The sequence below is a fragment of the Faecalibacillus faecis genome, assembly GCF_003024675.1.
Lineage (GTDB): Bacteria > Bacillota_I > Bacilli_A > Erysipelotrichales > Coprobacillaceae > Faecalibacillus > Faecalibacillus faecis.
The window spans coordinates 1-56,789 of the sequence record NZ_PYLP01000016.1; the positions used below are offsets into that span (position 1 = coordinate 1).

General features: G+C 29.8%; 60 protein-coding genes, 6 tRNA genes, 1 other RNA gene and 1 pseudogene. 7 read left to right on the forward strand and 61 right to left on the reverse strand.

What is annotated here, in order from left to right; all coding sequences use genetic code 11:
* The 15 genes and pseudogenes from tnpA to C7U55_RS10500 all read right to left on the reverse strand — a co-directional run.
* Positions 1 to 188 (reverse strand): IS66 family insertion sequence element accessory protein TnpA (gene tnpA, locus C7U55_RS14265; protein ID WP_396130021.1); only part of this gene is annotated, 188 nt, incomplete at its 3' end.
* A gap of 238 nt (positions 189 to 426) precedes the next feature.
* A pseudogene (locus C7U55_RS10445) lies at positions 427 to 1,131 on the reverse strand (MerR family transcriptional regulator); the annotation flags it as partial.
* 126 nt (positions 1,132 to 1,257) lie between these two features.
* Entirely contained in the window at positions 1,258 to 1,806 is a 549-nt protein-coding gene (locus C7U55_RS10450) for a HipA domain-containing protein (protein WP_106988512.1), read from the reverse strand.
* Positions 1,807 to 1,827: 21 nt separating this feature from the next.
* Positions 1,828 to 2,118, reverse strand: a complete 291-nt coding sequence (locus tag C7U55_RS10455) for a hypothetical protein (RefSeq protein WP_106988513.1) — start codon at positions 2,116 to 2,118, stop codon at positions 1,828 to 1,830.
* A gap of 253 nt (positions 2,119 to 2,371) precedes the next feature.
* Positions 2,372 to 2,524 (reverse strand): hypothetical protein, encoded by a 153-nt coding sequence (locus tag C7U55_RS13600; protein WP_022000952.1) that lies wholly within the window; start codon positions 2,522 to 2,524, stop codon positions 2,372 to 2,374.
* Positions 2,525 to 2,879: 355 nt separating this feature from the next.
* On the reverse strand, positions 2,880 to 4,187 hold the full coding sequence (locus C7U55_RS10460; protein WP_106988514.1) for a hypothetical protein: 1,308 nt from the start codon (positions 4,185 to 4,187) through the stop codon (positions 2,880 to 2,882).
* A gap of 260 nt (positions 4,188 to 4,447) precedes the next feature.
* Positions 4,448 to 4,597: a hypothetical protein gene (locus C7U55_RS13605; RefSeq protein WP_155522390.1), complete on the reverse strand. Its 150-nt coding sequence runs from the start codon at positions 4,595 to 4,597 to the stop codon at positions 4,448 to 4,450.
* 416 nt (positions 4,598 to 5,013) lie between these two features.
* Complete coding sequence (locus tag C7U55_RS10465; protein WP_106988515.1) at positions 5,014 to 6,213, reverse strand: bacteriophage abortive infection AbiH family protein; 1,200 nt, start codon at positions 6,211 to 6,213, stop codon at positions 5,014 to 5,016.
* 83 nt (positions 6,214 to 6,296) lie between these two features.
* On the reverse strand, positions 6,297 to 7,964 hold the full coding sequence (locus C7U55_RS10470) for a recombinase family protein (RefSeq protein WP_106988516.1): 1,668 nt from the start codon (positions 7,962 to 7,964) through the stop codon (positions 6,297 to 6,299).
* A 17-nt stretch (positions 7,965 to 7,981) separates the two neighbouring features.
* Positions 7,982 to 8,494, reverse strand: coding sequence for a hypothetical protein (locus tag C7U55_RS10475; RefSeq protein ID WP_106988517.1), 513 nt, complete (start codon positions 8,492 to 8,494; stop codon positions 7,982 to 7,984).
* Complete coding sequence (locus tag C7U55_RS10480) at positions 8,494 to 10,044, reverse strand: recombinase family protein (protein ID WP_106988518.1); 1,551 nt, start codon at positions 10,042 to 10,044, stop codon at positions 8,494 to 8,496. Before C7U55_RS10480 ends, C7U55_RS10475 begins: the two co-directional genes overlap by 1 nt.
* Positions 10,045 to 10,274: 230 nt before the next feature.
* Positions 10,275 to 11,087 carry a hypothetical protein gene (locus C7U55_RS10485; RefSeq protein WP_106988519.1) on the reverse strand — a complete coding sequence of 271 codons (813 nt, stop codon included), beginning with the start codon at positions 11,085 to 11,087 and terminating at the stop codon, positions 10,275 to 10,277.
* Positions 11,088 to 11,486: 399 nt separating this feature from the next.
* The gene (locus tag C7U55_RS10490) at positions 11,487 to 12,008 is read right to left on the reverse strand and encodes a sigma-70 RNA polymerase sigma factor region 4 domain-containing protein (protein ID WP_106988520.1); all 522 of its coding nucleotides are present in this window, start codon (positions 12,006 to 12,008) and stop codon (positions 11,487 to 11,489) included.
* Positions 12,009 to 12,198: 190 nt separating this feature from the next.
* Positions 12,199 to 13,485: a hypothetical protein gene (locus C7U55_RS10495; RefSeq protein WP_106988521.1), complete on the reverse strand. Its 1,287-nt coding sequence runs from the start codon at positions 13,483 to 13,485 to the stop codon at positions 12,199 to 12,201.
* Positions 13,486 to 13,796: 311 nt separating this feature from the next.
* Positions 13,797 to 13,940: a cyclic lactone autoinducer peptide gene (locus C7U55_RS10500; protein WP_106988522.1), complete on the reverse strand. Its 144-nt coding sequence runs from the start codon at positions 13,938 to 13,940 to the stop codon at positions 13,797 to 13,799.
* Positions 13,941 to 14,180: 240 nt separating this feature from the next.
* Between C7U55_RS10500 and C7U55_RS10505 the strand changes: the two genes are divergently transcribed.
* Genes C7U55_RS10505 through C7U55_RS10525 form a run of 5 tightly spaced genes read left to right on the forward strand, consistent with a single transcriptional unit; the run spans position 14,181 to position 17,303 of the window.
* Positions 14,181 to 14,471, forward strand: a complete 291-nt coding sequence (locus tag C7U55_RS10505; RefSeq protein WP_106988523.1) for a helix-turn-helix domain-containing protein — start codon at positions 14,181 to 14,183, stop codon at positions 14,469 to 14,471.
* Between the two features lie 11 nt (positions 14,472 to 14,482).
* Positions 14,483 to 14,788: a helix-turn-helix domain-containing protein gene (locus C7U55_RS10510; RefSeq protein WP_106988524.1), complete on the forward strand. Its 306-nt coding sequence runs from the start codon at positions 14,483 to 14,485 to the stop codon at positions 14,786 to 14,788.
* Entirely contained in the window at positions 14,781 to 15,332 is a 552-nt protein-coding gene (locus C7U55_RS14270) for an accessory gene regulator B family protein (RefSeq protein ID WP_106988525.1), read from the forward strand. The genes C7U55_RS10510 and C7U55_RS14270 overlap by 8 nt, the downstream gene beginning before the upstream one ends.
* A 46-nt stretch (positions 15,333 to 15,378) precedes the next feature.
* Complete coding sequence (locus tag C7U55_RS10520) at positions 15,379 to 16,083, forward strand: LytR/AlgR family response regulator transcription factor (protein WP_106988526.1); 705 nt, start codon at positions 15,379 to 15,381, stop codon at positions 16,081 to 16,083.
* Positions 16,080 to 17,303, forward strand: coding sequence for a hypothetical protein (locus C7U55_RS10525; RefSeq protein WP_106988527.1), 1,224 nt, complete (start codon positions 16,080 to 16,082; stop codon positions 17,301 to 17,303). The genes C7U55_RS10520 and C7U55_RS10525 overlap by 4 nt, the downstream gene beginning before the upstream one ends.
* Positions 17,304 to 17,868: 565 nt before the next feature.
* Here C7U55_RS10525 and C7U55_RS10535 read toward each other — a convergent pair.
* The 35 genes from C7U55_RS10535 to C7U55_RS10705 form a co-directional block, all read right to left on the reverse strand.
* The gene (locus C7U55_RS10535) at positions 17,869 to 18,471 is read right to left on the reverse strand and encodes an ATP-binding cassette domain-containing protein (protein WP_106988529.1); all 603 of its coding nucleotides are present in this window, start codon (positions 18,469 to 18,471) and stop codon (positions 17,869 to 17,871) included.
* A gap of 512 nt (positions 18,472 to 18,983) precedes the next feature.
* Positions 18,984 to 19,769 (reverse strand): hypothetical protein, encoded by a 786-nt coding sequence (locus tag C7U55_RS10545; RefSeq protein ID WP_106988531.1) that lies wholly within the window; start codon positions 19,767 to 19,769, stop codon positions 18,984 to 18,986.
* A 52-nt stretch (positions 19,770 to 19,821) separates the two neighbouring features.
* Positions 19,822 to 20,229: a hypothetical protein gene (locus tag C7U55_RS10550; RefSeq protein WP_106988532.1), complete on the reverse strand. Its 408-nt coding sequence runs from the start codon at positions 20,227 to 20,229 to the stop codon at positions 19,822 to 19,824.
* Between the two features lie 332 nt (positions 20,230 to 20,561).
* Entirely contained in the window at positions 20,562 to 21,026 is a 465-nt protein-coding gene (locus tag C7U55_RS10555; protein ID WP_106988533.1) for a hypothetical protein, read from the reverse strand.
* Entirely contained in the window at positions 21,019 to 21,624 is a 606-nt protein-coding gene (locus C7U55_RS10560; RefSeq protein WP_162297440.1) for an ImmA/IrrE family metallo-endopeptidase, read from the reverse strand. The genes C7U55_RS10555 and C7U55_RS10560 overlap by 8 nt, the downstream gene beginning before the upstream one ends.
* Positions 21,625 to 22,014: 390 nt before the next feature.
* Entirely contained in the window at positions 22,015 to 22,473 is a 459-nt protein-coding gene (locus tag C7U55_RS10565) for a hypothetical protein (protein ID WP_106988535.1), read from the reverse strand.
* The gene (locus tag C7U55_RS10570) at positions 22,470 to 22,661 is read right to left on the reverse strand and encodes a hypothetical protein (RefSeq protein WP_106988536.1); all 192 of its coding nucleotides are present in this window, start codon (positions 22,659 to 22,661) and stop codon (positions 22,470 to 22,472) included. The genes C7U55_RS10565 and C7U55_RS10570 overlap by 4 nt, the downstream gene beginning before the upstream one ends.
* A 350-nt stretch (positions 22,662 to 23,011) precedes the next feature.
* Positions 23,012 to 23,284, reverse strand: coding sequence for a helix-turn-helix domain-containing protein (locus tag C7U55_RS10575; protein ID WP_106988537.1), 273 nt, complete (start codon positions 23,282 to 23,284; stop codon positions 23,012 to 23,014).
* The gene (locus C7U55_RS10580; protein WP_106988538.1) at positions 23,277 to 25,016 is read right to left on the reverse strand and encodes a VirD4-like conjugal transfer protein, CD1115 family; all 1,740 of its coding nucleotides are present in this window, start codon (positions 25,014 to 25,016) and stop codon (positions 23,277 to 23,279) included. Before C7U55_RS10580 ends, C7U55_RS10575 begins: the two co-directional genes overlap by 8 nt.
* Positions 25,017 to 25,042: 26 nt before the next feature.
* Positions 25,043 to 26,668 carry a DUF3991 domain-containing protein gene (locus C7U55_RS10585; RefSeq protein WP_106988539.1) on the reverse strand — a complete coding sequence of 542 codons (1,626 nt, stop codon included), beginning with the start codon at positions 26,666 to 26,668 and terminating at the stop codon, positions 25,043 to 25,045.
* A gap of 135 nt (positions 26,669 to 26,803) precedes the next feature.
* Entirely contained in the window at positions 26,804 to 28,747 is a 1,944-nt protein-coding gene (gene mobP3, locus C7U55_RS10590) for a MobP3 family relaxase (protein ID WP_106988540.1), read from the reverse strand.
* A 54-nt stretch (positions 28,748 to 28,801) separates the two neighbouring features.
* Entirely contained in the window at positions 28,802 to 29,095 is a 294-nt protein-coding gene (locus tag C7U55_RS10595; RefSeq protein WP_032089690.1) for a hypothetical protein, read from the reverse strand.
* A gap of 60 nt (positions 29,096 to 29,155) precedes the next feature.
* Positions 29,156 to 29,554 (reverse strand): ribbon-helix-helix domain-containing protein, encoded by a 399-nt coding sequence (locus C7U55_RS10600; protein WP_239985197.1) that lies wholly within the window; start codon positions 29,552 to 29,554, stop codon positions 29,156 to 29,158.
* A 999-nt stretch (positions 29,555 to 30,553) separates the two neighbouring features.
* On the reverse strand, positions 30,554 to 30,784 hold the full coding sequence (locus tag C7U55_RS10605) for a hypothetical protein (protein ID WP_022001022.1): 231 nt from the start codon (positions 30,782 to 30,784) through the stop codon (positions 30,554 to 30,556).
* 2 nt (positions 30,785 to 30,786) lie between these two features.
* Complete coding sequence (locus tag C7U55_RS10610) at positions 30,787 to 31,395, reverse strand: DUF3846 domain-containing protein (RefSeq protein ID WP_106988541.1); 609 nt, start codon at positions 31,393 to 31,395, stop codon at positions 30,787 to 30,789.
* Between the two features lie 13 nt (positions 31,396 to 31,408).
* Positions 31,409 to 31,816, reverse strand: coding sequence for a hypothetical protein (locus C7U55_RS10615; protein ID WP_106988542.1), 408 nt, complete (start codon positions 31,814 to 31,816; stop codon positions 31,409 to 31,411).
* Between the two features lie 2 nt (positions 31,817 to 31,818).
* Complete coding sequence (locus tag C7U55_RS10620) at positions 31,819 to 32,892, reverse strand: C40 family peptidase (RefSeq protein WP_106988543.1); 1,074 nt, start codon at positions 32,890 to 32,892, stop codon at positions 31,819 to 31,821.
* Positions 32,892 to 33,383 carry a gamma-glutamylcyclotransferase family protein gene (locus C7U55_RS10625; RefSeq protein WP_106988544.1) on the reverse strand — a complete coding sequence of 164 codons (492 nt, stop codon included), beginning with the start codon at positions 33,381 to 33,383 and terminating at the stop codon, positions 32,892 to 32,894. Before C7U55_RS10625 ends, C7U55_RS10620 begins: the two co-directional genes overlap by 1 nt.
* Positions 33,384 to 33,400: 17 nt before the next feature.
* Positions 33,401 to 34,390, reverse strand: a complete 990-nt coding sequence (locus tag C7U55_RS10630) for an amidoligase family protein (protein ID WP_022001027.1) — start codon at positions 34,388 to 34,390, stop codon at positions 33,401 to 33,403.
* Between the two features lie 14 nt (positions 34,391 to 34,404).
* Positions 34,405 to 36,255 carry a VirB4 family type IV secretion system protein gene (locus C7U55_RS10635; RefSeq protein ID WP_106988545.1) on the reverse strand — a complete coding sequence of 617 codons (1,851 nt, stop codon included), beginning with the start codon at positions 36,253 to 36,255 and terminating at the stop codon, positions 34,405 to 34,407.
* Entirely contained in the window at positions 36,242 to 36,865 is a 624-nt protein-coding gene (locus tag C7U55_RS10640) for a hypothetical protein (RefSeq protein WP_106988546.1), read from the reverse strand. Before C7U55_RS10640 ends, C7U55_RS10635 begins: the two co-directional genes overlap by 14 nt.
* Positions 36,865 to 37,179, reverse strand: a complete 315-nt coding sequence (locus C7U55_RS10645) for a hypothetical protein (RefSeq protein ID WP_022001030.1) — start codon at positions 37,177 to 37,179, stop codon at positions 36,865 to 36,867. Before C7U55_RS10645 ends, C7U55_RS10640 begins: the two co-directional genes overlap by 1 nt.
* Before the next feature lies 1 nt (position 37,180).
* Positions 37,181 to 37,573 (reverse strand): hypothetical protein, encoded by a 393-nt coding sequence (locus tag C7U55_RS10650; RefSeq protein ID WP_106988547.1) that lies wholly within the window; start codon positions 37,571 to 37,573, stop codon positions 37,181 to 37,183.
* A gap of 55 nt (positions 37,574 to 37,628) precedes the next feature.
* Positions 37,629 to 38,480 (reverse strand): conjugal transfer protein TrbL family protein, encoded by an 852-nt coding sequence (locus C7U55_RS10655; protein WP_022001032.1) that lies wholly within the window; start codon positions 38,478 to 38,480, stop codon positions 37,629 to 37,631.
* 11 nt (positions 38,481 to 38,491) lie between these two features.
* Positions 38,492 to 38,836 carry a DUF3852 domain-containing protein gene (locus C7U55_RS10660; protein WP_106988548.1) on the reverse strand — a complete coding sequence of 115 codons (345 nt, stop codon included), beginning with the start codon at positions 38,834 to 38,836 and terminating at the stop codon, positions 38,492 to 38,494.
* A 14-nt stretch (positions 38,837 to 38,850) separates the two neighbouring features.
* Positions 38,851 to 39,255 (reverse strand): hypothetical protein, encoded by a 405-nt coding sequence (locus tag C7U55_RS10665; protein ID WP_146139621.1) that lies wholly within the window; start codon positions 39,253 to 39,255, stop codon positions 38,851 to 38,853.
* Positions 39,248 to 40,186 (reverse strand): DNA adenine methylase, encoded by a 939-nt coding sequence (locus C7U55_RS10670; protein WP_204638428.1) that lies wholly within the window; start codon positions 40,184 to 40,186, stop codon positions 39,248 to 39,250. Before C7U55_RS10670 ends, C7U55_RS10665 begins: the two co-directional genes overlap by 8 nt.
* Positions 40,187 to 40,342: 156 nt before the next feature.
* Positions 40,343 to 43,972: a SpaA isopeptide-forming pilin-related protein gene (locus tag C7U55_RS10675; protein WP_106988550.1), complete on the reverse strand. Its 3,630-nt coding sequence runs from the start codon at positions 43,970 to 43,972 to the stop codon at positions 40,343 to 40,345.
* A 327-nt stretch (positions 43,973 to 44,299) separates the two neighbouring features.
* Positions 44,300 to 44,962 (reverse strand): hypothetical protein, encoded by a 663-nt coding sequence (locus tag C7U55_RS10680; RefSeq protein ID WP_106988551.1) that lies wholly within the window; start codon positions 44,960 to 44,962, stop codon positions 44,300 to 44,302.
* Between the two features lie 253 nt (positions 44,963 to 45,215).
* Positions 45,216 to 45,365: a hypothetical protein gene (locus C7U55_RS13610; protein WP_022001038.1), complete on the reverse strand. Its 150-nt coding sequence runs from the start codon at positions 45,363 to 45,365 to the stop codon at positions 45,216 to 45,218.
* Between the two features lie 195 nt (positions 45,366 to 45,560).
* Positions 45,561 to 45,910: a transfer-messenger RNA gene (ssrA, locus tag C7U55_RS10685) on the reverse strand.
* A 3-nt stretch (positions 45,911 to 45,913) separates the two neighbouring features.
* On the reverse strand, positions 45,914 to 46,360 hold the full coding sequence (gene smpB / locus C7U55_RS10690) for an SsrA-binding protein SmpB (protein WP_106988552.1): 447 nt from the start codon (positions 46,358 to 46,360) through the stop codon (positions 45,914 to 45,916).
* A 17-nt stretch (positions 46,361 to 46,377) separates the two neighbouring features.
* Positions 46,378 to 48,558, reverse strand: a complete 2,181-nt coding sequence (gene rnr, locus C7U55_RS10695) for a ribonuclease R (RefSeq protein WP_106988553.1) — start codon at positions 48,556 to 48,558, stop codon at positions 46,378 to 46,380.
* Between the two features lie 42 nt (positions 48,559 to 48,600).
* Complete coding sequence (gene secG / locus C7U55_RS10700; RefSeq protein WP_193446935.1) at positions 48,601 to 48,831, reverse strand: preprotein translocase subunit SecG; 231 nt, start codon at positions 48,829 to 48,831, stop codon at positions 48,601 to 48,603.
* 95 nt (positions 48,832 to 48,926) lie between these two features.
* Entirely contained in the window at positions 48,927 to 50,606 is a 1,680-nt protein-coding gene (locus C7U55_RS10705; protein WP_106988554.1) for an MraY family glycosyltransferase, read from the reverse strand.
* A gap of 135 nt (positions 50,607 to 50,741) precedes the next feature.
* Between C7U55_RS10705 and C7U55_RS10710 the strand changes: the two genes are divergently transcribed.
* A complete protein-coding gene (locus C7U55_RS10710; protein WP_106988555.1) occupies positions 50,742 to 51,890 on the forward strand; it encodes a DUF871 domain-containing protein in 1,149 nt (382 codons plus the stop codon).
* Between the two features lie 34 nt (positions 51,891 to 51,924).
* On the opposite strand, the gene C7U55_RS10715 is transcribed toward C7U55_RS10710, so the two are convergent.
* The 5 genes from C7U55_RS10715 to C7U55_RS10735 all read right to left on the reverse strand — a co-directional run bounded on the left by C7U55_RS10715 (position 51,925) and on the right by C7U55_RS10735 (position 55,671).
* A complete protein-coding gene (locus tag C7U55_RS10715) occupies positions 51,925 to 52,701 on the reverse strand; it encodes an HAD family hydrolase (RefSeq protein ID WP_106988556.1) in 777 nt (258 codons plus the stop codon).
* An 87-nt stretch (positions 52,702 to 52,788) separates the two neighbouring features.
* On the reverse strand, positions 52,789 to 53,778 hold the full coding sequence (gene mreB, locus C7U55_RS10720) for a rod shape-determining protein (protein WP_048924869.1): 990 nt from the start codon (positions 53,776 to 53,778) through the stop codon (positions 52,789 to 52,791).
* 103 nt (positions 53,779 to 53,881) lie between these two features.
* Entirely contained in the window at positions 53,882 to 54,514 is a 633-nt protein-coding gene (locus tag C7U55_RS10725) for a M23 family metallopeptidase (RefSeq protein ID WP_106988557.1), read from the reverse strand.
* Positions 54,515 to 54,550: 36 nt separating this feature from the next.
* Complete coding sequence (gene spoIID, locus C7U55_RS10730) at positions 54,551 to 55,438, reverse strand: stage II sporulation protein D (RefSeq protein ID WP_106988558.1); 888 nt, start codon at positions 55,436 to 55,438, stop codon at positions 54,551 to 54,553.
* A 32-nt stretch (positions 55,439 to 55,470) separates the two neighbouring features.
* Positions 55,471 to 55,671 (reverse strand): DUF1146 domain-containing protein, encoded by a 201-nt coding sequence (locus tag C7U55_RS10735; RefSeq protein WP_106988559.1) that lies wholly within the window; start codon positions 55,669 to 55,671, stop codon positions 55,471 to 55,473.
* A gap of 58 nt (positions 55,672 to 55,729) precedes the next feature.
* On the opposite strand from C7U55_RS10735, the gene C7U55_RS10740 reads away from it, so the two are divergent.
* The gene (locus C7U55_RS10740) at positions 55,730 to 56,167 is read left to right on the forward strand and encodes a hypothetical protein (RefSeq protein WP_106988560.1); all 438 of its coding nucleotides are present in this window, start codon (positions 55,730 to 55,732) and stop codon (positions 56,165 to 56,167) included.
* A gap of 14 nt (positions 56,168 to 56,181) precedes the next feature.
* Here C7U55_RS10740 and C7U55_RS10745 read toward each other — a convergent pair.
* The 6 genes from C7U55_RS10745 to C7U55_RS10770 all read right to left on the reverse strand — a co-directional run bounded on the left by C7U55_RS10745 (position 56,182) and on the right by C7U55_RS10770 (position 56,749).
* Positions 56,182 to 56,257: transfer RNA gene (locus C7U55_RS10745), tRNA-Glu, on the reverse strand.
* A gap of 3 nt (positions 56,258 to 56,260) precedes the next feature.
* Positions 56,261 to 56,336 (reverse strand) — tRNA-Asn (locus C7U55_RS10750).
* Between the two features lie 13 nt (positions 56,337 to 56,349).
* Positions 56,350 to 56,423 (reverse strand) — tRNA-Gly (locus tag C7U55_RS10755).
* Positions 56,424 to 56,491: 68 nt separating this feature from the next.
* Positions 56,492 to 56,565 (reverse strand) — tRNA-Gly (locus tag C7U55_RS10760).
* Positions 56,566 to 56,571: 6 nt separating this feature from the next.
* A tRNA-Leu gene (locus tag C7U55_RS10765) sits at positions 56,572 to 56,660 on the reverse strand.
* 13 nt (positions 56,661 to 56,673) lie between these two features.
* Positions 56,674 to 56,749, reverse strand: a tRNA-Lys gene (locus tag C7U55_RS10770).
* Between the last annotated feature and the right edge of the window lie 40 nt (positions 56,750 to 56,789).

Below are 56,789 nucleotides of genomic sequence, written 5' to 3' on the forward strand. Positions count from 1 at the left end.
TCACATAAAATATTTCTGATTTTTTGTTGATAATTATAATAAGTCGACGGCTTGATATTGTTTTTGTCACAGAAATCTTTGACAGATAAACCACTTTCCTTGCATTCTTTGATTTTAAAATACCAAAATTTATATTTTTCATTTTCGGTAAGTTCCTGTACTGTCATATAGTCTCTCTTCCTTTCCATATAGTTTTTGGAGAATATAAAAACTACAATATAGTTTATGGAGTCTCCACATTCTATATTGTAGTTCTTAAAATTCTATATTTTTATCCACTATTTTATTTGGCGCTTACGCTTCACAAACTATCACGAAAGGTAAACATATGGACAATCATCACCAGTGATAGTACACATTTTATGTGCATTATTATTTTAACATTTCTATTTAAATATTTTTTATTTAAGAACATATTGGTCTTTATTACTTTTTAATAATACTATCTCTTGAATTATCTAAATGATATTCTTTTGCCCACTTTCTAAAATGTCTATTAATATATTGATTAAATTGTACCATATCTCGTTTATTAAGATAAATATCAACCAATCCAAGAGGATCTTCTATTGGATAATCTTTAATTCTTTCCATCATTTGATAAACAACTTCATTATTCATAATTTGAAAAGAATATGTATCCTGCTTTGTAACAACATCTAAATCTACATAATAATTCATATAAGCAACTAATACTCTCATTAGACCTATTGAACTTGACATGGATAATTTAAAACATTTCACATCACTATATTTTATTTTTGTTTGATCATATTGAAGATAATCTTTATAAAAATATAAACGATCATAAATTGATCCATAATCTAAAATATGATTAACTGCTATTTTAACCTTTCTTCTTTTAATATAATTATTAATTTTTTCATCTATATGTTCTAAATCAAGATGTTGTTTTTTGATCATATATTTTTTGCTTTCTAAAACATCTCGAATAGATTTCTTCTCACTTATAATTTGTTTAATTTCTTCAATAGTTACATCCATCTCTCTCAATAATAAAATAAACTTAATTTTAGAAATATCATCTTGATCATAATTGCGATAATTATTGCTATCTCTTGATAGTTTTACTAAACCTTCATTTTCATAATAAATCAAAGTTTTTTTGTTACATTTAACATTTCTTCTACTTCATGTGTTGTCATAACTATCACCTCTACTTATATTAAACAGTATGACCTTAGGATATAGTCAAGTAATTTATTAATTTAAAATGAAAATAGTAGATGTGCTCTACTATTCTAAAACCCTTTTTTGAATAATTTCTTCCAAATATTTCAATCTTTTCTTTGGTAATTTATATTTATAATGGCTTGTAAATTTAAAATCTATTAGTTTTCTTAATTTATCCTTTTGTCTTTTTGTCATCAATGGTTTTACAAAACCAATGAAATCTAAATATGTTGCAGGAAGTCTAGTTTGAATGTATTGATCAATATTTTTAAAATCATCATCCATAGCATAACAAAGAAGAGATAAGCCATTATCAAAAATAGGCGCACATCCCACAATTTTATTTGATTTATTATCAATTAAAAAACCAAAATTACCAAAATGACGATCTTCATTTAAAATAACTGCATCAAAAACAAGCATATCTAATAATTCTTGATAATAGCTTTCACCTATCTTTTTATAATAATCAATAACTGATTCTATTCCCCCTGTTTTAATAATTCTTCCAACTGGAATATAAGATATGTTTTCATTTGTGAAAAGTAAACATGTTGAACAAAGCTTTCCTTTCCATTTAGAAAGCCCATAATCCACATAATGTAAATCCATTGTTTTTGCAATCTGTGAAGCCTAATATTCACTATAATGTTCTAAACCACTATTCGCAAATCCTTCTGTTCCCGATTTATAAAGAAAAATATTATTTTTTATTCTTCTCCATGATTTTGCAAGCATCCCATTTGTTGTAAATTCAGGTGATGATCTAAATGAAGTTCTAATATAACTTCCATATCCTGTAAAAGCAATAGAAGCAATGTTTGTATTAAAAGAATTATGATAAAGATTTTTATCTTTAAATAAGTCTTTACAATTTTCTTGTACAACCCAATAACTATCATTCAATGATAAGCCTTGGCACATATCAATAATACCTTTTGTATCTTTTTCATTTAATCCTAATCGTAATAAAAAATTAGAAGCATAGGCTCTATTTCTAGGAATTGTCCTTTTTTGAAGCCATTTTTTAATCCTTCATTACTTAATTCTAAATCTAATGGTAAAAGATCGTGTAAATTTTGATTAACAGCATCAATAAAAATTTCTAATACAATAAATCATTATCATACTGTTTTAAAATATAATTCATGAAAAACACATCCTTTCAAAAAAATAATTATTTAATAATTTCCATCCAACATAAATAATCTGCAATCTTTACCTTCATTCCTTCTAAAATATAAACTCTTTGAAGTGGTGTTACTAAAGATTCTAATGTTCTCCAAAATACTTTCTCACTTAATTCTTTATTATTTATATAGAATTTCATTTTGTTTTTCTTGTCCTTTTATTTTTTACACAAAAAAAGCTATACATACCGCAAAAAGTACATATAACTGCTCTTGCTATCTTTAATAACTTAAAAATTATTTAATTATATTGAATTTAAGAGTCAATAAAAACATCATTACATATATTATTACCTTTTCAAAAAGCGACTCAATATCGTATATAAGATTCTCACAATTTACTTTTTCCGTACATATTACATCGCATATTTAATTTTTAAACAAGATTAGTATACCACGTTTGAAAAGTACAAACAAGAATACGAGAATTACATAATTCTTCAGTATTCTTGTTCTATATATTTATTGCTACAATTAGCAATCTCTTTTTTATACTTAGTTACTTTCGTCCTCTGAAGTATCATGAACTTTATGTTCTTCTAAATACTTACTGACTTCTTGATAATCAGTTGAATGTCTAGAACGACCTGTACATTGTCCATTTCGTCTATATATACTCATTACAGAATCTATATCTTCAATAGCCATATCATTTAAATGTCTTTTGAAAAAGTACATGAAACCATCAGCATCATTAAATCCATTATAAGGTGGTACTTTATTTATTAAGATTTTAGAAAATTCTGCTAAATCAAAATCTACACTTTCTTTTACAGCATCATATAATGTCATTGAATAAAGTGGTTGTTGAACTATACTGTTATCTTTGAAAAATTCATATGGGGTTTTATTAGAACGTGGATAAAATAGTCTATAATATTTTATCCCATTTGGATTCAGTAAAATTTCGTTGCTGATATATTCAAACAATGACACATCTTCTTTGATTATATCCAATAAAATTGGAAAATTTAAAATAAGTTCTATTAAGGATTGTTTTCTTTCAGAAGAGTTTTCTAAATTTTCAATACTAATACTTAATAATTTTTTTCTAACATCTTCTTCTTTAAATAATCTTTCAAACCCATTTTTCCTTATATGATCTGTCATAGCGTAAACAAATGCAAATAATCCATAAGCATTTCTTTCTGCATCTTTATCAGTAGTAATAAATAATAATTTTAAAAATGTTTTATACGACATTTTTAGTGAATCATATGTCATACGTTCCAAATAGTTTTTGGTTATTTCATTTTTTATTCTTTCATCCAGACTATTTTGAGAAATATTATCAATTCTTTGTGAATAAATTTCAACAACTTCTTCTACTATAGAAAATAAATCCATAATAAATGGTGCTTTAACAGAAAGTATATTATCATACATTGAACATATTAACATTCTAGCTTGATAATCCTCTGGAACATATAATGTATTATCATTGACCTTCAAATGAGCACATTTGTGTCTACACTCTCTTAAATAATTTACGTCCTCTGTAAATCGATTAAAATACAACTTACAATTTTTATTAAAGAATTCAATTATTTTCTTTTCGACTTCTAAATATTTTTCATTTTTTAAAATTAATTCATTAATTTCTGCTAATTTTTCCTCAGCCTTATTATTTCCCTCACTTGCCATAGTTTGTAATTTCATAAACAAATCATAAATAACAAATGAATATAGCAAAACAATAGTTGCCCTATAATTTTTACTATAGTAACATTGTAAAATTTCTTCAAAATATTGTCGAGAATCTGGATTGTCGAAAACTCTTAAATCTCTTTCATCAAATAGCATATTTCTTCTCCTTTACATATTTTTAAATTAAAATAATTTGATATTATTTATTATTTTAATAATATCGAATATTACATTTTTCAACAAATTTTACTAAATAAACTTGTTTATATTATCATAACATTTATTTTAATTTACTCATAGTAAATTCACACTTTTGATTATCTATCATTTCTTTCATTGTACTACCTTCTTTCATAAAAAAAGATAGTAAGTCTTCTGATCTACTATCTTATCATTCATATTCACTTTTAAAAGCATTACACTATTTCAATCCAACATAAGTAATCGGCAATCTTCACTTTCATTCCATCCAAGATATGTACTCTTTGTATTGGACTTACTAATGATTCTAGTGTTCTCCAAAATACTTTTTCACTTAATTCTTTATTGTTAATATAAAATTTCATTTGGTTTCCTGCTTTCTTTTAATGACACCCATTTTACCTCATCTTTGAAGTAAAAAAATAGCGATTTTTAGGTAGTGACACCCTTTTATATGGGTGACATCCACGTAAATCGCTATTTTTCGATTCTTTAAAATATCTTAAAAAACATTGATTTCATCGGTGTTTTTTCGATGACATCCATTTTGACTCTTAATTTTGAATTTAAGAGTTAATATAGATGTCATTAAATGTATTTTTAGCTTTTCAAAAAAGTAATTCAGCACCATATATAAAATTCTTACAATCACTTTTGCTGCATATATTAAATCGAATATTTAATTTTTAAACAAGATTAGTATATCATATTAAAAATATACTAACAAGAATTCAGAACCCTCATACTTCTTTAATTTAACAAATAGAAATAACTGATTACTTTAATCTGCTTCAGGAAGTGTCTGTGGTATAAATTCAATTGTTTTATGTGATCCACCCGTTCTCCTTATTAATTCCTTTGATCCTATAACTCGTACTAGATTTCTTATCAATTTACCTAATTCTTTTTTATCATCGTTGCTTTTTCGATGGTAGTATATTTTAGTTTGTACATTATCATTACATATTAATAATTCCAAAACATCTTTATCAGTTTTATCTAGTGAATGACCGAAAATATAAAGTTCATATGGATAATTTGAATTTTGTCTTATTTCATCTACCCATTCCATATAAGAACTGTCTGTTGATTTAAAAATTCTTTGATAGAATTTTTTAAATGGTAAAAACTCTAACTTATTATCTCTATCACATTCTTCTAGATACTCATCAATTCCAAGAACCAAATTACAAGTATTTACATTATTAGTTTTATCCGCTTTACCATGGATATAATCATATTCAACTTTATTTGATTGACCATATATTCTTTCATATGTATTAGAATAATTAAATGACAAAACACAATCTGGATTAATGTCTTTGATATCATCATTTTTTTGTAACACTTCTATTTTATTTATAAACTCACTAATATATATTTCTAATGCTCTTATTAATTTATCCAAATCTACAGTCATTTTTTTAATATATACATCAAAAAGTTTTAAATTTGTATACATATCTTCTAGATCTAATTCTTTAAGTCCTTCAATTTCTGTTGAAATATTCACAAAACCCTTTACAACTTCTAATTTTATGACTTTGCTCCCTTCACCTTGTTGTATACGTTCTCTTCTTTCTATATTATCTCTTATGCATTCAAATGCTTGTATTATATTTGAAATTTCAGATTCAAAATCTATCCAGTTTTTTCCAAGAGTATATCTAATATTTAAAAAATAATTTATCCAAATATTGTCTTTAATATTATCATATATCTCAATAAATAATTTATTTAGATTATTATTTGTATTTTTATCCCATTCATACAACTTGGATTTTATAGAATCATCTATATTCCAATCATTAAGCTCATTTGTCTTATAATCCTTTTCATTTATTCCTGATTGAAAATTAAATTTCTTTTCTACTTTATCACAAAAATCAAGAAAATAACTATATGATGTTGGTAACCCATGTGCTAAATCAAACCCATTACCAATCAGTAGTATTTTTCTTCCTCTTATCTCTATATTCATAATGTTCCTCCCATCTGTTTATGGTAATTATTAAATATATTTTACTATATTTAATAAACATTTGCATTCATCTAAAAAAATTTCTAACTTATCTGATTTAATAGGAGTTCACATTTTTGATCATCTATTGTTTCTATTTCAATCTTGTCTTTTTTCACGACAATTCTATCAATAAAAACTGCAAGATCTTCTTGTGTCATAACAGTATGTTCATTGCTGTTTTTTTCTAACGTTTTTAATAGTTTTTCCTGTCTGCCTTGCTTTAATGCATTGTATTTGTCATCAAGCTTTTGCAGTTCTTTTTTAAGCATTTGTTTGGTTTGATAACATTGTGCCAAGTGTTCCTCAATTTGACTTTCGTCTTGAACGCCTCTGGCAACAAGTAACATTCCTTTATCTAATAATTCGTTTATTTGTGAATTCACATTTTCTAATTCACAATTCAGTTTTTGTTTCTTCTCAATAATATCTTTTGGATTTAAATATTCCGATAATTCTTTAGCAAGTTCAAGTCGTGTTTTTTCTTTTGATTTTGTTTTTCCATTGATCAATGATGTCAAAGCATCCATTAATGGCTTTTCTTTTAAAGTCACACTGTTTGGACAGATTGCTTTTCCATTCTTCAACCTGTTTGAACATCTCCATACAGGTTCTTTTTCCTTATTTCTTTTTGTCCAGACAGCCCTTCTATATAAGGCGCCACACTCTGAACAGATGATTTTATTACTTAAAGGATTTTTAGATGAATAGCGATTCTGATAGTGACTTTCCACAGCCTCTTTTTCATCATTTGATTTCATGTTCCTTTTTGTTCTTTCTACTTGAGCTGCTTTGAATACTTCTTTGGTCACAATCGCAGGATGACTGTTTTCAACAAAGTACATTTTCTTCTGACCTTCATTTTTATACCGTTTCTTGTGAAGAAAATCTATGCTAAATGTCTTCTTTAAAAGAGCATCCCCACTGTACTTTTCATTTTGCAGCATCCTGCCAATTGTTCCTGAATTCCATTTTGTACTCCCGTTCTTCTTGGGAACTTTGTTTTCCGTCAGGTACCTTGCTATTTTACTTTCGCTCATTCCTGAAAGATATTTAGAAAAGATCTCTCGAACAACTTCTGCTTCTTCTTCAATAATATCAAGTGTTCCTCTGTTTGACTTATAGCCATACATGTTGGCGGCATAAACCTTTCCTTTTTCAAACTGCCTTTGATATCCCCATTTGATACTTTCACTTTTATCTTCACTGCTTTGTTGTGCAACACTTGAAAGGATCGTCAGCAACATCTCATTTGCTTCCAGACTGTGAACATTCTCTACTTCAAAGTAAACATCAACATTGTATTCCTTGAGGATTCTCAAATACATCAGTGAATCAACAGTATTCCTTGCAAATCGTGTAATACTTTTTGTAATGATCATATCCAGCTTTCCTGCTCGAGCATCATCAATCATACGCATAAAATCTGATCTTTTATTGGTTGATGTACCCGTTATTCCTTCATCTGAATAAATGGCAACAAGTTCCCAGTTTTCATGACTGCCGATATGGTTTTCATAATATTCACACTGTGTTTCATAACTCAGTTCCTGTTCGTCAGAATCCGTTGAAACCCTGCAGTATGCTCCAACTCTTATTTTCCTGTTTTGCCTGTCATTGTATGATGGCTGAAACTTCTTTCTTGGAGCAATCACTTTAACCTTCGGTGCAGTTGTTTCATGTTCTTTGTCATCTCTGATAATATAGTTCACAATCTTACCCCCTTTCCTTAATAATTAATAAAAAGTTCAAGACCATTATTGAAAATACTCAGTATTCCTGTTTCATATACCTCAATCTTTTCAATAATATTCTTGAATTCACATTTCTCTATATTGCTTTTTAACTTCACATTTTCATATTCCTGTGAACTTTGCTGATTCAGATAGTCACAGATAAAGTTCTTGTAGTCACTTTCTGTATTCATATTTTGGAGTGCATTTCTGTTCAATATTTCAAAATACTGTTCACTTGATTCACTGTTCCATCCTTGTATGTATTTGTCTTTCATATTGATAACTTCTTCCAGCAACAAATTCACATTCTTGACCAGAACACTTTCTTCGATTCGATATTTCTGATCTTCACTTACATAGAAGCATTCATTTTTTCGAGATCCATTCTTATCTCTTTTACCTCTGTAGATTTTTCTTTTTAAAGGAATACTGTCAATTCCCCAAAAGACCTTGTTTTTAAAAAACTGCTGTACCATTCTGTTTTCTTTTGCCTTTTCTTTATCCATTAGAACTGTTTCCTTTCTACTTTTAATTTAAGATCGTTTTTCAATGTAAACTGGATATCCAATGTTCCCACCTCAATCGAATCAACCAATGTATTAAATATTTCTTCATCCAATGCAGTAATTTCTTTCATTGATTCCAGACATTCAATGATGATCTGCGTTTGTATCACTTCAAATCTTTGATAGATTTTTTCATTGAGTTTGCACTTTTGCATTTCAAAAACTGATTTGTCTACCAGCAACTCGTTATGCTTTTTCTTATAATCCTCCAGACTGATAAGATCTTTCTGATAATATCGAACAAGTGTATTGATAGAACTGCTTACTTTTTTAAGTTCACGATTAACGAGATCAAGTTCACATTTGTCATCGTCATTTGTCGTAAAATTCACAATATGTTTTTTATAGGCTTCCAAAACATGAATATTTTCTTTGAGCTTATAAAAGATTTTTAAAAATGCATCTTCTATTTCATCCGTTTCAATCATTTTTACTTCACATTTCTTTGCTGAAGTAACATGATTACTGCAACTCCAATATTCTTTATTCCTCAACACCCTTCTTTTAAAAGTTCCACCACAATGTTCACATTTTATTTTTGATGTCAACAGATATTCTCTATTTCCATCTGTCTGATTTTTATTGAACTTCAACTTGTTGTTCACAAGTTTTTCATTTGCCTTTTCAAAAAGTTCACGATCAATGATTTTTGGAAACACATCGTAAACATAATACTGTGCAAGTTCACCTTTATTTGTGACTAACTTATAAGGAAAGACATCGGGTGAATATCTTTTTTGAAGAAGCATGTCTCCACAATATCTTTCATTTTTAAGCATTGATGAAACTGTGGACTGTGACCACTTTTTCTTTTTGAAATAATGTTTATTCAGATAATCTACAAGTTTTGTTACCGAAAAATCTTTATTCACATATTTATTAAAGATATCTTCAACAATCTTTGCTTCTTCTTCTATGACTTTTACTTCACCATCTATTCTTTGATATCCATATGGCAGTTTCGGTTGATTGTATCTTCCTTCTTTTGCCCTTGTACGAAATGCCCATTTTTGTGCATTTGAAATTGCTTTTGATTCAATTTCAGCACAGGCAGCATAAACAGCAAGCATCATTTCACTTCCCATTTTTGCTGTATCAATTTTTTCTGTCATAAAATAAACGGAGACACCTATTGATTTCAGTTCTCTTACTACTGAAAGTGTCTCCGTTATATTTCGTGCAAATCGACTGATCGATTTAGTAATTATTCTATTTATAAGACCTTTTCGACAGTCTTCAATCATTTGAAGAAAACCATCTCTCTTGTCCATTCTTGTTCCAGTTATTCCTTCATCCGTATAGATCTTAACCAGTTTGGAATTTTCAAGGCTGTTGATATAGGATTCATAGAAATCAACCTGATTGTTATATGAATTAAGCTGATCTTCACTGTCCGAACTGACTCTTGCATAACAGCCAACAAGATTGATTCTGTTTACAAATCTTTCCAGTGGTTCGATAATGCGTACTTGTTTTTGAGCTTGAGCCATTCTAAAAATCCCCTTTCTTATCACCACACACAGTACCACAACTCTTTCGAACTATCCATGACATTATTCACTTTATTTTGTGAATTTAAAAATGATATCTGACAAGTGGATTACATTCTTCTTCATACTTTTTCAGAACTTTATTGGCAACATTTTTAGTGATCTTTTTATAGGTGACAAGTTTCTTCAGGCATGTATATATGTAATAGTAATCAAAGATATCCATTTAATCAGTTAACCATGCCTTTCATCTGTAATGAAATTTCAACTTCCGGCTGTGCATAGTAACTGTCTACTTTCAGATTATTTTCCAATGCAAAATCAACAACATCCTGTTGCATTTGTTTTGAAAAAGAATCAGGTTCAATAAGTACCAGATGGTCACACTTTTCATTTTTTATGACATCTCCAATCTGTTTTTTAAATTCTTCATTCAGATTTGAAAGTTGAATAACAACAGCATGATCCAAGTCATACTTGGATACATATTCTCGTACACAATCATGAGTAGCTTCACTGTTTGAATTGCTTGTTACAAACAGCGGCTTGTTATTAACCGCTGATTCTAATGCACTGTTAATTACAGCTTTCAAAGTATGAATCTGTCTTTCGTTGAATTCATTGAACACATCCTGAATGAGACGACCACTGTCACGTTCATAGACTTCAAAGCCATTATCTTCAAATGCCTTAAGCAGTCTTCCATCATTGAATGCATTAGCAAACACGATGCACTCACCATCAGTAACAAATGTTCTGCTTGTCGTAAGATCCTTTATTGTATTCACAAACTTCTCTGGTTCATAAAAAGCATTAGAAAAATGAAAATGCAATTCTCCAGTAAGTTCATAATTGTTTTTAGCAGCGAATTCCATATACTCCTCTAACTGCTTCGAAGAAAGTTTATTTTCTTCTTGTGTTAAAATATGTACTTTTTTCATAAGATCAATCCTTTCCTTTATTAACACAATGATGACACCTGCATTTTTTTTACAGGTGTCACGATCTATCAATAAACGTATCGGTTCAAGTCTGTTTTCCATTGTCCAAACCAGCTTCTATATAGGATCATCAAGAACATACGACACACGTGTCAAAGACCACTCCTCAATTGTTGCGACGGTTTGTTCACGCTCGACTGTTGAATAGAGTGAAGTATCATTTACGTTTTCATATCGGCAAAGGTCTATCCCCACCTTTTTATGATCAGTTGTTTCTCGCTCCAATACGAAACAGAGAAAAAAGTTCACATTTTATTGTGACCTTACATATCTATGTTCACATATTCTCTTGGCGCAACTATCAACGTGCTAGAAAACTTTTTGTTGCTGATTCAGACTATTCTGTTTTCAATGTCCTCCTGAGAGGAGATGCTTAATAACTCCCCTCATATATAACTGGACATTTTTTTATTACTTGATAACCTTATTAAAAAAAACAAGTTACTTTTTTGACTTATTTTTGATATTTTCTATTATTCTTTTTTTACGTTTATGTATTGCTGGTTGAGAAACACCCATCAATGCAGAGAGTTCTCTTTCTGTTTTATTCTTGATAAGAAGATTCGTAATAAGGTTCTTATCTTCTTCTGAAAGTTGATTAATGATGTTCATTACATTTTCAACTTCTTCATTGACATTAAAAGTATCATATTGATTATTATTATCAGCAATCTTATCTACAAGCGCAGTATTATTATTATCTAACTGATCTAAACTGGATACTTTAAACTCACTTCTCTTTTCTTTTTCACGTTCTTCTTTTTTAAATGAATTGTAACAAGTTTTATATACTTCTTCCGATACCTCATGGTATTGACCTTTTATTTTAAAATAATAGTGTTTGTTTCCTTTAAAATCCCTGTTGATCCAAAAATAGTTTTTGTTATAATCGTTTTCCATTTTATCTTCCTCCATTGTATTTTTTGGTTGAAGATAATCAGGAGGAGATCTGATGTTATTCACAAATATATCCCCCTTAATAGACAATGTCTAAAGCGGGGTATAAAAAAAGTAGTGCTTTAGACTTCGTCTAATTTCACTACCGATACGATTATTAATTTTTCATAGTAATTTACGCATTAAAAAAAGGGTACAATTTAAAAAGTATAAATTTTGTTGTACCCTTGATAACTGAATTTTACATTTTTTCTACTTATTCACTCTTAAGAACTGGATCACTATAGCTTATTGCATCTCCATGAATTTCTCCATTAACCATTGATAAAGCAATCTCAAAAGATTGGGTATATTTTCTTTCTAAAACATCTAGAAATTCAATAACTACATTAACCATACAATTTTCGAAATTTTTAGCATCATCAAAGCACCATGTAGTTGTGAATTCTTGATCAACCTTTATAACAGGTGTTCTATTAGGTTCTACTCTTTTAAAACTAACAGTTTTATTTAAAATATTTGTTTTACCATTTGATTCCGGATATGTTCTAAAAGATTTTTCTAGCCCATCATTTTTAAATGTTAAATCTATAAAAAATAAATTATTTGATAATGAAGAACGATTTGCTTCTACAAATGTGAAATATGGTCTTTCATGTAATCTATCCTTATCTTCTTGTGTTAATACTGCATTCTTTGGAACATTATCATTCATACACTTAATCTCCTCCTTATAATAGTCATAATTAATAATCACTTTTTTTATAAAATATAAGAATTGTTTCATTTCCTTTTCTTCTTTTTTTAAAACACTTAGTAAGAAATAGGATTCAAATAAATTATATATATAAATTAAAAATCTGTATGATAAATAAACTACTAGGATTACAAAGAAAATTGCAACTGCAATAATTAAAAGATCATAACCATTTTTAAAACTAAAATCTGATTCATTTAGAAACCATGTAAAAAAAGCAGTTACAAGAATTGTTAAAAAAGAAACATATGTACCAGAATTTGATGTGTTAGATATTTCTAATGAAATATTATTGATATCATCTCTGGTGAATTTATAAATATTTATTATTTCTTCTTTAGAATATGAATTCATATTTTTCCTTACAAATTCTTTTCTCTTTTTTTCTAATAAATTTTCAATTGTCTTATTGACATTTGGTATACGAATCGTATTAAAAAACAATTGATAACCTGTTTGTGTTATATCATTTTTCTTTTTTATTTTTTTAATCAGGATTACTTCACCTACTACTATAATAACAATTGCTACAAACATAAATGCTATCAAAGTAACTACATAATGCCAGATTGCTTGTGTGCTGTTTAAACTAAATTCTTCAAAATTAAAACCATTTTTTACAAATTTATATAAGTAATAACCAATTACAATTAAATAAATTAGTGCTACCTCTATATAATAAACATATGGGTATAATTTTCCTAATTCATTTATGACTGCCTTTTTTGTACAAGTTTCATCAAACTCTTTATAAAAATCATCTACATTTTTTAAGTCTTCATTCAAATCAAATTCCTCCTTCTTCTTTATTAAAACTACTTAATTCAAATATCTATTAACGATTTAAAAAGCATTATTTATCAATAAAATAAAACATGGGTCTCTTCTTTTTCAATATTTTATTTTTTGATATCACTTTTTATTTTTTAATTCAAAAGAATATTTAAATTTGTATTTCCCATTTTTTAAACAAATCTTTTTGCTTGATAATCCATGTAAAACTAAGGGAAGCTTCATAAATAATTTTCTTAATAACTAAATATCATCAATGTAAAAAACACTGATGATATCGAAATTAACATACACTCTAAATAAAATTAACACTTTTTATATCGTGCCAAACTATCTGGTTCCTTTTCTTGTCCAAATAAAACAGCACAAGCACTATTAACAGATGAAATAGCTAAAAATGATAACAAAAAAGCAAATGTTTTTAAAAAATATTGTTTACAGTTCTTCATGACCGACCCTTCCTTTCAAAAAAAGAATAACATCTATTAATGTTTTCTTAAAGTGATTATGATTATGATTCATCTTTTTTTACTAAAGTGCAGTTACATTTGTAATAATTGTATTTAACTATACATTTTTAATATATTTTGTATAAATTAAACCATTTTAACAAATTTATGTATATTACAATTAAATAAATTCAAAATATACTATATCTATAATCAATTATTAATAAGGTGATATACATTATGACAAACATAAATAAATCTGGTCTACAAATAGCAAGAGAAAACAAGAAAATGGAAACACTTGAACTAGCTGCCCTATTAAAAATAAACGAGAGTGTATTAAAAGGTTGGGAAGCTGGAGGCGGAACAATTCAATTAGATAAAGTAATAAAACTTATGAATATTCTCGATACTTCTTCTGAAATGATTTTATTCAATGAAAGTAGAAAGGGCTTAAATATTGAAACGCTCACAGAGGAGCAAAGAAATCTTATTTTCGAATTATACAAACAAATGAAAAACAATAAGTAAGGATAATTATTATGGATATAGCAGATAAAATAAAATTTTTAAGAACAAATATACTAGATCTAAGTCAAGAAAAATTTGCAAAGAAAATCGATGTTACTAGAGGAACTATTAATAACTGGGAACAAGGATTATCAGTCCCAACAATTGCTCATATAACAATGATTGCATTAGTGTGTAACATTACAACTGATTATTTAATAGAAGATAATCACCCTTTAGAATTATCTGTTCGTGATATAAATGATAGAGAATATCAAATTTTATTACAATTAATAAACTATTTTAATGATATAAATAACAAGGAAAAATATGAATAAAATAATTTTTAACATTTTAAAAAAAAATAACATTGATATTGCCGAGGATTTATATCACTATGGTTGGTCAATTTTTGTACATTATTTATTTTATCTAATTATAACTTTAAGTATAGCTGTATACTATCATTGCGTCTTTCAAACAATTATTTTCTTATTTCTATATATTCCCTTACGTAAATATATTGGCGGTTTCCACTTTTCAAACAATATTGTATGCATACTTATATCGACAACAGTTTCTATAATACCTGTTCTTTTATCTAGGTATTATAATATTAACATTTGGATAATTATTTTAACTAGCATAATTTTAATAATAGAAACAATCTTAATTGCACCTATTGATCATCCAAATAAGCGACTAAATGATAAGCAATTAAAATTATACAAAAAGACATCTCTTTTCATTGAAATAATATACATAGGAGTTATTGGTCTAGCCAAGATATATACATTTTCTACAATATTAAATTTTATTTTTTTTGTTAATATCATTTCTATATGTAGCCTTAGTATCTCTTATATTAAAAGAATACTTTAATATTTATATTAATTTGTTACAATATTATCAAGAGGTGTTGAAGTTTATGATACATATATTAATTTATGAAGACCATCAAAAAGATATCGATCATCTTTTACTTTGTCTAAATAATTTTTTTGAAAAAACAAAGCAAAATTATGAAACTCATATTTGTAAAAACAAAAAAGACTTAATCCAAAATATTACGAAAGCAGATTTGCTTTTCTTAGATATGGAAATCAATAATGAAAATGGAATTGATATTGGTTTAGAATTAGAAAATATAAAACATGATTGCAGAATCATAATAACAACAAACTATTCAAAATATGCCATCGATGGTTATAAAATCCATGCTGACAGATACTTTATAAAACCAATTAATCAACTTGAATTTAATATAGAAATGAATGCAATAATAAAAAAATATATAAAAAAATCTCTTGGCTTCTATGATGAAAAAATAAGTCCTTATAAAATCTTTGTTAAAGATATATTATATATAGAATTTTTAAATAGAAAATCAAACGTACATACAATAGGTGGAAATATAATTACTACTAATTGTACATTAAAGTATTGGTATGATAGATTGAATACATATGGTTTTGCCTATTCGTATAAAGCTTATTTAATAAACTTTGAATATATTAGTGCATTTAATAAAAATGAAATTGTTTTAATCAATAATGAGACAATTCCACTTTCTAGACATTATAAAAAAGAATTTGATCAAAAATATAATGATTTTCTACATGAAATGCTATGATTATTATTTCTAATGTTATCGCATTTCTTTTAATTAGTTACATTGCAAATTCTTTTTTATCATCTAAATATTCTAAAAATAAATATTTGGCTATTTTATTCATTTTTATTACACTTGAAAGCTTTATCAATCATACTGGAGCATCACCATTTAAAGGTATTTTTTTATTAATCATGTACTTTCTTTATGTTTTTATTCAATTTGAAGGAAAACCAATTCAAAAAATTATGATTATTGTACCATTTTTCTTAATACAAGTAATATCAGAAATACTTGTTGCATTCTGTTTAAATAATATTTTATTTATAGAAATAACCCGCAATGCTTTTTCACATGGTTTTTTGCTTGGAACTATCTTCTCTAACACTATTTTAGCAATTTTTGTGTTTTTTTATGTTAGAATTTTAAAACTTATCCAAGCAGACAATTTGCCAAAATATACTTGGCTTGCACTTATTCTTCCTATTATAAGCATCATTTTCTTATTAGATTCAGATGACTATTTTGATTTATTGAACATAAGTCCGCATGTCTTACTAACAACTGCAGGATTAGCAGTATCAAATATTATTCTATTTATTATTTTCATATCTGCTATTAATTCAACAAACATGAAACACAAACTTCAAATTGCAGAACAAAAAGAAGAATTAATAAATTCTAAACTTGATTTATTATCTCAACATTATGATTATAATTTTAAATTTTTACACAATCTCCTTCATACTTGTAGTCAATTAAATTCTTTATTTAACGATTCAAATTATATAGAAGCAACCAATGTTTTAAATAAATTATCTGATACAGCTTTTAAAGAGTTTAATGCAATATACAGTAACTCATATATTTTAAACTATGTTATAAATAATAATTTAACAAAAATTATTGATTATAACATTGACATTAAAACTGTAATTAAATATAGTGATTTCAAAAATTTAGATTATTATACACAACTAAATCTATTTGAATATCTCATTAATTTATCTATCGATTCTTGTTTACAAGTTGCTACTTCTGATAAAATTATAATAATAAAATCGGTAAAAACAGCTAATAAAATTATTCTTAAATTATTTTATTCTGCATCTTCAATTGATAAATATAATATCGAAAAAAATATAAACGAAATCTTGTTTAATAAATATAATTCTTTAAGCATTAGAAATATTGATAATTTGTTTATCAGTATTCTAATATCTTTTGATATTCCTAGTTAATTTTGAAACAACCATACATATAACAAAAAAAGAGATTCTCGAAAACCTTACAATTCATAATGGTTTTTTATGATTCTCTTTTTATTTTTAATTATTAACTATAATTAAAAAAATGTTTTCATGTATCTTAATAATACCATAATAAAATAACAAAGTACTATACCATCTGTTTTTTTATATTTTAAACATGTTATTAGTATAAGAAAAAAAACAATTAATAGACTGAGTTTATCTAATATAATAAGAAAAAATAAATCAACACTATAGTATGGAATTAAAAAAGAAGAAATTATTAGTAGTATTATTCCACCTATCAATTTTTTCAAAATAATTGCATAGTACTTTTTTTTCTCTATTCTTACAGTAATAAAACATTCTAAATTAATATAATAATAAGTATAATCAATTAAAAACATAATATCAGATACCAGTACTAAAGACATTATAGAAAAATGAATAATATTTAACGGACATCCTTGACTGAGTAAAATATAATACTTACTGGTTGGAGTAATCGAATATATAAGTATTTTTAGAACAAAACTCAAACATAAAAATCTATACTTTAGCACTTTTCTTCTATTTTACCTTTTTTTATTTCAAGGACTCTATCAAAAGCTATATTTTCAACTCCGTCATGAGCACATATTATAATTGTTTTTCCTTCTTGCTTCAGCTCTTTTATTAAATTATCAAATTGATTCATGCTATCATTATCTAATCCTCTAGTTGGTTCATCTAATAATATTACATTTTGATTTTCCATAACTGATTGAATAATTGCTGCTTTTTGTCGCATTCCTAAACTGTATTTTTTTATAGCAATTTTTGAATTAAGATCTAATGAAAATAAATCACAATATTTTTCGCATATATCGTATGAAAATTTATTTTTCAAATTATATAAAAACTTTAAATTATATAATAATGATTCATTTTCAATAAATGATGGATTCTCAATAACTGCACCTATATTACAGTCTTCACTATAAGTAATATCTCCATCATCTGCTTTTAATATTCCTGCTAATATTTTTAACAAGGTCGTTTTCCCACAACCATTATTTCCAACAATTCTAATCAGTTGTCCTTCATCTATATTTAGATTAATATCACTTAAAACTTTAGTTTTGTTAAATTCTTTAGATACATTTTTTAAACAAATCATGATCAGTTGCTCCTTTAAATTAATAATAGAATTGAAAAAAGAAAATTTGAATAGCAATATTTATTACAAAAGGTAACAAAAATAATAATGTTTTTAAATATTTATTAGTGGTCTTCGTATACAAAAAAATGATTGCCATATATAACGTAAATAAAAAATACTGAATTATGATAAATGTAATATAACGATAATAACTATAAAATTTATTCAAATACAAAAATATAGGTACTATATATCCTAATAGTATTGTTAATAGATTTGTTCTGAATAATCTTGATATTACAATCTCATCAAATTTCTTATTTCCAATTCGAACTACAATAAAATTTTTTATTGAATTATAATAATTGATTGTTTTAAATAACAAACATATATATATATTATTCAAAACAAAAGAAAAGATATTTGAAGTTACAATTAAAACATCTACAACAAAAAAATTATTAAATAAATATAGCCATAAAATTAATGAATTTGATAATATAAAAATTAATAAACTTTGTTTTAATGTTTTAACCATCGTATTCCATCCTATATTTAATGGCTATTGATATTGCTGTAATAGTTAAGATAATATATATAATTGCTGCTATTGAGAAATTCAAAAAACCATACATCATAAATCCCATACCTGGTTGCAATAAGCTTGTTACCATAAGACTTTGACCTATTGTTTTTATTAATTCAGTTGATTCGAATAAATTTTGAATAATAATGCTAAAAATATTAGATACTAAAATTGTAATAAATAATAATGCTATCGAAGTAAATCTATATAAATAAATATTTTTTACAAATGAACTTAACGAAAATATAAAATAGTTCAATATCATTAATCCAAAGGAAGATATTATAATAAATAAAATAAGGTTGGTTAATGGATTACTACTAAATAATTGATATTTAAAAAGTTCAATGTTAGTAGATGTTCTATAACCATATCGTATCAAACAATACAGTAACATGATTCCATGTAGTAGATAATAGTAGCAGAAGCTTTTTAAACATATTGTTGAAAATTCTTTTTTGTAAAAATTTTTATATCCTATTCGTGTAATAACATATCTATCAAAATGATTATATATTTTTTTGTAACTATCCATAACACATAACTCATGAAAAATTGCCAAGAATACTAGTAAAAAAACAATATTCAAGTTTCCATTCCATAAATATAGGTAAATATCTGTAAAAAAATCTTCTTCGACTCCGGTACTCATATAGCTATCAATAAAAAATATTCCAAATATTACAATAAAAAGAATCATAATGATTTTTTTTAAATTTCTTTTAATCATTAATTTCACCTCTCTAATAGAAGTAAAGGAAAGTAGTTTTAATAATAGTTATTTAATTGTCAGCTGAGAATTTTATAGAAATTCTTGTTCCAGCAGATGGTTCGTAATTTGATCCACATACTCTAGCTTTTACAGATGAAATTGTTTTTTTCGCATTAGCATCTGTGTAATGAATTCTTGTTTGATTATTTAAATAAATTTGATAATATGATTTTGAAATTCTTCCACCCTTATAAAAATCTCCATATTTCGCAAAAGTTGAGTTATCTACTGTTTTTTCTATATATCCATAACTACATGTTTTTGTTTTATTTTTTGAAGCTGAAGTAGGACTACTCATAGCACCCCAAGATGGTACAGTTAACGATTCTGATGAACTCCATGATAATGCAGAAGTGCTTCCTAAAAACATTAAGCACATTACAAATGATAATGTAATAGTTGTTATTATTTTTTTCATATTAGTTTTTCTCCTCTTCTTACTTTCCTTCACAACTTCATTATTATTTATCTATAAAAAGAAGTAAACACAACTTGTTCAACAGGTATGATTTATGTTTAACATGCAATTTTATGTCTAAAAATATATGATTAAATCTCCAAAATTATTTTTAGTTTTACTTTATTCAATTAAATATATTAAATTCTAACAATCAAATAAGTAGCATATTTTTATATAGTGCAACCTTCTATTTTCTTATATAAATAAAAAGAGAACAAAATTAGCAATTGTTCTCTTTTTTCTTAAACTTTTCTTTTATAATAGCCATATTAATATAAACAAAACCAAAATTAGTTATTACCATCTTTCTCTTTTGATAAATCATCTCGAACGGCTTTATCATACGTTTGAATATTTTTAATGATTTCACTAATTTGCTCCGTTTCTTTTGGATTGAATAAGTACTCTACTATCTTTGTTGGAATAACAATAATTGCACTAATAAATGAAATAACTGCTGAAATTGTTGCCAACGGTTCATTACGGAATGCAATAATACAAACCACAACAGCAATTATAACAAAAATAGCAATCATTGAATATATAACATATTTTTTCTTTATTCTATTTTCGTTTAAAGTTTCTTCTAAATATTTAGAATAATTATTTAGTATTTTTGTATATACTTTATTTCTCTCATCTAATTCTTTTTCATCTTTTCTATTATGTGGTAGTTCATCTATAGAGTCAGCATTTTCTAATTCTTCTGAATCAAAATCTTCAGAAAAATCATTTAGTCTATTTTCATTAGACATTTAATACTTCCTTCATTCGTATACGAACAGCAGTTTTAGGTGCATTAAACGTATCAGATAACCCTTGAACAATAATATTCTTATCATCTATATTATTAGATAATTCTGAGTAAGCTTCTTTAAAAGATTCCTTTGGCATTAATAAAGAAGCAGCAAAACGATTTGCTCTCATTTCTTTAGCATTAATAGCCTCATTTGTTCTATACGTATTTGAATATTCATTATGAGCATTACTTTCATAATCATAAATATAATGTGCTAACTCATGACATAAAGTAAAAAGAATATGTTCATCTGTATCCTGATTATTTAAAATAATAACCTTATCACTTTTATATCGATTAACTAATTTTTTAGAAATACCAATTGTTCCTGAAAGATTTCTATCTTTGAATTTTGCTGTATAGATTTTAAATCCCATTATTTTAGCAAGTTCTATAATCGGTACTTTTCTTTTATCCAATTTCAAGTTATAATTCGGATTACTCAAAAAATCGTTTAGTAAAGCTTCAGCATCATCATCGATTTGACTACTATCAAAATAATTGGAAAAATCATAATTATGTTCTTGCTTATATTTTTCAATTTCAATGCACATCCAAATCATCTCCTTTCACCTCCACCAAGATTATATATCTTGGTTAACAAAAAAAATGTAAAACGAATGCATTACTTATAGTGATTGACAACGGCTATACGTGTTTAATAATTTCTAGTATATTACCATTAAAGTTTTACAAATTAATTATTGAGGAAACATCTCTAATATCATTATTGATTATATCAAGAATTAACGGAGTTGTAAATATACCAGAAAATCGTGAATATGTAAAGAAAAATTTTTATTTTATTCCATTTTTACTTAATTTTATTTTAAATCAATAAAATTTCAAGAGAATTTATTAATTTTTAACATAAAAAAACTTCTCTCTAATGAAGAAGCTTTCCTTAAAAAAATTTACTATTTATTAATAATAGCCTATATTTTTTAATTATCTTTTGATGTATATCGTATATTTTTTGCTGCATCCATATCATATTTATTATTAAGCTTTAGTTCTATTTCTTTAACCATTAACGTTGTAGTTTTTACAAATAATTTGAAGTTTTTACTATTGTTTTTTGATGAATAACAGCCGCACATATTATGATACAGATAGTATTCCATATCTAAATTTGTAATAACTATATTTAATAAATTTAGCTTATAATCAAATTTATTAAACTTAATATAAAACTCTGTAAAAGATATAATTGCAGTTAAAATAATTACCAGACCTCCATTTAAAAAATTCCAAAAAGTGAAAACTGGTATCAACAATAATGATATTGCTCTTATATAAGAACTTATTTTTAAACACTTTTTCATAGAATTTTCTTGATCAATATAATCATCCCTTGTTTTTGTTAAGTCATTCAAAAATTTTATTTCTATATCTTTGTTCATTTATTACTTCCTGAATTCGATTGAGAACCATTTGAACCATTTGGTTCAAAGACCGGTGGATACCTATTTTTATTATTATTACCTGGTAATCTTCTACTATGATGTATCCTACCATTTCTTGAAGGTGCTTCATAATCATCACGTTTTTTTGTTGGTTGTTTTCTTTTTTCTGCTACTGCAATTGCCATCGAATATTCCTCCCTTTTTTATTTAATAGTAAAAATATCAATCGTTTTAAATAATAAAAAATAATCGCACCTACTTTTTTATTAAATATGACTTTTTTCTATTTTTTTCTTGTTTATATTAATATTACAATTGCGCTGTTACAAAAAAAAGATTAATTGATTAAGTGGTTAAAAATCCGTTTAACATGCATGAATACCAACTACAATTGTTAACCGATTTATCACTTATATTATATTTATACAATTAATAATTACTTTTCTGTAATAATTTTTAGGCAACTAGTTACAGGGATGTCTTAACTGCACCATCCCTATGCACTTATATAATTACAGTTATCCCAAGATAAAGATCAATTAAAAAAATACATGTTAGATGTATTTCCATTGTTTTCCCTTTTTCTTGGGATTTTTATTATGAGTTCTTCTTCTACAAGTATCTTTATTTGCTTTCTTACTGTTCTTTCCGAAAGTCCTGTATCATTGACAATTGTTCTAACTGATGGGAAACACGACCATGTTTTCCTGTTTGCATATCGTAGTAATGCTCTATAAACCATTCTTCCTGCTGGAGTTACATTGGCACTTGATACTTTTGTATAAAAATACATATAATCCTTATTCAACTTTGACACCCGCCTCATTTATTATTTTTTTAAGATCAAATTTTATATTGTCATCTTTTTCAAACCTATATTTTAAAATTGATGTGATCTTATTTATATCTGCATATTTAACTTCTCTTTGCACTCTCTGATTGACTTGATATTCCTTGTCCAACTTTATCTTCCACTTAATGAATAATCTTAATACTGTTTTCATTGGATGCATTCCTGTCTTCATCAAAATAAAATGACCCTTTGGCATACTCTTTAATTCATCTGTTGTCATAAGAGGTCTTTCTATCATTTGTAAAGACTGTGATGGATCATTTTTCCCTTTACTAACTGATCCACTCATAACAGTCTTTGATCCAAGATTTTCACTCATTACTTTCGCTGTTTCTGAATTAGGTGCAAAACCGCCAAATAGTGTATCCTGACAGTTATCCACAATAATACTCGCTCCTTCTTTTCCATAATTCTTTTCTAACTGTGCTAATGATTGAATTATTGCTACTATGGAAATATTTCTTGATCTCGATGCCGAAAACATCATTTCTGCTGATTCGATTTTAGGGATAGTTCCAATTTCATCTAGATACATAATGACCTTTCTTTTTAATCTTCCACCCTGACTATCAGCACAAGCCAACATTTCACGATAATACTGTTGAATAAAAAGAGAAATCAAAAAGTGTTTTGTGTTATCTTCTTCAGGCATTACTAAAAAGATTGCAGATTTTTCACTGCAGAATTTTTCTATGTCAACTGTAGTTTCAAAACATAATATCTGTTCAATTTCAGAATCAATAAATGCATTTAAACGTGATAAAACAGTAGAAAGAACAGACATCATTGCCTGTTCTCCTGTATTCAAAGCAGCTCCAGCAAACCACTTTGCTTTATGGTTATCAGGCAAATAATCAAGCAAGATCTGAAACTGTGTTTTCCCTTTTATTCCAGAAGGTTTCAACAGATCCTGAACAAGTTTAAATACACTGACGATATGTCTTTCTCCATCATCACAAAATTCAGAAATAATTAAAATGATACTTGTAAGAAGTCCCTCTGCCGAATCATAAAAGAATGAATTCTGACCATAGCTCGATGCACTTTCTCCATCAGAAAAAATAATTGTTTTAGCAATTATTTTGGCGTACTTTTCTGTCTTGGCTTTTAAAGACAAATCATTTCTGTTTTGTTTGTACTGATCCATATATTTATTGACCATATGAAGCATATTGTTCCCATCTGAAAAAAGGGGGTTTCTTAAGTCAATAACTGAAATATTGTACCCATAATAATCATGAGCAATTCCACCATAATTACGATACAGATCACCTTTTGTATCCGTTGTTATAAAAGAGACACCACTGGCACAGGCATATTCTAAATTTGGATATAAAAAATGGGCTGTTTTTCCAACACCAGCAGCACCAATCATCAATAAATGAATATCATCACAATCAACATATCCAAATGTTTTTCCAAAGTTTATTTTACTTCCTACAACCAATCCCTGTGATTTCGGAAGATCAATACCTTTTCTCCAATTCACACTGTCAAATTCAATATATTTCAAACTTTGATGAACCTCTTTATCTGTCGCAAATCGAGCTGTTCCATATTGTCCATCACCGACTGTTTTCGATTTGATCTTATTCAGATTATAGTTTCCATTAAAATACATAGCACATCCTATAAAAAGAAAGAATAAAATACCAAACGCTATAAATATTCCTTGTGATTTTGTCATTGTTTTTTCTCACCTTCTTCACCTATTCATTCAAATCCTTTCATTTGAAAAGACTCCTCATAATTTTCAACTGGTTCAACATATTCACTGATAATATTCAAAGCCTCATCATAGCTTTTCGCATTGAAAGTTATTCTTTCAAACATCTCGTTGGCTTTTTCTTCATACCCTGCACTTTTCAATGTTCTTGAGGCAATACCCATAAGATTAAAAATATTTCCATCTTCACCTATCATCTTTGCCTTTGGTCGTTCTTCTTCAAGAAGACCATATGCCTGTTTATTTTCCATAGCTTTATAAATCTCCCTTCTATAATGAACATCCATATAAAAAAGACCTGCAGATAAATTTCTACAAGCCTTTACTAGATTATTTCTGTTATTTCCTTTAACACAGTTTTTATAGTCAGCTACTGACTGACAAACATTTTCAAACAACTTTTTTGTATTGCCATTGTCCCTATAACTTCTATAATCCTGTTTTAAATATGACCAGACTGGTGAATTATCTGATAATGGATGAGAGAATCCTAAAAGAGAATGCTCATGGATCATTGTCATTTTTAAAAGTCTATCCAACTGTGCCTGAAACTTAAAATCATCTCGTGGTTCTTTTCCATTAAAAGAATAATAAAACTTGGCAAAAAGCGAATCAAATTCATCTTCTTGAAATTTGTCTTTTACAATTGTTTTAAAATCACTTTTGATATTTGAAACATATTTCATTGCTTCCTGATATTTGGGACTGTCCGTTGATTTAATAAATTCAACATTATTTTGTTCTTTCAGATCTTCATTAAAATCTTTATTTCTTGCTCGAATACATGAAATAGTGTAACTGCCTTTTTCATTTAGAAAATCACTTATTCTCTCTGCTCCTTCGATACCTGCAATATCATGATCCAGACACAAATAAATTTTATTAATATTTGGGTGAACATCTAAAAAATGATCTAGTCCTATTTTAGAAAGTCCATTCAAAGCAATATAACTGTTTTCCATCCAATTCGCTTTGTTTAAAGAAATATAGGAAAGCATATCAATAGGTGCTTCAAAAACATAAACCTTGTTGGATGATCCTTTATAATGAAACGGATATAATGGATCAGAGCCTTCTATATTTCCTCTAAATGACTGATTTTTACCATAAGTTGCAGTACCTCTTTTATGCCCATGACGAGCCACACCATTTTCATCCAAACCAACAAATACAGCATTGTGATATTCCTTATCTTCGTAGATCAAACCTTTTCTTACAAATTCATCAATGACTTCCTTATCAAGAAATCTTGTGTTCAAAAGATATCCATAGACCCTGTTTAAAGTTTCATTTTTTTCAGGAAGTTTAAATTCTGCCTTCTCAGTTTTTTCATAAGGAACTGACATTTGAAGATCACCCACATTAGATAGAAGAAATTCCACAGCCTGCTTAAAATTATAGTTAAAATATCTTTGAACAAACGCTATTGGATAACCACCTGCTTCTGCCTTCCAATCATAAAAGCGATTACCTCTTACAGTAATACTTGTATGCCTTGCCCATCTCATATCCTTTCCTGATTTTATGAGTGCTTCACCTTGCATTTGAAGAAAAGATGCAATATCAACTGAATTAGCCATTGCAATCTGTTCTTCACTGAACATTCGTGCCATTACTGATGCCTCCTTGCTTTTTTCTTTTTATTTTGCTTTTTGCCTTTGATTGACTTTACTTTCATAGACTCATCTTTTTGTATATGCTTAATACTTTTAATTTTATCCTTCATATCTTTCACCTTTTTCTTCAAATTAAAAACGAAGTGAATGATCATCTTCTCTATGTCCCGTTGCACTTCGTTTTCTTATTAATTTCTGTTTGAGTTTATGTTCGACTCCTGTAAGAATGGTATTTCTTATTGGCAACTCATTTTCAATGATTCTTCCAATATGACGAAACATTCTTGTTGTCATCATACTTAATGGAACTTCTTTTATATCATCTATATGATCTAAAAAATATTGAGCGTATTCATTTCCATTTTCAGCGGCCAATGTTAATAGTTTTATAGCTCTCTCTTTATCCTTTTCAACATCTTTTCCTAAAAGGTACATTTTGCCTAAATAATACTGTGCATATTCATTTCTATATTCACAAGCTTTATTCAAATAATAAATTCCTTGCTCTACATTCTTTTCAGTAACTTCACCTTCAACAAGAATTTTACCAATTTTAAATTGTGCTACTGAAAAATTTTCATTTGCCGACTGATAAAGATAATGAACATACAAATCATTATCTCCTAATTCCCTATAGATATTTGCTAGTCGGTTATAAGCAAATTTGTTATCACCACTTTGTTTATAACACTCTATTGCCTTATCCAAATCACGATCTACATAGAATCCATCATGATAGATTTTGCCAAGTATATATTTAGCTAATGGAAGTTCACATTTTTCAAGCCATTCTATACTTTCTGGAATCATTTCAAATTCATTGTTTTTAATTGCTAAATTGATATCACCTATTTTTCTATAGTCACGTCTTATTTTATATCCTTCCAACAAACTTTTTTCTTCATTAAATTCCATACCTGATTCATTAGTCACATCATCCAATTCACTATTGCCGAAATTGTGAATATCTTCAAAATCCTGCATGACCATATTTAAAATCATATTCTTGATGCTTTTAAATTCTTTTTGTTCAAGTAGTGGTAAACGTTCAAGGACAGTGTCATTATATGTTTCATTGACTTGTTGTTTATACAGATACCATTGTTCATAGAGCTGTGCTATATTTTTATCCTTTTCCAACTCTCTTAAAATGTCGTTGATGATCTGCTTTGATTCCTTTGGAATATAGGCATACATCATTCTTCCATGATAATCTTTCAAGCTCATTTTTAGTTTTAAAAGGTCATTAAAGATCTGCGAACTGTCAAAATGTTCATGATCCATTCCATTTAAAATTTCAACGACTTTTTCTTTACTGTATTTTTTTATTTCATCTCGATTGGCAGTCTGATTTTCATAAATATGTAAAAGATCATTTTTAAAAATACTTCCAGCATACTGTTTTCTGATTGACTCTATTCCTTTTTTAGTTAAATAACCCTCTTTAGGATTCTTTGAATAGGCAACCATATGAATATGAGGATGATGACCTTCATTATGAAAAGCAGCAAACCATTTGAGATTGTTCGGATCTATCTTCATTGCCTTTGCCAGATCATTTCTTTTTTCCTGACAAAGTGACATCCAGCTTTGAACTGAATCAAAGCCTAAACGGGTAGCATCCTCTCTTTTTATAGAAATGATATGTGTCCAGACGTTGCCTTCATGTTCTCCTATTTCTTTGACAACATCACTCAGTTCAAATTGAAGACCTGCATCTGAAAACAAACCATGCTCACCAAGTTTTTCTACTCTAGGACGATGTGAAATATAATCTATATAATTTTCCTTTGTTGTAATATCATCAAGATTAGTATCAATCACACTCGATATAAATTCACTGGCATTTTCTCTTGTTGGATTTTCTTTGAAATCATTATATTCAAACATTCCTGTTGCAGTTGGATAATCCTTTATAAGCTGTTGAATAAGTTTCTGCTGTTTCTTTGTTGCCTTCATATTTCCATAATCACTTTTAAACTTTTCTACACCTTCTCTGGTAGCAATATAATTCACATAATATTCTTTATGACTTTTACCTTTCATATATCCTGACTTAACAATAATTCTTACCATAATCTTTACCAAATAAAAAAGGAAACCTTTTTAAAGTTTCCTAACATATACTTCCTATCTTCTATTTAAAAATACATCTGCAAGATCATATCCCAAATACAATGCCTCTTTAAAAATAACTATTTCATTTTCAATTTCTATTTCTGATGAACATCCTATCCATTCTTCATTTATTTTGTTTGCTTCTTCCTCACCATATACTTGTATCAATGCCTTCATAATTTTTTTATGAATTTCATCTCTGATTTTATTTAACTCACATTTTTTTGAAGAATCCTTTCTAGTATTTTCATAGAATAAGTCATCTCCATAATAAAGTTGTTTTATAAATTCATCCTGTTTTGACATGTAGATCATTCCTTTCTAGACGACATACTATCACAACAGTTTTTATATAGCTATTATGAATCAGGAACCTTTTTGATATTTATTTATTTCTTCAAAACTTATCTTGCCATTGGTTGCTTTAACTTCGTTCATACACTTCACTCTTAATTTTTTAAGAGTGTCATTATCAACATCAGCTATTGCTGATAGAACATTCATGACCATTGAAAGCTCTACAGTATTTTTATATAGCAATTTTGAAATACGATCTTCACTTGATTTAACAGTTCCTTGAACTGCACTTGAAATAGCAACAGGCAAATACTGATTTTCCAACGTTGAGCGATTGTAACCATCATAAAACATAATTGCTCTTTCAATAAACTCACTTCGACTTTTGCTGTCATCTGTTTTTGTCATTTCATCCAGTCTGTCCATCACATCTTGACTTAGCCAAATCGTTGTTCTTTTCTTATTCACATTTTATTTTCCTCCAATAAAAAAAGGATACCTTTGTATCCGTTTTTCTCTATTATATATAATTTTAAATTTATCAATTTTATTATTCTGTTTATAATTTTACATTCATTTTTTCATCAAATATTCTTGAATTTTCAAGCAATCAGAAATGACCCCATTTGTGTCGTAGGTAGTGCATAGGTAGTTAATAGGTAGTTATTCTCAATACACTGGTATATTGACTTTCAGTTTTGTATAAACTATAATGTAGTTGAGAAAAGGAACTGCCAGTAAGCGGTTGTCCTTGGATTTTGTATTTTTGTTAAAATAACTAACTCATACTTTGACCAGGAGTGAGGTAGTTATTTTTTTTCACTTTTATCAATTATGATAAGAAGTAATTTAATAACAAGCATCATTAAAGACACGACAAGTGTTAAACAAGTTAACACTACCATGACTGTTTCATATGTTGTCATTCGCATCACCTCCGTTTTTCATATTTTCCCAAAACTTCTAGGAATGTGAATTTCGAAGGATTGCGTACCTTCGTCATGACGACCAAGGATAACCACCTACCGTATACGGCTGTTCCATTTATGATTATAACATATCACATATTTTCAAACTACATTTTTCGTCAAAATTCTGCTTACGCTGTTTTTGACGACCTGTTATCTCCTGTTGTTTCTAGGAGAACATTTAATATACAACGCCACTATTGACGCACTGTCTTCAATAATGACGTTGTTTTTCTTTTGTGAACTTCTTTGAAACAACGGGCATTGCCCGTTGTTGTAAGGTGAAGCGACGTCGCTTCTTTAACCTGCACACGCCACATCTTTTAAAAGTTACCCTTATTTTTCAATTCAAATTGGACATTCTATCCATCTGTTTTGAAAAATCTTTAAAATAAGGGCACACGTTTTTAAACAAATAAAATTGGCATACTTATTCCATATTTCTATAAAAAGCGCACACGATCAAAATTTACCGCCAAACACTCCTTGATACATTGATTTATGGATGTTCCTCAATGATCGTTCTAGGCTTTTTACTAACGACAGGTTCATCTCCTTCTAATTCTTCAATGAATTCTCTAACCTCTGGTTTGACGTGTTTTTTATAGATTTGATTCAAGCTTTCCATAATTTCTACTTCAAGTGTTGTATTTTTCTTTGCAAGATTTGAGTTGATTGCTCGAACTCTTGCTTCAGGATATTTTATTTTTATCTCTTTTTGTTTAACCATTTTTAAAACCCCCTTATCGTTATTTCAATTTTTTCAAACACTTCTTGCTGCTCGATTTCCTCTAATTCATGAAATCTTTCTTTATATTCATTGACCTGTTCATCGGTTAAAGAAACTAGATCTTCTGATCCATCATCTCCTGCAATAAAAAAAGTGCCAGCAATAACATCTCTGCCAACACGTCTGTTTGCCTGTAAATTCATGAGTTTTCCTTCCTCGTTACAGACAAGAACAGTATTATCATTCAAGTCGATTTCTTCAATTAGACCGCCAACAACTCTTTGCATACCATCCAATGTATTTTCTATATATTCAACTTTTGGTTCTTTCATCGGTTCAACAACGAGTACACGTATTTTTTCATCGGCTTCTCGTATTTTCTCCTGATTTTGAACACTTTCAATAACATAGAAGCTGTCTTCACCTACAATAAGACCTAAACTTTGACCATTATCCCACTTCATATGGATCGTTCCCATATCATCAACTGTTTCTACAGTTCCTAATGTTCCAGAGGGAACAGGATGATGAGGATCGTCCATAGAATTGAGCATAAGCCTTGTTCCCTTTGGATATTTCTGTTTGATTTCCTTAATTTTATCTTGATTCATTTTCCTCACCTCCTTACATTTGCAAACTAAAATTTATTTTATTTTCCTGTTCGATATTCAACAGATCAACTTGAAAATTATCCTTAATAAACTCATTGACTTTGCCTGTTGGATGTCCTATATCTCCATCATCAAAATCACTTTGAAGTTGCATCGCAACAGAATTGATAAGTTCCATAAGATAATCTCTGGAATATTCTGTATTAGGAAACACCTTGTTGATATAAATACCATTTGTATCAAACAGTACCAAGCCATTGTGCTTTATAGAGATTTCAAGATCACCAAACATCCCTGCATTCTGTACAAAATTTCCAATTTCTTCATACTGAAGATCTATACATTTTTCATGATCCGTTTTTAAACAGCCAACATATTCTGTATGCAAGTAGTTCTTTATAAATTCATTTTGTTCATTCATTGCTATCGTCCTTCCATCATATTCAGTCTGTAATAACCACTCCAGTAAGACACAGTATTCATGGCAACATTGCTGTCGTTACTGTTTTCATGTATCCACACAGCTTCACCTTTTGCATTATTTCCTGCATAGATTCCCACATGAGTTGTCTTTCCTGATTTGTTAATTAAAAAGGCAAGATCACCCGCTTTGAGATCTTGCTTTGCTATTTTTTTGCACATTTTTATCTGTCCTGATGTATTTGTATTGCCAAGATTATTGTTCATAACAGTCCAATAGACCCAGTCTACAAAATGTGAACAGTCCAGTCCTTTTTTATTTCTTCCTTTGCTGTCTGGTGCAACAGTTACTCCAAAATCATTACCATCATATCCTGCACACTTGGCAGAACCACCCCAGTAATAAGGTATCTTTCCAACAGCATCCGCAGCCTGCATCACTATTTTCTTTCTGATTTCACTTGTATCTTCAGGCATATTTTTTATCAGTTCATCCATCTGCTCTTTGGAAAGTGTTGTGACTGTTTTTCCATCATTTCCAATCAATGCACCATAACAGGTTTCCATTGACTTTTTTGTATCTTTCAGCAGTTTTTCATTCAGGTTCTTTTCTAGACTGGCATAGATGACGGCGTTTACAGAAGTAGGGACTTTGACTTCTTCACCCTCTGTAAAACTGTTGACCCATACCTCTGCCATTTCATCTGAAAATACTTTATGCTGTGAAGAAACCATATAACCAATAAAATACCCTTTGACCTGATAAATATTAAGCGATGATCCATTTGTAAAAGTCTGATTAATTTTGTCAATATGACTGTCAATCAACACAAGTCCATCCTGTATTTCCTGAACATATTGCTTCATTTCACCTGTAAGTTCACTAATTGGATTGCCTTCAAACAGATCCGTTACAAGATTGTGATTGAATGAAATACCATCTGAAAAAATAGCACCAATTAAAACAGTAATAGCAACAAATGGTGAAACAATAACAACAGCTACATTTCTGACAAACTTCCTGCCATCATCACTGCTAAAAAAAGACAGAGCTAACTTTATAAGTTTTGTTTTCATTACTGTCTGACATCTCTATAACCATAAGGATACATTGCTGCTTCTGTTTGATTTAAAACAGTTTCTTTCATTTTTTCAACAGCCTCATCTAAATACTTTTCATCAAGAGAACAGTCTTTATATCCTTGCTTGATTATTTCATAGTATTCCTTACCTGGTACTCCATATTCATAACCATCATTCATCACATAAAACATCGCCTCAGTTGTAATTGTTCCATTAGAAATTCTCAAATTTTTCTTTTCGTAGAGGTGTGGATAACCCTCATAGCGATCAAGAAAATGCTCATCGTTTTCTGAAATTTCCCAAATACCTACAGGTACTTCCATTCCCTTTTTTGGTTCTACTGTCGCAACTGCATTGCTTTTATTTCCTCTAAACACCATTTCATAATTTGACAACATGCCTGTTCCAACCAGTTTAGCATCTGGACATCTGTGTGCCATCTGCTCCCTGTTTAAATTACTGCCATAAGCCACATAATATTTCATTCTTTTCTGTTCCTCCTTTACATCTGTTGCATGTGCATTCCAAGTTCTTCTTGAACATCTTCCAATGATTCATTATTTGTTTCCTGTGCACTTTGCAATCTTTCTCTTTGCATAACTGCCTGTTGTGGATCTTTCCATGCAATACATCCATCTAGATTTTTTAAAAGATGATGTCGTGCTGTTTTAAATTCATCGCCAATAAGTCCAAGTCGTAAAAGCCAAGTCCTGAACGTATATTTCTCATTAGACGAATGTGTCTTAACTCTGCTTGCCTTATTTTGAACCAGTGCCTGATGAGATATTGCCAAACAAAACTGGATATAGGTCTTGATTTCACCTGCATGAAGTGTTCCATTAAACATCCGAAATTCTATTGTTCCTTTTGAAAAAACACTATGAAAATTTAAGGCATGATACCTCGAATCATCATAGTGTTCGTATTTTCTGCTGGTATTTCCGTCATACCAGAGATTTTCAACTTCCTCAATATCCTTTGGCTTTTTTCGATTGAGCATTTCTAAAAAATCATCATCTATTTTCTTACAGAATCGTACTTCTCTTTGCGGTCTTACCTTTAAAGCTTTAAAGATAAGATCCTCTTTTGAATACATAATATTTGCAATATTTCTTAATGATCTGGCAGTGTGTTTTGAAGCATCCACATGAATGTGAATTCCACAGCTTTCATTGACTTTAGCATGACCATTCCTTCTTAATTCACGAACAATGCTCTGTATCGTTTCAATATCTTCATAATGACAGATAGGCGAAACAACCTCGACTTTATAATCAGGATCATAATCAAATCGATTTCCACATTGCGGTGTAATACTTGCATCTCGCACAATTTTCCATTTTCTTCCGTCTTGATCACAGACAGAATAGGTATCATATACACCACGTTCATGCCTAAAACCTGTATCAAAATGTTTAGCAATAATCAAAGCAGCGCTTCTTCTTGTTAAACCTGTCATTTCTATTTCTATTCCAAAACGCTGACTTTTCATGGATATTCATCATCCTATCTTCCGCCTTTATCACCAAACAGTTTTGATTTATAATCTGGTGCATGAACAATAAGGTTGTATCTTTCACTTCCACATTTATAAAGACAGGCACCTCTTTGTGGATATTTAATAAGTTCATATTCACTTTCTTCAAGCTGTAACGTATCAATATAAAATCTTGCATCCGTATTTCCTGCATTGAACAGGAACGTATGTGTTGGTATTGAAAACAATGGTTTTGTTAGTTCTCTGATTCCTTCAATATTGAAATCTTCCAGATTTTGAGAAGCTAAAATAACAGAACTTTCCTTTTTTCGAACACGCTTCATAAAATTTCTAATGTATTCTACTGCTGTTGTATTTGTTAAAAAAAGATAAAGTTCATCGATTGAAGCTACTGTAAACCCTCTTTTCAACAGCTCATTGGACATATAGGAAAGGATATTAAAAAGCATCGCATCTTTTAAAGACTTATTTGCCTGTAAAAGATCCTTAACACCAAAAGTCACAACCTTTTGTGAATGAATATTGGTATGCCCATTAAAGAAACGACTGTCACTTCCCACACATATTGAATTTAATAAAAGCAATATTTCACGCAGTGATTCTCTTGTATAAATGTTATTTCTGTTTGTGTTGTAATGTTTGTATTCTTCATCAATGTAATCATAGAGATCACTCAATATAGGGTAGTCGTCATGTTCTAGAACACTAAGATCCGTCTTTTCATTAATGTTGAATCTTTGATAGACCTTTACCAACATAATTTCTAACGTATCGATTTGCTCTTCTGTAAACGCCTTATATGTCTTGAAAAAATCCTTTAAAAAGGAAATATGCTGTGCAAGAACTGTTGACTGTTTAAATGCAACAGGAACATCATCTTCACCTGAATCTTCTATATCTTCTGACCATTGTTTTGGTTCAAGAACATTAATGATATATCGTCCTGCCATCATATCAATAAAAACACCGCCAAGATTATAGGTTACTTCTTCATATTCATGTTCAGGATCTAGAGTTATTAAAGACATTCCCTGTTCTCTTAAATTCAACAGTAAAAGTTTTAAAAGATATGACTTCCCCTGTCCTGAATTTCCAAGAATAAGAGCATTGGCATTTGTTCTGTCGTCACTTCTTTCATTGAAATCAACAATAATATTGCTTCCAAATTTATCGTGACCTATATAGATTCCATGCGGATCTGTCTTACCTGAATAGTTAAATGGAAAAAGATTTGCAACACTTGATGCTGGAAGAACACGTTCAAACTGCTCCTTGAATCCATCATATCCCGATGGAGTAACCGCTAGAAATCCTTCTTTTTGTCTTAAAAGAAGACGATCAACATTCAACTTGCTTCGCACAAGTTCTGTCATCATTTCAGTCTGAATAAGTTTAAGCTCATCATAGCTGTCAGCAATCAACTCAAAATAAACAGCACAGTGAACAAGTGGTTCTCTGTTTCGATGCATATTGGCAATCAGCTCAATAACATCATTAAGATTACTTTGAGCAGTTACTGTTTCTTTTAGATCTTGCGTATTGCTTTGTCTGAGCCTGTTTTTATTAGCTGCATTTCCAATAATCTTCTTTTCTTCTGCAGAAGTGACCTGTCTGGCATAAATATGCAAGGTGACTCCGTCTTTTTCACCCATATAACGTAAAAGTGCCTGTTCATCTGTAGAGGTTGGATACTCTCGTAATGCCCAGACACTTCTGTAGCTGTTTCCACAAATAAAATATTCTGTATAGAAACGTATTGTTGAAGGTGCAATCATATCAAGATAATCCTGCACTTTGATTTCTTCTTCATCTTCAACTTCACTCTTTTTGAATTTACCAAATAATTTATTGAATGCCATCATACCACCTCTTTCCGTCGTAATCTTCAAACTGACTTGTTGTAACATTCTGTTCAAAATAGACAGCCAACATTCTTTTAATCATTTCCTTATCTGCTCGTGTTACAGAGATATTTTGCATACGAATGAGTTTTTCAATACGATGGATCAAAGAATGTACTTCTAACTGATCATCAGGTTTTATACGAACAGCGATCAGGAAAAGTCGTGCTGTTGCTGTCTGTGTTTGAATCTTATCCAAATGATACAGATCTTCTTTAAGAAGCTTGATAACAACTTCTTCTGTTTCTTCCTGAATTCTTTTTTTCAGAAAATATTTGTTTTCTTCAAAATTATCTCGACTGTTCAGACAGATAATTTCAATATCATTTAGTCCTTTTACAACATTTGTAAGTGCAAATATCTTTGCACCTATGTTTTCTTTTGACATAACAGAAAGATTTTGTGGCTGAACAACAAAAAAGACGACTTCCTCTCCATTAAACAGTTTTAAACTGTAATCGGTAATCGTCTTAGTATTGATTAGCATCCTTGTACTGGATACTTTTTTATTTTTCTTTGTTTTCTTTTTCACGGTATCTTTCTTCTCTGTTTTCTTCTTTCTTTTCATCATAGCCTCCATTTCTTTTTCCTGTTTTCTGTATTCAAGGGTGTTTTTATTTCACCTGTAAAATGCCATTTATATAGCTGTTGTGAAAATATAAAGAAGGCAAAGGCATATGATAAAAAATCAAAGATACTGGTATCAGCCATACGGATAGTTAAAAAAGCATAGCACCCTACTAATGCCATTGGCATATAAAAATTGGCATGAGAAATGGCAATCACTCCAATGATTGCCCCCACACCTACGATTCCAATATCTCTTAAATACCATAGCCATAATGTTGCCTTCCCTTTTAAATTATCGGGATACATATACATTTTAGTTCAACCTCATTTCATCATTCATTTTTCTATCGACCTGTATATAGGTCATCCATTTCTTTTCATAATAATGCTGTTCAAGATAGCGATACAATAACAGATTCACCCACTCATCATATTCTGGAACTTCTTCATAAAGAATGATTGGCTTTGAACATTGCTGTACGATTTGAACTTTTTCATCACAAATCGCATCAAAAACACAGTCCTGCCAGACACCCTTTTCTTCTGTTTCTTTTACAAGTTCATCATCAACTAAAATCATTCCACTTAACAAATTTGTATTTAAATTATCAACATCATATGTAAAACAATGCTTTTTCCCAACGATACCTTCATACTTGCATGTTGCAACAAACCATTTATATTTTTTCAGTTCTTCGATAGTCATGCTGTACCTCCTACAACAGAAATACCAAATAAGCAGGAAAAATGCAAGATGATTATTAGCTTCTGTTCATAATTGTTTTTGTAATATTCATAGCTGACTGAGCCGCATAAACAGTAGACATGATATTTGCTTTCATGCTTGTATCAAGTCCAAACTGTCCTGCAATTCGTGGAATTTCACTTGCTGCCAGTATCAAGCCGATTCCTAAAAGACAGTTTTCTTTCATAACACCCAGACCTGCAATTAAAATGACTGCCTGTAAAAATGCAGTAAGACATATACCAATGATCTGCTTGCACCATTGAATAAAACCATCTGTATAGCCACGCACAATTGAAAACATATAAAGCGATCCTACTGCAATCATTACTAAAAGGATACCTCCTCTTTTTAGATTTGCGAAGAACACTTTGATAATGGAATAACCCATCATAATCAGCAAAAAGATAAGCAGTACCGTTCCAAGCGACAGCTTTTGCATATACGACAGTGATTTAATTGCTGAATCACCTACAGACTGACTTCCTACAAGTTTAGCAAGTCCATTGGACATGGTTACCTGTAAAGAAATGCAGAATTTATACAATTCTACAGGCAATACAGTAAACAAAGACACAGCCATAAACCCTTTCATAGCATTAAGACAGGCATCTTTGATACTGCCTCGCCCGCTTTGATATTCAACAGCTATTTCAAATACTGCAACGACCATTCCTGAAACAAACAGCGCCCATCCAAAAAGTCTAAACAGTTCTATAATGGCTCTTACAAAGTCATAGTCAAACAGATCGGCTCCCATTGATCCCATCATACCAAAGAATTCACCTAAAAATTCAAGTAGCTTACTGTAGATCCAGTCAACAATCTGACCCATGACCTTATCTGCGACAAAATCCCATAAAAACATAATCTATTCCTCTATAGGACTTTCCAGATATAGTTTGGTGCAATCAAGGAAAATGTTAAACACGCAAACAGTATTGCTGGTGTTGTCCAATCAAACTGTCCTTGTTTTCTGTAATCAAAATATGCCATTGCAAGTTTAGCAAAGAAAAAGACAGCAAGTATGATATCAATAACAGGAAACACAACATTGTTAACAATATTTTTAATCTGCGACTCCATTTGTTTCCAAGCCTGCTGAATAACACTTGAAACATCTCCTGATGCATAAGACTGTTTCATTGTTAATACAAGCATTATTAAGACGATCGTCAAACAGATAATGACCTTTACTTTTTTATTCTTTAAAATTTGTACCATTGTTTCCTCCTTCTCTAAACAGCTTCTTCGATTGTCTGTTCATTTAATAAATCTACAAGATCCTTTGCAAATAATCCTAAATCCACATTTTGCTTTAAAAGACAGGTAATCATATCTTTTCCTAAATAGCTCAACACATACTGTGGATTGGTAATGACCATTTGTCCCTGTTCAACAATGATCTGAATACTTTCATAATCCAAATGGCACATATCAAATACCCTTTTGGGAATGCAGTAAAAATCTTCATCGAACAGTTCTTTTTCATTTTCTGCAGTTACTTTAAAGCACTTGTCCTTGATTCCATTTTCCTGAATCAAACAGACCGTTTCACCTTTTCTTAACAGCAACTTATTAACTAAACTTTCAGGAAGGGTCACTTTATTCCCTTCCTCAAGTTTCATCTGATACTCATTCATCATTTTCATCACCTCCATCCTGCTCAAATAAATCAAGCTGTTTCTGTATTCCTGAATTCTTCATAGGATTGTAGTTGGAAATCAACACTTCTGGAAACTGTGAACTCTTATCATAACGAAGAGCCATATTGTTGATTCTTGAAAATCCTTCAATATAAAAATCTTTGTACAGATCTCGTATAAATTCACAGTCATTGTAGGAAAGCAGGAACTTTCCCTGTAATTTCTTTAAGGTATTCCTTAAGCGAATGTGATCTTCCTTTGTGAATACGACAGAATAATGTCCTTCAGTTTCATAGTAGGGAGGATCTAAATAAAAAAAGGCATCTGATCGATCGTATTGAATAATCAGTGCCTCAAAATCCTTGTTTTCTATAACTGTATTTGCCAATCTGTCGCTGATTTGCCAGACCGTATTAAATGCTTTACGTACATCATAAGGTCGACATCCAAAAGTTTTACACCCTGAACCATAGGAATATCTGACAAGCTTAAAAAATGCAACAGCAAGTTTTACATCCTGTTTTTCAATTCGTTCTTGCTTCATGATTTCCATGATTTCTTCTTGCTGAAGTTCGGTAAAATAAACCTTTACCTTTTCCATTTCTTCCTGTAAAAATTTATCTTCTACTCTTTGCTTGGTTATAATTTCTTTATAAAGATTAAAGATATTTCTTCCGTTTTCAGGAAGATAACCAAGTTCCTGAATAAAAGCCAATGGCTGATCTCTTACAACCGCAAACATATTTGAAAGGTTGTTGTTGAAGTCATTATAGACCTCAAACTTATCTGGCTTTTTTCCAAACAGTACCCACCCTCCTCCACCAAACACTTCAATATATCTTCCATAGCTTTGTGGAAATCTTGCATAGATCAAATCTCTAATAGACTTCTTTCCACCTACCCATGAAATCAAACTGTTCATTTTCATCTTATAGTCATCACCTCCTTCAAAATTATTTTTCTTTGTTACAGACAGATATTCTTAAATGGAAACCATTCAATATCTGCAATCCAGTATTTATAGACAATGTAAAGAAAATAGGTAATGAAAATGACTAACAGCATAAACATTACCTTCTGATTTCTATTCATCTTTACCTCTTTTGATTTTACAAATCACTGCTGCAATTAATAATCCACTGGCAATTAGTAACGCACTCAATGATTTATAGTCTGTATCATCACCTGTTTTTACAACAACAGGTTTTGCTTCATCTTTCATAACTACTTTTTGAACTTCTCCTGTATCAGAGATTGTAAATTCAACATCACTTGCAACATTGTAGCCTGCAGGTGCTAAATCTTCATGAAGCACATAAGTTTTTGAAACAGTTAATCCTTCGATTCGATGTGGTTCTTTTCCAGAAGTCCATGATTCAACTACTTCACCTGTTTCCTTGTCTTTTAAGGTAAGTTTAGCTCCTTCAATTTCTTTTCCAGTTGTTGCATCTACTTTTGAAATATCTACCTTTGTGATTTCATCTTTCATTTTAACTTTAGTCACACTTCCATCTTCATTTACTGTAAATGTTACATCACTTGCTGTTGCATATCCTAATGGTGCAAGATCTTCATGCAAGATATATTTTTTACCTGATACAAGACCTCTGATAATGTGAACATCTTTTGTTGATGTCCATTCTTCTACAAGATTTCCATCTTCATCTCTTAATGAAAGCTTTGCACTTTCAAGTTCTTTTTCATTAGTTGCATCAACTTTTGAAATTTCAGTTGCTGTCTTTTTATTAAGAACATCAAGTTCTTTTGAATAGATGATTTTATCTGTGTGATCATAGCTTAAGTCAATGTCATAGACCTTATTGTTTTTAACATATCCTTCTAATTCTTGTACTTCTTTCAATTCATATTTTCCAAGTGGTAGTCCTGAAATATGAATTTCACCTAATTCATTAGTCACATAATATCCGTTTTCTGAAATATCCATTGAAACAGCTTCACCTTTTTTATAAAGAAGTGTATTTCTTCCATCAAGTGAATAAATGTCTTCTTTTGCTGTTAATTGGAAAGTAACACCTGAAAGATCTTCTAATGTATCTCTGTCTCTTTTTTGTACATGGATTTCACCATGAGGTGCAATGTTCGTTACATTCTTTGTAATGACATATTCTTTAGTTGTTAGATCTTTTTGTTCAAGATTGATCTGATGTACTTTTTCTGAAAGCACATATCCTTCATTTGTTAAAGTTTCCTTTAATTCATATTTGCCCATGAATAACGAATCAATGACAAGTTTTCCATTGGCATCTGTTTTTCCTTTAGCAACAGTAGCTCCTTTTGCATAGCGTAAAGTACCATCAACTGCACTGTAGATATTTTCTTTGGCAGTTAATTCATATTCAACATCAGCTAGTGCTTCATTTGTAGCCTTGTCTGTCTTTGTTAAAATGATTTTTCCTTTTGGCTGTGCATTTTTAACTTTGACAGTTAGAATTGGATCTTCATCCTCATCCTTGTCATAATCTCTTGTATTTGTAATTGTAAATTTTACAGATTGTTCTAGTTGCAAGAAGCCTTTAGGTGTTTCTACTTCTTCGATAGAATAATCTCCCGCGTCTAACTGTAAAGGAAGTGTTACTGTTCCTTCTTCGCTGTCTTTTACTGTAACAACGTTTTTAGAATTAGTTGTAAATGTGTCATATTTTTTACCGCCAACTTTTTGTACAACATAGTTTCCTTTTGAATCTTTGATTTTAAATGATGCACCATTTAATGTGACTTTCTTTCCTGATTCAGCATCTAATTTGATAATTTTAAGTTGTGACGTAAATGGTCGGTTATTCACATTGACACGTTTTACCTGTTCAACATCTTTATATTCACTGTAATCATCTGTTACTGAAATTGTGAAATCTGGTGCTGTAATATAATCTTTAGGTGTCTTTGTTTCTTTGACGATATATTTCCCGTAAGGAAGATATGGTGTATTTGCTTTACCATTTGTATCAGTTGTGATGACTGCATAAGTTGTAGCATTATCCCATCCGACATGGTTAACTTCACTGTACAATTTGAACGTGAACTCTGCTCCTTGTAATCCTTTAACAAGACCTGAAATACTGTCTTTTTCTCCTGACTTGAAAACTTGGATCTTTTGCATATTCACTCTGTTAGTACCTTTTGCACTTCTTGATACTTTTGAAACTGTTTGTCCTTCATACTCAATTGATACACTGATCTTTGCATCATTGAAGACCAATGAATCATTTGTTTTTGATTCTTGAATGTAATATTTCCCTAATGGCAATTCACTCCAAGCAATCTTTCCATTGGCATCTGTTTTCTTGCTTGATACCAATGCACCTTTTTCATAGTAAGTTTTTGTTCCAGCCTGATTTGTAATCTTTTCACTTGCGTGTAATTCAAAAGTAACACCTTCAGCAGTAGCATCACCTTTTAGACCATTCGTTTTAGAAGTATCGATTTCTTTTTGAAAATCAATGTTTCCTTTAGGTTCATCATCTGTAACACTCAATACTGTTGTCTTATCTTTTTCTACTTTGACTGTAAAAGTATCTGTGTTTAAAAGATAACCATATGGTGCTTCTGTTTCCTTGACTTCATAAGTTCCAACCAATAGATCATTCACTTTGATCTTTCCATTTTTTACAACAGTATTTTCATTATAACCGTCATATGAAACAGATTTGATATTGAATTTTGCACCATCAATAAGATCTTGATTTGTATTCTTTTTAGTTAATTCCAAGGAACCAAAATCAAGCCATTCAATATTTAAATATAGACGTGCATCATCAGGATCCATATTCCAAGTTCCTTGTGCTTGAGTTCCAGCACCTCCATCATGAATAGCTAACGCTGTAAATCGTTCACATCCGTTTCCACATACATTGTCACTCACAAAATTTGATGGTGAATTTTGACATGGTGCTGTGAAATAAAAGCTTTGTCCGCCATAGACTTTTGCAGTACCACCTGTTTGTGTTGCAGAAGTTCCAGCAATGTGAATTGTCACATTTGAAGCCAATGGGATATTCACTTCAGCAGATGAAGCACCATTTAACTTCACAGTATTTGTGACTTGTTGATTATTTGTCTTATCATAGCTTGCTTTAAACAATGCTCTGTTTCCTGACTTGTTGCCTTCCCAAGAAACACCATTACCTGGATCAGGTAATGAAATGATTCGACGATAGATGTTCATGATATTTGTACCATAATTACTTCCGAATGTTTGGTTGAACAAGTTTTCATCAAAACCTTTCCATTGTCCTGAATAAGCGCCACTTAAAAAGATATGTGTCAAAAGATATTTGATATCATCATTTGTAAGAGGGTCATCTGGACAGATAGCTGTCTTTAGATCAGCATCCGCAGCAAATTCACCATAGGCTGCCGGACCTCCAAAGCCATAATAAAGTAGCTTTCTTACGTTTTCATTATTTTCAATGACCTGTGCAGGATATTTACCACTTGCAGGTGTTTTCTTTTCTGCTTCCAAACAGAAAGCCCATTTACCATCGTATTTACATGAATACGTTGACCATGAAGCAATGGATGGAATCTTTCTGCCCCACCATTCTGGATACTTGATATTTTTCACTCTTGTAAATTCTTTAGGAACGGATGGATCATAAGCATTTACGACACTCATTCCAAGCGTATTGAAACACATTGAAAATACCATTCCTATTGCCAAAAAAATCTTATATAGTTTAGAAAGTTTATTTTTCATTTTACTTTTTCTCCTGTTATTTATTGTTTGCAATGCAAGTTTCAAACATCGCCCTACTTCTTTTGTTTATTAAATGCAAAAAGGACAATCTTTCGATTGTCCTATGGCTTGAATACCCATTTGTTTAAATACATATATTCCTCCAACAAAAAAAGACAGATCATATCGACCTGCCTGCTTATAATATCAAATGGATAAAGAATGAGAGATTTTTATAAAAATTGTTGGTAATATTTTGAATTTTTCAGTAATTATTTATGATAAACTATTTACTTATTCTTTATCCGCATTTAATTCTATCATGTTTCTACATAGTTTGATAATGATTTACTTATAAATCCAATTTTCATTTGTGCCATAACGATAATGCGAAGCACCACATACTTCTTCATTTCCTGCACAATGTCCTTCATCTAATAATTGGTTAATTAAAATCTTTACTGAGTAATCGTTGCTATTATAGTAAGACTCATAATCTTTATAATCTATTGAATGTGTCAATTCTTTTCCACAATCACATTTAACCCAATATGTCACTCTTAAAATCTTTGTTTTTTCTTCCTTTTGAGGTTGTTGTGCATTAGTAGTATTTCCACTTGATGCTGGCTGACTTGGTGTTACAGAAGAAGGCTGATTACTTTCAACAGGCTGTATTGGTGTTTGTTTTGTTTCTACTTTCTTTTGTGTTTTATTTTCATTAGTATTTTGATTACTCGTTTCCTCTTGAGTTTGCACATCACTTTTTACAGATTCTTGATCTTCCTGAATCGTATTTTCTTCTGCTATTTGTTTGGATGTATCATTTACACTTTTATCACTTTCATTGGTTTCATCTTTGGATACATCTTTTTTCTTTGATTTCTTTTTTGATGCCTCTTTTTGTGAAATAACTACTTCTTTTTTGTTTTCTACATGGTTGTTCATTGGTAGTGCATTACAAACAACCAACAGTGTAGATAATGCTAAAACTATAATATTGCTTTTTTTCATATATTCTCATCTCCTCTACTCATTATCATCATTAAATTTGTACAAAGTCTATACTTGTATTTATTGCTTATCAGAGCTACCATTACCTTTATTGACTTGAAAAAAGCACATTGTAGCAATTCCTATAAATGCACCTATTTGCATTGAAACAATAGATATGATTATTTCTTTCATTGTACCACCTTCTTTCATAAAAAAAGATAGTAAATCTTCTGATCTACTATCTTATCATTCATATTCATTTTTAAAAGCATTACACTATTTCAATCCAACATAAATAATCGGCAATCTTCACTTTCATTCCATCCAAGATATGTACTCTTTGTATTGGACTTACTAACGAATCTAGTGTTCTCCAAAATACTTTTTCACTTAATTCGTTGTTGTTAATATAAAATTTCATTTGGTTTCCTGCTTTCTTTTAATGACATCCATTTTACCTCATCTTTGAAGTAAAAAATAGCGATTTTTAGGTAGTGACACCCTTTTATATGGGTGACATCCACGTAAATCGCTATTTTTTGATTCTTTAAAATATCTTAAAAAACGTTGATTTCATCGGCTTTTTTTCGATGACATCCATTTTAACTCTTAATTTTGGTGGAGATGGCGGGAATCGAACCCGCGTCCAAAAGCAATTCCTCCAAAGCGTCTACAGTTTAGTCCATTGAATGATTTAACTTGGCTACAATCAACGAACAATTTTACACCAAGCGATTCTTTAAATTTTCGTGGTTAAAGTCAAGACCCCTTCAACCCTTATCCTAAAAGTTATAATACTAACAAATAGCTATAGGCTCACTAAATGTTAGCAGCTTTCATGTCTATGTCGACTAAGCGAAAGCGTAATTAGTTTGTCTGTTTCCAGTTATTTTTTGTTTGAGTTTAACGTACTCCAACGACTGCAGCTAAGGTCAAACATACCCCTGTCGAATCCAAGACATCCCCAGATTAGTAATAATTTTTAAGTGATTTTTCGATATCTCTTTTTGCCGCTTTTTCTTTTAGATCATTACGTTTGTCATAAAGTTTTTTACCTTTTGCAAGCGCAATTTCTAATTTAGCTTTAGAACCACTAAAATACATTTTGGTAGGTACAACGGTTAAGCCACCTTCTTTAAGTTTATTTGTTATTTTAAGAATTTCTTTTTTATGAAGCAAGAGTTTTCTTGTTCTTCTTGCTTCATGATTAAAGATGTTTCCATGATCGTAAGGAGCGATATGCATGTTTTCTACATAAACTTCATCATTTTTTATTCTGACAAAAGAATCTTTTAAATTCACATTTCCTAACCGCACAGATTTAATTTCAGTTCCTTTTAATTCAATACCTGCTTCGTAAGTATCTAATAAGAAATAATCATGATGCGCTTTTTTATTTCGTGAAATAATCTTCATACATATCACCACCTTTTTTATCTTCTTTTTCTTTTAAACTTTTGTTTAGGCTTTTTATCTCGTCGCTTATTTATTATAACAGTTTTTTTCTTCTTTTTGTTAGATTTCATACCAACAATTTGAAAATCTATTGTTTTTTCTCTTTTCGAAGCTGCTGAAATCTTGATTTTTACTTTATCCGACACCTTAAAACGTCTACCTGTTCTTTTTCCAATTAATTGTAGGTTCACGTCATCAAAATAATAGAAATCATCTACAAGATCTTCCATACGAATGAGACCTTCAATAGTATTTGGAAGTTCAACAAACATACCAAAATTAGTAATAGAAGAAACAATTCCTTCAAAAGTTTCACCAATATGATCTTCCATATATTCAGCCATTTTCATATCATCAACTTCACGTTCAATATCAATTGCTTTTCTTTCAAGCGAAGAAGCTTGATCAGCAACATTTTGCATAATAGAAGCAAAATGGAAAAGAGTTTCTTGATCTAATTTCTTTTTAAATAAATACGTACGTATCAAGCGATGAACCATTAAATCAGGATAACGTCTAATTGGTGACGTAAAATGTGTATAATATTCATCCGATAAACCAAAATGTCCTAAACATTGTTCATCATATCTTGCCTTTGCCATGCAACGAAGAAGTAATGTAGAAATAATGACATGTTCATCTGTTCCTTTACTTGCTTCAACGATTTTACTTAATTCTTTAGAACGAATATCTTCTAACGAACCTTTTATTGTATAACCTAGAGTTCTAGAAATTGTAGAGAATTTTCTTAATTTATCTACCTTAGGATTTTCATGAACACGATAGATAAATGGTAAATCAAGCCATTTAAAGTGTTTTGCAACTGTTTCATTGGCAACTAACATAAAGGATTCAATGATGCGGTCACTTTCTCCACGTTGTCTTAAAACTACATCTGTTGGCTTTCCTTTTTCATCAACCAGTACTTTTGCTTCATTTGTATCAAAATCAATAGCACCACGATCTTCTCTTGTTTTTTGTAAGATTTGAGCAAGTTCTTTCATTAAGAAGAATAAATCACATACATGACTATATTCTCCTTGTAATTTTTCATCACCCGCTAATATCTTATTGACATTATTATAAGTCATTCTTTCTGTTGAATTAATAACCGATTCAACAATATCATGATCAACAACTTCACCTTGAGGTGTAATTTCCATAAAACATGAAATTGCAAGACGATCTACATGGGGGTTAAGTGAACAAATCCCATTAGATAATTTATGAGGAAGCATGGGAATAACACGGTCCACTAAATAAATTGATGTTCCTCTTGCAAGAGCTTCTTTATCAAGTTCTGTTCCTTCTTGTACATAATATGAAACATCTGCGATATGCACTCCTAAATAATAATTTCCATTCTTTAATTTCTTTAAAGAGATGGCATCATCTAAATCCTTTGCATCATCCCCATCAATTGTAACAATTGTTTCTTTTCTTAAATCTGTACGATTTTTAATTTCCTTTGGGTCAACCTCTGTTTCAATTGTAGAAATTTGATCATAAACTTCTTTAGGAAATTCTACATGTGCTTCATGTTGACTTACGACAGATAAAATATCTACTCCAGGATCACCAACATGTCCAATGATTTCTACAACATTTCCTTTTAAATAAGGTTTATAAGTTTTAATTTCAACAACAACTTTATGTCCTGCCACAGCCCCATGGCTATGCGCATGATCAATATAAATTGGTTGATTAAATTTTTGATCATCAGCATCAAAAACAAGTTCTCTTTTAGCATTCTTTAATAAACCAACAAGTCGTGTTTGTCCTCTTTGAATAACTTTAACAATACGTCCTTCTTTTCTTGAACCCGTTTGATGCTTTTTAAGTTCAACCATGACCGTATCCATATTAAAAGCATCTTTTAAATCTCTTGAAGAAATGAAGATATCTTCACTTTCTTCATCAATGATAACAAAACCAAAACCTCTTTTATTAATATGTAAAACACCAACGATATAATTTGAATTTTCAATTAATAAATATTCATTCTTTTCATTTCTTACAACCTTACCTTCATCCTCTAAATGATTTAAAGCTTTTAACAAAACCGTAAAACCTTCGCTATTATTTAAAGCGAGTAAAGCTTGTAATTCATGAATTGATCTTTCTTTTTCTTGTAGTAACTCTAAAATTCTTTCTTCCATTTTCTCACCTCCAAAAAAAATAGGACGCCTTGCGTCCTATTATTAATTCATACGTAGTAGAATTGCGATCACGAAGAAGGCAACACCAAGAATCATTGTCATACGAGACATTACTAAATCAATACCACGTTCTTTTTGCTCTGCAAAAAGATTTGAACTTTGACCAGTTAATGCATTAACAATATCATCAGATTTTCCACTTTGTAATAAACATAATATAATAAGCACAATGGCAATAACAACCATAGCAATTTTTAAAATCATATCAAACATATTTTTAACCTCCTTCGATTAATTTAATACATTGCATAGCAAATATTATCATAAAACCTTCATGAAAACAACATAATTTTGATATCTTATCAAATTTATGCATTATCTAAACCACAAATATAAAAACGATCGTCTACTTTGACAACTGTCACATTAACTGTTGTATTTAATCCTTCAACTTCTTCATTAAAAGTTAAAGAAATCAATACATTATAATAATTATTATCATCTAAATTAGAAATAGAAACCTTTGACGGTGAAAAAGAAATAATATTATATTTTAATACTTCTAATTCAGGATAATTATTCTTTTGACTATAAAAAGAAGTATTTGCATAATTACTAAAGTTTTCAATCATATCTGGATACATATAATCAAGACCACCAATTTCGTCATCTTTCTTATCTACAAAAGTATAATAATCGCATGCAAAATACGCCGCTACTAATTGACATTCATCTTCTTCATTATGCTCTTTATAACTTGTATCCAAACGTGCATAAATAGTATTCATGAGGTCTATATCACTTATTTTTGAATAAGGTGATTTAACATCTGTCGTTTTAATTGGTAGTTGTGGATTGTTGATAGAAATAAAATAACCAGCTACAACAACTAAACTCAAACATAAGACCCCAATAATAAAATGATCTCGCATTGCTTTTTTTGGTGTTCTTCTTTTTCGATATTGATCTAAAAATTTAATCTTTGGAAACTTATCAGAATCTATAAATATATTAGCTAATGTTAATAATGGTTTATATTTACGAGAAATCATATCCGTAATTTCTACAAAGATTTCAAAAAGAATCATTAAAGCAATAAATAAAATAGTTCCTGCCATTTGATTATAATAATAAAGATAAGAAGAAAGTGAGAATAAGATTGTTACTAAATATAAAATCAAAACACTTTTTCTTTGACTCAAATTAAGTTTAAACATTAAATTATGATGAAGATGTCCTCGGTCTGCTTCACTAAATTTTTTATGATGGATCTTTCTTCTTAAAATAGCAATCAATGTATCCATAATAGGAACCATCAAAACAATAATAGGTGCACCTAAAGTAAAGAACCCTGATGCATTATAACCAAAACCAAGCAAAGAAATGACCGATATCATAAAACCAATATAAAGAGCCCCACAATCCCCCATAAAAATCTTAGCTGGATGGAAATTAAAGAACAAAAATCCCATAATACTTCCCGCTAAAACAAGAGATAAAGCCGCAATATCACTTCTTCCTGATAAAATTGAAGTGACAGAAATCGTTACTAAAACAATAATAGAAATTCCTGCAGACAAACCATCAAGTCCATCAATTAAATTAATTGCATTGGTAATTCCAATAATCCAAAATAAAGTCACAATACCTGAAAGTAAAGTCATAGCATCACTTGGAAAATAACCAAAACCTTTAATGTAAACTTGCCCATAAACAATGACAATCAATGCTGCAAGCATTTCAAAAATCAATTTAACCTTCGGTGATAAATCATGAACATCATCATAAAGTCCCACCATAAAAATTATAAATCCTGAAATTAAGATGGCATTGATTTGATGATCTGTTTTTAAAAAAAGCATAGAACCAATTAAAGAACTTATATAAATAGCATAGCCACCAATACGTGCAATTTCATGTTTATGAACAGTTCTTTTGTTCATATGAGCCACAATACCTAATTGATTTCCCACTTTAATAATCAATGGAATCATTGCTGCCGATAAAATCATCGTCACAACAAACGATAAGACAACAGTAAGTGTCATGATGCCACCTCCTTTACTTGTATATTATTCATTATTTTTATACAAATTTCAATATACAATTGTTGGTCAAAATCATCAATTATCCTTGTATTTAGAACGATACTTGTCTATACTAGTATACAAGGAGGAATATATATGCATAGTTTAGGAATCTCTGTTTATCCCGATAAAAGTGATATTAAAGAAGTTTATGAATATATGGAAACTGCCGCTAAATTAGGTTTTTCTAGAATCTTTACTTGTTTTTTATCGATTCCAGATGATAAAAGAGAAAGTTATTTAAAAGAATTTAAAGGATTCATGGATAAAGCTCATGAATTAGGATTTGTTGTAGCCGCAGATACAAACCCTGAAGTATTTAAATTAATTGGAGCTACACCTGATAATTTAAAACCATTTGCTGATTTAGGGTTAGATATCATTCGTTTAGATGGTAACTTTGGTACTCAAGGAGACATCGCTGTTACTAGAAATCCATATGGTATTAAAATTGAATTTAATGCAAGTATGGATGCTGGTGTTGACTTATTAATTAAAAATGGTGGAAATAAAGACCAAATCATTATGTGTCATAATTTCTTTCCAGAAAGATATACTGGGTTAGATTTTGATTTATTCCAAAAATTCAATAAACAATGGAAAGCTTTAAATCTTCATACTGCTGCCTTTGTTTCAAGTCATAACGACCCAACAATTGGTCCTTGGGAAGTCTTCTGTGGTTTACCTACAGTAGAAATCATGAGACCATTACCAATTGAAGTACAAGCAAGATATTTATTAGCAACTGGTGATGTTGATGACATTATCGTTGGTAACTATCCTGCAAGTACAGAAGAATTAGAAGCATTATCAAAAATCAATTTCCAAGCTTTAGAATTACGTGTTGATGAAGTACCAGAAATTACAGATAACGAAAAATACATCATGTATGAATTCGCACCACATTGGGATCGATACGATCATTCATCATTCATGTTAAGATCAAGTTTCCCAAGACTTCAATTCAAAAACCAAGCAACTGTTCAAGATTCAGGATTTGGCGGAAAGAAAGAAGTCAAAAAAGACAAATCAATTCCACATCACGATTGTGGAAAAGAAGTCTTTACTCGTGGAGATGTCTTAGTTGTTAATGATAATTTGGCTCATTATCGTGGAGAATTAGAAGTTGTTTTAACTGAAATTCCAAATGATGGTGAACGTAACTTAATCGGTCGTATTAAAGACGAAGATTTAGGTTTATTAGATTTCATTCAACCTGGCCAACATTTCAAATTTATTAAATAATTGAAAAAGAAGCTTCATATAGGAGCTTCTTTTATTATTCCTCAATTGTCTTTAAATATTCTTCTAAGCCCTGTTCATCGACATGCCCAATTACTTCATCTGCGATTTTTTTAAGTTCATCAACAGCATTTCCCATGGCAATACCATGTCCAACATAGTGAATCATTTCTAAATCATTTAACCCATCACCAAAGGCATAGCTATGTTCTTTATCAATATGTAAGTATTCTAGTACTTTTTGCACGCCTTTTGCCTTTGAAGTATCAAGGGCACAAATTTCAAAAGAATTGGCAGTACCATGATGATCAAAATAGAATTTATCCGCAATATAATCAATGATCTTATCATGATCTTTTTTTGCACTAATTTCTATTTTTAAAGTACGATGCATTACTTCTTCTTTATCATAGTCTGTAATCAATTTTTCATGGCGAATATCACAAACTTTAAAGAATTCAATAAAATCATGATAAGCAGAATCAATATAACAATCCGTTGCTGTTTCAAAATCGTATTCACAATCAACGCTTTCTAACAAATTCATTAAATCATTCACTTTTTCATAAGGAATTCTATTTTCATAAATAGTTTCATGATTCAATTCTACATGAGCTCCATTACACAAAACAAAACCATTGAAACCCGCATCAATGATTTGATTTGAAATAAAAGCTAAAGGTCTACCTGAGGCAACAAATAAATAATGTCCAGCCTCTTTCAATCTTTTAAGTTCTCTTTTTACCCCTTCAGGTATTTTTAATTCACTATTTAATAATGTTCCATCTATATCAAAGAATAATACTTTTTTCATGCTTTCACCTCAAGTAGGATTGTATCATTTTTTATTATTCAATTTGTATGATTTCTAGATAAGAAAAAAAACTGTTCAAAGAACAGTCTATTTCATATAGTGTAAGTTTTCTAACATAACTCCACATCCATTAGCAACACAATTTAAAGCATCATCTGCCACAAATACAGGAACATTTAATTCAGATTCTAATAAACGGTCTAAACCATTTAATAAAGCTCCCCCACCTGTTAAGAAAATACCACGTGATACGATATCAGCAGCTAATTCTGGTGGTGTTTGTTCAAGAACATGTTTTGTTTCTTTCACAATTGTCGCACAAGTTTCTCTAAGTGCTAATTCAGTTTCATTAGATGTAATTGTGATTGTATGTGGTAACCCAGTTACTAAGTCTCGACCACGTACTTCAAATGTTTTATCTGAAGCACCTTTGATAGCTGAACCAATTTCTAATTTAATTTGTTCTGCTGTACGATCACCAATTAATAATTTATATTTATCTTTAACAAATTTGATAATATCAGCATCCATAACATCCCCAGCGATTTTTAATGATGAGCTTGTTACGATGTCACCTAAAGATAATACAGCAATATCAGTAGTTCCTCCACCGATATCAATAACCATATTTCCTGTTGGCTTATTAATTTCAAGACCTGCACCAATTGCAGCTACTTTTGGTTCTTCTTCAATAAATACCTTTTTAGCTCCACATCTTTCAGCAACATCTCTAATTGCTGATTTTTCGATAGATGTAATATTTGATGGACAACAAATTAAGATTGTTGGTCTAGCAAAAATTCCTTTTAAGTTTAATTTATTAATAAAATGAGTTAATAAGATTTCAGTAATTCTAAAATCAGCGATAACTCCATCTTTTAATGGTCTAATTGCTTGAACCCTACCAGGAGTTTTACCTAACATATCTTTTGCTTCTTGTCCTACAGCTAATGGCTTTTTAGTTTCTTCATCTATTGATACTACTGAAGGTTCATTTACAACAATACCTTCACCTTTGACATAAATTAATATATTTGCAGTACCTAAATCGATACCAATTTCTTTTGATAATGCCATTATTTTTCCTCCTTGTATGTTTTTCTTCAATATTGTATCACGATTTTAATGAAATACAAGGATAAAAAACAAAACAAATCACTTTTTTAAAAATAATAAATTCTTATGATGTTACCTCTATTTTTTCTACTTTTTGACCAAAATAACTTTGTGGATTTACACTTTTATCTTGTATCGAAACAATAAAATGTAAATGCTTCTTTAATCCTGATTGATAAACATTATTTCCAGCTATCGCTATGACATCTCCTTGTTTAACTTGATCTCCTTTTTCCACCTTGATTTGATCAATTGATTGATAAATTGTCACTAATCCTTCTTTATGTTCAATCGTCAAGATCCAACCTAGTAAAGGATCATTTTCTTTACGAACCACTTTTCCACTTGCACTTGCTAAAACATCAAAACTTTCATTATCCTTTGTATAATCGATTCCATCATTAGGTCGATAGACACCTTCAAAATAATTCAAAGCATTTTCTAATTCTTTTTCTGATAAATTTGTATCATAAAATCCTTTAGAAACTTTCACACCTTCTTTAACTGGCTTTTGTAAAACTTCACTTGTCTCATCCGTATCTCCTTGTTTCTTTGTTTCTACCGAAACAACTGGAACATCTTCAAATGGTTTTACGTTTTTAAGTATTTCTTGTACAACTCCCGCACCCACTAAAAACAAAACCAATGATGAGATAAAGATAAATACTTTCTTATTTCTTCTTATTAAACCTTTCATCGATTTCACCTCTTATGAAGTTTAACCACAATTACATTAATTATTCTTAGAAATCTCAACACCTTGGTAATAATGTTTTAAGATTTGTTGATAATCATAACCTTCCTTCGCCATTCCTTGCGCTCCATATTGAGATAAACCAACACCATGACCACTGCCTTTTGTTTTAAAAACATAACTATCACTTTTTTCAACAATCGTAAAATCACTTGAAGCTAATTGAAGCTTTTCTCTCATTTGTCTTCCCGTATAATTTTGATTATTTATTTTAATCGTTTGAATACGTCCACTAGGATAATAGGAAAGAATCTGATAATTAAAAGAACCATTAAACATTTGTTTCAAAGAAGTTTTAGAAAATTCTTTTTCTTTTAAAAAATGAGGATCATAACTTTCGTCCCAATGAGAATCTACTGAAACCAAATAAGGTTTGGCAGAACCGATAAAATAATTTTCAACATTTTCACTTTTACCATTACTACTTGAATAAAAAAGGGCAGAAATACACTCACCCTGATATGTTATTATTTCTCCCTTTGTTTCTTTAATTGCTTTTTTTACTTTTTCTTTATATTCTTCATAATGTTCATTCCATGATACTTTCATTTTTTCATCATCTAAATATACTTGCGTATTAGTTGTATTATCAACACTTAATAAACGTGAATAAACAAAAGTACGACTGGCGACAACTTGTGCTTTAATTGCTTCTAGTTCAAAACTTGCTGGCATTTCTCCCGCAACAACACCTAATAAATAATCATCAAGTAAAATTTGATGGACTTCTTGATTCATTTCTACGCTTACATAAACATCTTTTTCTTTTCCTTTGTATATTTTGTTATTTATTTGTGGCTTATATAAAAAGAATAACGTAATAAAAAGAGCTAGACATAAAATAAGTTTATAAAAAATAGTTTTCATATTTTACTATATGAAAACTATTTGAAACTAGACTATAAATGAATCGTAACAAAATCTAATATAAAAGATGCAAGTAAATATCCTAAAGATAATGAAGCAATAATATAAAAACAATAAAATTGTTTCATTTTTCCTTTAGAAATCATTTGATCAAAACGAAAACAGCTCAAACCATACATTGCTGATAAAACCGAAAAAACATAAACAATCATTTTTAATATTTGATAAGACATTTTAATCCCTCCATCATAAACAACATATCTATACATATAATAAACACGGGTGATCCTTTTGACAAATAAAACATTACAATATCTTATTTATAATCAACTTTATTCAGCCGGTATCTATGAGTTATTAGCCACACAAGCGCCAACTGAAATACTACAAACACAAATGAAGCTCTTTCAACAAGACAGTCTAAATAATGCTTCTTATTTAGATCGCTATTATCAAGAATTAAATACGTCAAGTTATAATCCAATTGTACGAGAGCCTGTTGATCACGGTACTTTTAAAAAGAATGTTTATTGGATGTTAGAGTATGAAGGAACAAATACACGTATATTTGTCGATGAAAGTTTTAATGGACAAAATGATGCCTCTATTAAATCTCTTACAGCTTATATTTCTTCTTCAATTGATCGACGTAATACAAAACTTACAAATATTTATTTAAATATCCTTGATAATGAAATTGCAAACAACAAAAAAACATCACCTAAGTGATGTAATTTATTAAATGGTGACTCGTACGGGATTCGAACCCGTGAATGCATGCGTGAAAGGCATGTGAGTTAACCGTTTCTCCAACGAGCCACATGGCGCTTGAAGTAGGACTCGAACCTACGACCGATCGGTTAACAGCCGATTGCTCTACCAACTGAGCTATTCAAGCCTATTCAATTAAATGGAGCGGGTGATGGGAATCGAACCCACGTAGTCAGCTTGGAAGGCTGAAGTTCTACCATTGAACTACACCCGCATTTCTTAATGCTCATCTATATTATCATAGTTTTCAAAGCATTGCAAGTATTTATTTTATTTTTTTAATGGAGCGGGTGATGGGAATCGAACCCACGTAGTCAGCTTGGAAGGCTGAAGTTCTACCATTGAACTACACCCGCATTGAATGGTGCCCAGGGCCGGAGTCGAACCGGCACGGATTTTAAGGTCCGCAGGATTTTAAGTCCTGTGCGTCTACCAATTTCGCCACCTGGGCTTATTCAGTTAAATGGTGACCCGCAGGCGACTCGAACGCCTGACCCTCTGATTAAAAGTCAGATGCTCTACCAACTGAGCTAGCGGGTCATACCTTTTATGGCTGGGGTAGCTGGATTCGAACCAGCGC

What these genes read in the sequence shown, in the direction of transcription:
- C7U55_RS10450 (WP_106988512.1), bottom strand. Translation starts at nt 1,806, where the DNA reads ATGGATTTACATTATGTGGATTATGGGCTTTCTAAATGGAAAGGAAAG.
- C7U55_RS10455 (WP_106988513.1), bottom strand. Translation starts at nt 2,118, where the DNA reads ATGTGCCAAGGCTTATCATTGAATGATAGTTATTGGGTTGTACAAGAA.
- C7U55_RS13600 (WP_022000952.1), bottom strand. Translation starts at nt 2,524, where the DNA reads ATGAAATTCTATATAAATAATAAAGAATTAAGTGAGAAAGTATTTTGG.
- C7U55_RS10460 (WP_106988514.1), bottom strand. Translation starts at nt 4,187, where the DNA reads ATGCTATTTGATGAAAGAGATTTAAGAGTTTTCGACAATCCAGATTCT.
- C7U55_RS13605 (WP_155522390.1), bottom strand. Translation starts at nt 4,597, where the DNA reads ATGAAATTTTATATTAACAATAAAGAATTAAGTGAAAAAGTATTTTGG.
- C7U55_RS10465 (WP_106988515.1), bottom strand. Translation starts at nt 6,213, where the DNA reads ATGAATATAGAGATAAGAGGAAGAAAAATACTACTGATTGGTAATGGG.
- C7U55_RS10475 (WP_106988517.1), bottom strand. Translation starts at nt 8,494, where the DNA reads ATGGATAAAGAAAAGGCAAAAGAAAACAGAATGGTACAGCAGTTTTTT.
- C7U55_RS10480 (WP_106988518.1), bottom strand. Translation starts at nt 10,044, where the DNA reads ATGGCTCAAGCTCAAAAACAAGTACGCATTATCGAACCACTGGAAAGA.
- C7U55_RS10485 (WP_106988519.1), bottom strand. Translation starts at nt 11,087, where the DNA reads ATGGAAAACAGACTTGAACCGATACGTTTATTGATAGATCGTGACACC.
- C7U55_RS10500 (WP_106988522.1), bottom strand. Translation starts at nt 13,940, where the DNA reads ATGAAGAACTGTAAACAATATTTTTTAAAAACATTTGCTTTTTTGTTA.
- C7U55_RS10505 (WP_106988523.1), top strand. Translation starts at nt 14,181, where the DNA reads ATGACAAACATAAATAAATCTGGTCTACAAATAGCAAGAGAAAACAAG.
- C7U55_RS10510 (WP_106988524.1), top strand. Translation starts at nt 14,483, where the DNA reads ATGGATATAGCAGATAAAATAAAATTTTTAAGAACAAATATACTAGAT.
- C7U55_RS14270 (WP_106988525.1), top strand. Translation starts at nt 14,781, where the DNA reads ATGAATAAAATAATTTTTAACATTTTAAAAAAAAATAACATTGATATT.
- C7U55_RS10520 (WP_106988526.1), top strand. Translation starts at nt 15,379, where the DNA reads ATGATACATATATTAATTTATGAAGACCATCAAAAAGATATCGATCAT.
- C7U55_RS10525 (WP_106988527.1), top strand. Translation starts at nt 16,080, where the DNA reads ATGATTATTATTTCTAATGTTATCGCATTTCTTTTAATTAGTTACATT.
- C7U55_RS10535 (WP_106988529.1), bottom strand. Translation starts at nt 18,471, where the DNA reads ATGATTTGTTTAAAAAATGTATCTAAAGAATTTAACAAAACTAAAGTT.
- C7U55_RS10545 (WP_106988531.1), bottom strand. Translation starts at nt 19,769, where the DNA reads ATGATTAAAAGAAATTTAAAAAAAATCATTATGATTCTTTTTATTGTA.
- C7U55_RS10550 (WP_106988532.1), bottom strand. Translation starts at nt 20,229, where the DNA reads ATGAAAAAAATAATAACAACTATTACATTATCATTTGTAATGTGCTTA.
- C7U55_RS10555 (WP_106988533.1), bottom strand. Translation starts at nt 21,026, where the DNA reads ATGTCTAATGAAAATAGACTAAATGATTTTTCTGAAGATTTTGATTCA.
- C7U55_RS10560 (WP_162297440.1), bottom strand. Translation starts at nt 21,624, where the DNA reads ATGTGCATTGAAATTGAAAAATATAAGCAAGAACATAATTATGATTTT.
- C7U55_RS10565 (WP_106988535.1), bottom strand. Translation starts at nt 22,473, where the DNA reads ATGAACAAAGATATAGAAATAAAATTTTTGAATGACTTAACAAAAACA.
- C7U55_RS10570 (WP_106988536.1), bottom strand. Translation starts at nt 22,661, where the DNA reads ATGGCAATTGCAGTAGCAGAAAAAAGAAAACAACCAACAAAAAAACGT.
- C7U55_RS10580 (WP_106988538.1), bottom strand. Translation starts at nt 25,016, where the DNA reads ATGACAAAATCACAAGGAATATTTATAGCGTTTGGTATTTTATTCTTT.
- C7U55_RS10585 (WP_106988539.1), bottom strand. Translation starts at nt 26,668, where the DNA reads ATGGCACGAATGTTCAGTGAAGAACAGATTGCAATGGCTAATTCAGTT.
- mobP3 (WP_106988540.1), bottom strand. Translation starts at nt 28,747, where the DNA reads ATGGTAAGAATTATTGTTAAGTCAGGATATATGAAAGGTAAAAGTCAT.
- C7U55_RS10595 (WP_032089690.1), bottom strand. Translation starts at nt 29,095, where the DNA reads ATGTCAAAACAGGATGAATTTATAAAACAACTTTATTATGGAGATGAC.
- C7U55_RS10605 (WP_022001022.1), bottom strand. Translation starts at nt 30,784, where the DNA reads ATGGTTAAACAAAAAGAGATAAAAATAAAATATCCTGAAGCAAGAGTT.
- C7U55_RS10610 (WP_106988541.1), bottom strand. Translation starts at nt 31,395, where the DNA reads ATGAATCAAGATAAAATTAAGGAAATCAAACAGAAATATCCAAAGGGA.
- C7U55_RS10615 (WP_106988542.1), bottom strand. Translation starts at nt 31,816, where the DNA reads ATGAATGAACAAAATGAATTTATAAAGAACTACTTGCATACAGAATAT.
- C7U55_RS10620 (WP_106988543.1), bottom strand. Translation starts at nt 32,892, where the DNA reads ATGAAAACAAAACTTATAAAGTTAGCTCTGTCTTTTTTTAGCAGTGAT.
- C7U55_RS10625 (WP_106988544.1), bottom strand. Translation starts at nt 33,383, where the DNA reads ATGAAATATTATGTGGCTTATGGCAGTAATTTAAACAGGGAGCAGATG.
- C7U55_RS10630 (WP_022001027.1), bottom strand. Translation starts at nt 34,390, where the DNA reads ATGAAAAGTCAGCGTTTTGGAATAGAAATAGAAATGACAGGTTTAACA.
- C7U55_RS10635 (WP_106988545.1), bottom strand. Translation starts at nt 36,255, where the DNA reads ATGGCATTCAATAAATTATTTGGTAAATTCAAAAAGAGTGAAGTTGAA.
- C7U55_RS10640 (WP_106988546.1), bottom strand. Translation starts at nt 36,865, where the DNA reads ATGAAAAGAAAGAAGAAAACAGAGAAGAAAGATACCGTGAAAAAGAAA.
- C7U55_RS10645 (WP_022001030.1), bottom strand. Translation starts at nt 37,179, where the DNA reads ATGTATATGTATCCCGATAATTTAAAAGGGAAGGCAACATTATGGCTA.
- C7U55_RS10650 (WP_106988547.1), bottom strand. Translation starts at nt 37,573, where the DNA reads ATGACTATCGAAGAACTGAAAAAATATAAATGGTTTGTTGCAACATGC.
- C7U55_RS10655 (WP_022001032.1), bottom strand. Translation starts at nt 38,480, where the DNA reads ATGTTTTTATGGGATTTTGTCGCAGATAAGGTCATGGGTCAGATTGTT.
- C7U55_RS10660 (WP_106988548.1), bottom strand. Translation starts at nt 38,836, where the DNA reads ATGGTACAAATTTTAAAGAATAAAAAAGTAAAGGTCATTATCTGTTTG.
- C7U55_RS10665 (WP_146139621.1), bottom strand. Translation starts at nt 39,255, where the DNA reads ATGAATGAGTATCAGATGAAACTTGAGGAAGGGAATAAAGTGACCCTT.
- C7U55_RS10670 (WP_204638428.1), bottom strand. Translation starts at nt 40,186, where the DNA reads ATGAAAATGAACAGTTTGATTTCATGGGTAGGTGGAAAGAAGTCTATT.
- C7U55_RS10675 (WP_106988550.1), bottom strand. Translation starts at nt 43,972, where the DNA reads ATGAAAAATAAACTTTCTAAACTATATAAGATTTTTTTGGCAATAGGA.
- C7U55_RS10680 (WP_106988551.1), bottom strand. Translation starts at nt 44,962, where the DNA reads ATGAAAAAAAGCAATATTATAGTTTTAGCATTATCTACACTGTTGGTT.
- C7U55_RS13610 (WP_022001038.1), bottom strand. Translation starts at nt 45,365, where the DNA reads ATGAAATTTTATATTAACAACAACGAATTAAGTGAAAAAGTATTTTGG.
- smpB (WP_106988552.1), bottom strand. Translation starts at nt 46,360, where the DNA reads ATGAAGATTATTTCACGAAATAAAAAAGCGCATCATGATTATTTCTTA.
- rnr (WP_106988553.1), bottom strand. Translation starts at nt 48,558, where the DNA reads ATGGAAGAAAGAATTTTAGAGTTACTACAAGAAAAAGAAAGATCAATT.
- secG (WP_193446935.1), bottom strand. Translation starts at nt 48,831, where the DNA reads ATGTTTGATATGATTTTAAAAATTGCTATGGTTGTTATTGCCATTGTG.
- C7U55_RS10705 (WP_106988554.1), bottom strand. Translation starts at nt 50,606, where the DNA reads ATGACACTTACTGTTGTCTTATCGTTTGTTGTGACGATGATTTTATCG.
- C7U55_RS10710 (WP_106988555.1), top strand. Translation starts at nt 50,742, where the DNA reads ATGCATAGTTTAGGAATCTCTGTTTATCCCGATAAAAGTGATATTAAA.
- C7U55_RS10715 (WP_106988556.1), bottom strand. Translation starts at nt 52,701, where the DNA reads ATGAAAAAAGTATTATTCTTTGATATAGATGGAACATTATTAAATAGT.
- mreB (WP_048924869.1), bottom strand. Translation starts at nt 53,778, where the DNA reads ATGGCATTATCAAAAGAAATTGGTATCGATTTAGGTACTGCAAATATA.
- C7U55_RS10725 (WP_106988557.1), bottom strand. Translation starts at nt 54,514, where the DNA reads ATGAAAGGTTTAATAAGAAGAAATAAGAAAGTATTTATCTTTATCTCA.
- spoIID (WP_106988558.1), bottom strand. Translation starts at nt 55,438, where the DNA reads ATGAAAACTATTTTTTATAAACTTATTTTATGTCTAGCTCTTTTTATT.
- C7U55_RS10735 (WP_106988559.1), bottom strand. Translation starts at nt 55,671, where the DNA reads ATGTCTTATCAAATATTAAAAATGATTGTTTATGTTTTTTCGGTTTTA.